The organism is Clostridioides sp. ZZV14-6345 (assembly GCF_020657775.1).
Classification (GTDB): Bacteria; Bacillota; Clostridia; order Peptostreptococcales; family Peptostreptococcaceae; genus Clostridioides; species Clostridioides difficile_D.
In genome coordinates this window covers 1-44,371 of record NZ_JAGWCX010000034.1, presented here as the reverse complement: position 1 = coordinate 44,371, position 44,371 = coordinate 1, and the positions used below count along the sequence as shown (strand labels likewise).

Genomic DNA, 44,371 nt, shown 5'->3' with positions numbered 1-44,371 from the left:
TTTTTTATACAAAAAAGGGCGTAGCACTATTTTCTAGTGCGACAGCCCCCTCCTTCTAGTCATATTTAGAAATTCACATTTATAGTTACTGCTTTTCCGCCTCTATTTACTGTGATTTTTGTACTAGCACCTTTTGAGAAAGTATATAACTTTTTATTTAAGTCATTCATACCTGTTATATTTGTATCTCCCACTTTAGTTATAATATCTCCTACTTTTATTCCAGATTTTTCTGCTGATGAACCATATATTACTTCTGCAACATAAACACCTTTATCAGTGCTTAATTTTGTACCTGTAGCTGCTTCATAATTTGATACATCTGTACCTTTTATACCTAAAGTTACTTTTTCATATTTTCCAGTTTTTATTACTTCTTCAACTATACTTTTAGCTGTATTAATTGGTATTGCAAATCCTAAACCTTCTGCTTGAGAAGCTTTTGCTGTATTTATACCAATTACTTGACCTTTTTGATTTAATAATGGTCCTCCACTATTTCCTGCATTTATACTTGCATCAGTTTGTAATAAACCAGTCATATTAGTTTTTTCTGTTTGTATAGTTCTGTCTAATCCACTTATTATCCCTTGAGTAACTGTTTTTTGGAAATCTAATCCAAGAGGATTACCTATTGCTATTGATATATCACCAACTTTTACTTTATCACTATCAGCAAATTCTGCTGGTGTTAGCCCAGTTTTATCAACTTTAACTATAGCCAAATCAAGTTGTTGGTCAAACCATACTACTTTACCTGAAGTTGTTGAACCGTCATTGAATAATACATTCACACTTGTAGCTTGACCATCTGATATAACATGAGAATTAGTAAGTATATATCCATTTGAATCGACTATGATTCCAGTTCCCACACCTTGTGTTTCAGTTGGTATTGCAAACATATTATTAGTATCGACACTAGTTGTCGTAATACCTACAACAGATGGTGTGGCTTTTTCTGCAACTGCCTGATAAATATTTTGACTCTTACCATCATCATTTACGACTATTGGTGTAGAATTTGCCGCAGACTTACTTCCTAAATTATCCTTAACTAAAATTATTGTTAGTAAGCTACTAAGTATTGAGCTTATTATAGCAACTAATATTACTAAACTGATACCTTTCTTTCTTCTTGACATCTCATACCACTCCCTATCTAATATAATATAAATTATCAAAATATATTTTTCCCAATTTTTCATAAAAAAATGAAATCATCTATTTTGAGTAAACTCCTTTTCGATGATTTCATTATATTATTTTAATCTTAATTAAACCTTAACTATTTAAAATTATTTAAGTCTTTTTTCTAATTCTTCCTTTTCTTTTTCATAACCTGGTTTTCCTAGTAAAGCAAACATATTTTTCTTATAAGCTTCTACTCCTGGCTGGTCAAATGGATTAACTCCCAATAAATATCCACTTATTCCACAAGCTTTTTCAAAGAAATACACTAAATATCCAAAATTATACTCATCTAATTGAGGTATATTTATTACTAAATTAGGTACTTTTCCATCTGTATGAGCTAATAGAGTTCCTTCAAAAGCTTTATGATTAACAAAATCTACAGTCTTACCTGCTAGATAGTTTAAACCATCTAAATCTACTTCCTCTGAATCTATAGTTATATTTCTCTTACAGTTTTCAACATTAAGTACTGTTTCAAATAAGATTCTTTTTCCATCTTGTATGTATTGCCCCATAGAATGTAAATCTGTTGAGAAATCTACAGAAGCAGGGAATAAACCTTTATTTTCTTTCCCTTCACTTTCTCCATAAAGCTGTTTCCACCACTCACTTACATAATGTAATTGAGGTTCGTAGTTAACCAATAGTTCTACATCTTTTCCTTTTCTATGTAAAATTGTTCTAGCAACAGCATATCTATAACTATCATTATTTTTTAAATCAGGATTTTGAAATGCTTCTCTAGCATCATTTGCACCTTTCATCATAGCATCAATATCAAGTCCTGCAGCAGCAATAGGAAGTAATCCAACTGCTGTCAATACAGAGAAACGACCACCTACATCATCTGGTATTACAAAAGTCTCATACCCTTCTTCTGTAGCTAACTGTCTAAGTGCACCTTTACTTGAATCTGTTGTTGTATAAATTCTCTTTCTCGCTTCTTCTTTACCATACTTTTTCTCTAAATAATCTTTAAATATTCTAAAAGCAAGAGCTGGTTCTGTAGTAGTCCCTGATTTAGATATTACATTTACAGAAATATCCTTTCCTTCAATTATATCTAATAAATCCATAATGTATGTTGAGCTTATATTATGTCCTACAAAATATACTTCTGGAGCCTTTCTTTGTTCTTTTTTAAGTCCATTTCTAAAAGAATGACTTACCATATCTATAGCAGCTCTTGAACCTAAATAAGAACCTCCTATGCCTATTACTAAAAGAACATCTGAGTCTGATTTTATCTTTTCAGCAGATTTTTTTATTCTATCAAACTCTTCCTTATCATAATTTTTAGGAAGGTCTACCCATCCTAAAAAAGTATTTCCTAAGCCAGTTTTATTATGTAACATGTCGTGTGCAACATCTACATATGGTTGCATGACATCTATTTCGTTTTGACAAAAAAACTCTGTAGCTCTACTATAATCAAAATTTATTTTTCCCATTTAAATCCCTCTTTTCAGCATATTCGTTTTAAAGAGATTATAACACAAAATATGGGTATTTTTTTTAAAAATTTACCACAAAATCATACATACATCATTATTCATTGTTAGGAAATCGATTCTTCTAAATATTATAACTATCTATAAATTATAAATTTTTAATTAAATAAATTACAAAAAAGAAACTCTAAACATATGATTTAGAATTTCTTTTTATTTATTTTCTAATTTAATTCTTATATTATTTTAAATTAATTATTTTTAATCATTACCTAATCTCTTCGCTATAACTTGTTGTGCTATGTTGACGGCATGGTCAGATATTCTCTCTAGATTACTTATTACATCTAAATAAATAACGCCATTTTCTATACTGCATAAATTATTGTTCAATCTATACATGTGATTAGCTCTACAAGATTTCTCCATTATATCAACTTGCTCTTCAATTTTTATAACTTTACAAGCCAAATCTACATTATCAGCTCTCATTGATTCTAATGCATAAGTATATGCTGAAACAACTCTATTATACATAACATCAAGTTCAGATTGTCCCTCTTCAGAGAAAGAAATATTTGAATCTATTGCAACTTGTGATAATTCAGCTATATTTTTAGCATGGTCACCAATTCTCTCTATATCATTGACTGTATTAAACAAGGTATCTACAACTTCTCTTGAATCATCATCTAAAGGAGCTTTTGAAAGTTTAAGTAAATAATTCAAAATTGCTTTTTGTAAATCATTGATTAATTTCTCTCGTCTATATGTCTTGTCTATTTTTTCGGTTGAATGTTCTACTAAAGCTTCCATAGATGCATTTAAACTTTCCTTAGCCTTTTCACCCATACGAAGTGCTTCTTTTATTGTATTTGCAAGAGCTATAGAAGGAGTTTCTATCATTCTATCGTCTATATATTTAATAGTTTTAGTTTCATCTTCATCTATGTCACCTACTTTATCAGGAACAAGTTTTATAGCTAGTTTTATGATAAGACTTGTAAATGGTAAAAGTATTAAGACAGATATTATATTAAACAATGTATGTGTATTAGCTATTTGTCTTGCAACATTACTTGGGTCCCAACTTGTAACCAAGCTTACTACTGGTTTATTCAATAATATTAAGAATATCACAGTTCCTAAAACATTAAAGATTAGATGCATCATAGCTGCTCTTCGTGCATTTTTGTTGGCACCAATACTCGATAACAGTGAAGTTACACATGTACCAATATTTTGGCCATAAAGAATTGGTAGCGCTGCTGATAATGGTACTAGACCTTCTGCTGCCAACGCAACTAACATACCCATAGATGCACTTGAACTTTGTATTATTGCTGTAATACCAAATCCCAATAATAATCCAAGTAGTGGATATCTACCAAATGTGACAAGTAAATCAGTAAACCCTTGATAATCTCTTAATGGTTCCACTGCCATCTTCATAAAATCCATACCTGTAAATAATATACCAAAACCTATAAGTATTTCGGCTATATTTTTTATCCTAGGCTTATTTCCAAATAAATAAAGTATGATACCTATACCTAATGCTACTGGAGCCATCCCAGTTAAGTCAAAAGATACCAATTGGGCTGTAACAGTAGTACCTATGTTAGCACCCATTATAACCCCAATTGCCTGTTTTAAAGTCATTATTCCAGCGTTTACGAAACCAACAACCATTACAGTAGTAGCACTTGAACTTTGTATTACTGCTGTAACTCCTGTACCTACCAAAACTCCCATAAATAGGTTACTAGTAAGTAATTTTATTATCTTTTTTAGCTTTGTCCCAGCAGACTTTTGAAGACCTTCTCCCATAAGGTTCATACCATATAAGAACAGACCTAATCCACCCATTAGACTTATTATAATGTTCAAATTATTTCCTCCTTGTAAAGAGATTACTGTATCTAAAAATTTTATAACCTATTGTATTTTATCAAATTATAGGAGCTATAATGTTAAATTCATGTTAAATATTAAAAAATCATTAAGTTTATGTTAAATTTTTGTATTATTAGTGTATTTTTGTATTATTTTTTCTGCACATTTTATACCATCAACTGCTGCTGTGACTATTCCACCTGCATATCCAGCACCTTCACCACATGGATATAAATTCTTAACACTTATTGATTCTAAAGTATTTTCATCTCTTACTATTCTTATTGGTGATGATGACCTAGTTTCTACTCCAGTTAAAACAGCATCATACATTGCAAATCCGTTCAATTTTTTATCAAGAGATATGAATGCTTCTCTCATAGTATCTGTTACAAAGCTAGGCAAACATTCGCTTAAATTTGTAAGTGTATATCCGGGTCTATATGATGGCTCAACACTTCCTAAATTTGTAGAAGTTTTATTATTGATAAAATCTCCGACAAGCTGGACTGGTGCATTATAATTTTTTCCACCTAATTCAAAAGCCAATTTTTCATATTTTTGTTGGAAATGTACACCTGCTAGTGGATTATCACTATTAAAATCTTCTGGAGTTACATTTACTAAGAATGCACTGTTTGCATTTACTTTATCTCTTGCATGTTCACTCATACCATTTGTAACTATTTCAAAATCATTTGATGCAGATGCTATGACACTGCCTCCTGGACACATACAAAAAGTATATGCTGTTCTTCCATTTGAAACATGCTCTATAAGTCTATAATCAGCAGCTCCTAATCTAGGATGGTTATAAAACTCCTTATACTGTGCTTTATTTATTAAATCTTGTGGATGCTCAATTCTAGCTCCTATTGCAAAAGGTTTCTGAATTATTTTTACACCTCTTGAATGCAACATTTCATAAGTATCTCTTGCACTATGTCCGACGGCTAATATAATCGTATCTGTATCTATTTTTTCAGTATCATTTATTATTACAGATTGTATAGAATCATTTGATGCAACTATATCTGTCACTTTTGAATTAAACCTAAGTTGACCACCTAGATTTATTATTTCATTTCTTATATTTTTAACTACATTTTTTAATATATCTGTTCCAACATGTGGCTTATGTGAGTATAATATTTCATCTGGTGCTCCAAACTGAACCAATTCTTCTAATACTTTTCTACATCGTATATCTTTTATTCTAGTTGTAAGTTTACCATCTGAAAAAGTTCCTGCTCCACCTTCTCCAAACTGAACATTTGAATTATTTTTAAATTTTCTAGTTGTCCAAAAATCACTTATATCTTTAGTTCTATTGTCTACATCAAGACCTCTTTCAAGTATGATTGGTTCATAACCCATTTGAGCTAAAATCAAACCTGCAAACAAACCAGCTGGTCCACTACCAATTACCAAAGGATTATTCTTTAATTTCTTATCACCCATGGTTACATTTACATATCTAGTTTCCTTTATTTTTGTTACATCTTTTATTTTTGAGCTGAGTATTTTATTTTCATCTTTAACTTCTACATCTACAGAATAAACAAACTCCATTTTTCCTTTTTTTCTAGCATCTATAGATTCTTTATATATACTATATTTGACTAAGTTTTTTTCTTTTATTCTTAGCTTCTTAAGTACAATATCTTTTAATAAAGATATATCTTTATCGATTCCAAGTTTTATATTAGATACTCTTAACATATTGTTTTCCTCTCTTAGATTGTAATATAAAAAAGCTAGGGTTATTCCTAGCTTTCTACAAATATAACTTCTATATTCTCTTTTACTAGATTTTCTACCCAAATCTCGTCTAGCACAAAATTCTTTATTTTGTTTACAACAAGTGCTTTATCTAAATCTTTTTTCAAGTTTTTTACTAAGACCATTGCTTCAACTGACTTATTCAATCTTTTTACATACAGAGAATTAACTTTAATTAATACAACCCTTAATTCACACACATATAATTCTTCACTACCTAAGGTAATTTCATCATCATATTTATACACATTAAATTCATACACATTTTCATAAGGTGTTATATTTTCTATTCCTACATAGTCCATTTATTTATCCTCTTTTAGTTATAAGACCTCTTATAACTTTCATGTTATTAAATACTTTTTCTAAGAAATTTTCTGCTTCTTCATTATCTAAAAGATTTATTTCAAGATTTTCGTTTTCTACAATACCTTTAGATTTACAGTACTCTTTAGCAATTTCTATTAGTTCATTTTTTTTATCCATAGATAAATCAAACTCTTTATAGTCTATTATTATATATTGTTTGGTATCAGGTGATACACCATTGTTATATCCTATTTCTATATGATAAATAACTGCGTATATTTCTTCTCCATTGTACACAGGTACCGCTGGGTTAGATTTTATAAAGTTCGTTGATACAGCAATTGCATTTCCTAAACTAAGACTCATTATTAATACCTCTTTCTAAACATTATACATATATTATACTATAGATTCTTTATCTATGACTTAAAGCTTTTTATAATTAATTAAGATATTTTTAAATCTTTGTATCTCTTTCCTAGTGTACTAGAACTTATATCATATTTCTTTGATATTTGTACTTGAGTTATAGGTTGTCCTGCTTCTTTCTTAACATAATATTCAACAGCAGCTGCCCAACCATTTTCAGCTCCTTTTATATTTTCGTGATTTTTCTTATATTCATTCCAAAACTCTATACATGCTTCTATATTTTCTTTTTCTACATTTTCTTTAAGAGTATCTAAAACTTTACATTCTCCTTCAGCTAATTTATTTTCTGAATTAACTTTTGTATCATTCTTATCTCTTTCTCTCTTTAAGTATTCAGCTATACTTGGGTCTAAAAGCTGTTGTATATACTTGTATAGTATATGTGTATGATAAATTAAGAAAGTCTTCATATCCTTGTATACATCTTGATATTGATTGAATAAATTCATAATATCCTTTAAAATTATGTCTTTAACTTCATTTGATATACTTATAGTTACATCTATCAGTATGTTAGTTCCTTCAATATCAACTGTTCTAGCTATCATACAACTTCCGATTTTAAAGCCTCTTAGAAGTTTTACATCTTCTGTGTAAAGTTCATTTCCACTTAAACAATCTTTTAAGACTATTCTTCCAACAGAGACTTCTTTTACTTCATAGATACTTACATATGATTCAAATAGACTTTTTAATATTGATACTTCTGATTGACTTAAGTTTGCACCATTTTCTTCAAGAAAACCAACTGTCATAACCTTTTTATTTTCCATTATGTGGTCTTGTATTAAATAAGTATTAAAAAATCTTTCAAATTTTTCATTTACACTATCATTTTGCATTATATAAAACATTTCTTTAGCTTTTTCACATTCGTCTTTAAACTTATTCTGTCTTGAATAATCATATAACTTTGAATATAAATCTATATATTGTTTTTGTGAAAGTTCAGTTTTTCTGCATGCTCTTTCTGAAACAATATCTTTATTTAAACAACATTTCTTGTATTTTTTGCCACTTCCACAAGGGCATAGCTCATTTCTCCCTAACAATATGACTTCCACTCCCTTATTATTAAATTAAAGTACAATTTGTTATTATACCATTTTTTTATTAATCAATCTATAGTATAAGTAAATATTCTCTTAAATTCACTTATATTTTGGTACAATATATTAACTTTAATTAGGATTTCGATAAAATCACTAACAATCCCTCTTGTAGAAATGGATTATCGTAAAACTAATTCCTCTATAAAATTTTATTAATTGATAATAGTTTTTTACTTTATCTATTCTTTTTTGTTATATGACTCTAATTGTCATTTTACATTCAACAATATTGTCTTTTTCTTGTTTATATTCATTAGAAATATTTTGAGTATCAAAATTATTCATTTTTAATTTGTTGATTTCTATCTTTTCAAGTTTATTGTTTATCTTTAAATTCTTCAGTACATCTTCAAGTTTCAACACATTTTCAAGTTCTCCATTAACTTTTATTTCTAAATTAACTTGTTTTTTATTATGATTATCTAAATTACTTTCTTGATTAATATATTCTATATTCACAATATTTCTCAGTCCATTTTCTACTAATAACACCATATCTTTATTTGTTTTTTTATCTAAAAATGAACTATTAAAATTATTTTTCAATTCTTCATTTCCATTTAATTCAACATTTTCTATATATTTATCATCTCTATACTTATTATCCTTTATTTGATAATTATCTTGCCTATTTATTATATTTTGTTTTTCTTTCTTCAAGCTATCTAAATTTTCTTCTAAAGGGCTTAATACTATATTAGTTACTAATATAGTAATTAATATTAACAATATTTTAAGTAGATTTTTTTCTCTATTATTTAATCTCAAAAATAATCACCCATCTAACTTTTTATTCTAAACTTGTAAAATTCTCCTTTTCTTACAATACTATCTATGTAATAATATTTTATATACTTTATTTTCCTTAGATTGTCTAAAACATCTAAATCATTACATACACCTTCCATTTCCAGCTTGTTTTTATCTATTGATATCCGAGTAATATTATGTATTCCAACTATTTCATATATTTTTTTTATTTCATTAAGTTTTATTTTAGAAAATTTCTCCCTAGTTTTTACTGTTGTTGGTACAGTACGTTTTGCTTCATTTACTAACTTATTTTGATTTATATAATTTTCAAGTTCATTTATAGATTTCACATACATAAACGATTTAAATAAAATACATGTTAAAATTAATACTATCATTACTTTATATACCTTATTACATGGTTTAGTTTTTTTCAATCCATTAAGAAAATTTATTGTTTTATATACTTTCATTTAAATAATCATTCCTATACTGCTTATATAATTTATACTACTATCTTCTAACTCTGTATCAAAATTATTTTCTACTCTTACTTTATCATTTAACCTCAATGGATTTATTTTAATAGACTTATCTGTACCTTTAAAGTACTCTTCAATAAAATTATTTCCTATACCATAGTAATAAATGTACTTAAAGCTACTTAATAGCTTTCTTACTGATTCATAGGATTTTATTTCTTTTGATAGTAAGTATGTTTCTTCTATTTTTTTACCTTTCGTTATATTTATAATGAACTGATTTTTTTTACATTCTATGAATACTCCTTCTGCTGAAAAATTCTCTATCAAATTTAAATTTATAAGCTTTTGTAGTATATCAAAATTTATATTTATAACTTTTGGGTTCATATTTAGACTTTCTGAAATGTTTTTAATTAATTGAATAATACTTTTTGGAAAAAGAATTACTTGTACATTCAATTTGTCATTGGTGGCATTTATAACTTTATATTTTATTGAATAGTTATTTATGTTTATTGGAATGTATTGTGTTATTTCAAATTCAATCATATTTAATATATCTCTTTTTTTTTAGTATCTAGAACTTCAATATTCCTAATGACTATATCTTGAGTTTGAAGGTTAAAGTATAAATTTTTATATGATATTTTTGATTTACCTACCTCCTCTTTTACAAGTCTAACGACATCTTCTATGTATTTAATATTTTCAGCTGAGTTACTATCATTTTTTATATTAAAGTTAATCTCTTTTATAATTGATTTATCTATAAAAACTTTTTTATGATTTTTTCTTAAAAATACAAGCCTTATATAATCATCATTTATTTCTAAATTTAAAATTTTTTTAATTATAGCCATCTCCTTCTCAAATAAAAATAAATTTTAAAATTTATAACAATCAATATAAAATACTATCTTGGATAAAATTGTTTAGAATTTATATTTACACTTATATCCGTTCCACTAGCACTTATAACAAGTTCAAATTTACCTGATGTACTTTGAGGAACTGGAACAGTATTCAAGTATCCCTTTTCCTTTAATGACTCTACACTTAGCGATTCTGCTATCTTTTCATCATCATTAATTGCCATGCTAGCTGCTGTTACTATATTAGCAGCATTCGTGTAGTCTGCATTTAGTTTAGCACTTTCTTGGACCTTACTGTACTTAACTAATGCTATACTAGATATAACTCCTAAAATTGTTACCACCACAATCATTTCAACAAGTGTAAATCCCTTTCGTTTTTTATTTATCAATTAAATATTCTCTCCTTTTCAAAAGTATTGTCTAATAAAATTTATTTTTTATCCTAAAAACTAGTAATTGCATCAAACATAGGAATAACCATTGCCAAAATAAAAGTTCCAATAATTAACCCCATAAATACAATTAACATAGGTTCTATAAATTTCATTATTTGCTCTATTTTGTTATTTAATTCATTTTCATAAAATTTATTTATTACATCTAGACTTTTATCTAGCTTCCCGCTTTCCTCTCCTGTATTTGCCATTGAAATGAATAATTTCGGAAAAATATTTGCTAGATTCAAAGACTTACCTATACCATTTCCCTTTTTTATATAATTATTAGAAATCTTTAGTCTTTCATAAATAAATTCATTATCTATAACACTTGCTGACATGTCTATAGCTTCCACAATTTGTATTCCACTACTAATCAAAATAGACAATGCTCTTGAAAATCTTGTTGTAGCTACTAGCTGATTAATTCTTCTTACAAAAGGTAACTTGAATTTCAATGAATTAATCAACCTTTTTACACTATTATTTGTTATAAGAAAATAAATAGCCCCTATTAAAAACAATATAAAACTAAATGTCAAATAACCTAAGTTATTTGTAACTATTGTAGACATTTCCATTAAAACTTTAGTTATTAAAGGTGGTTCAATTCCATTGCTGGCAAAAACCACCTGAAAATTAGGTATTACAAATATGAATATAAATATCATTGATATGATAGATAATGCTATGAGTATTATTGGATAGATTGAAATAGTTACTACTTTTGTTTTTAATTTGTATTCTTTATCATAATAATTAGATAAATCACTCATTATTATATCTAAGTTTCCACTAGTTTCTCCTGCTTTTACCATACTTATAAAAAACTTAGAAAATGTACCTGTTATTTGAAATGATTCTGATATTGAGTTACCTTTTTGGATATGATTTGATACTATATTAAGCAATTTTTTTACTTTTTTACTAGACTGACTCTCAATGATTTCAAATATCTTTGTAATTTCACATCCAGATTCCAATAATATGCCTATCTCTTTGCAAATTACCCTAACTTCTTTATCGCTAATTCTATTTAATACTAAATAAAACTTTTCTAAATTATAAAATATACTTTTAGATAATCTCATGTACTATAATTCCTTCCAAATTATATTAATTGTAATTAAATAAGCTTAATATTTTCTAATTTAATACGTTTAATTTTCTTTAATTTAAATATACTAAATAAAATTTGACTGTTTAAAATAATTTTAACTATACAGTTAATTAAATCATTTCATTTACGACTAAACATTCTTCTAGTGTCGTTATTTTCTCATTTATTAATCTTTTACAACTATCTTCAAATGTTATCATTCCATTGTTTTGTGCCACTTCCTTAACAGTACTAGAATCTTCCATATTTCTTATACATGTCTTTATATCATCATTGATTTCTAAGATTTCATAAATTGCTGTTCTTCCAAAGTATCCTTTATCATTGCATCTTTCACAACCTACAGCCACTTTAGTATTTACATCTCCACTAAAATCATCTCTTATCACAATCTCATGACTACAATGATTACAAACTTTTCTAACCAATTTTTGAGATATAACACCTATAAGAGAAGCATTTAAAAGATATGGTGGTATTTGCATTTCCAATAATCTAGCTATGGAAGACACTGCATCATTAGTATGTAAAGTACTTATAACCAAATGACCTGTTATTGCTGCCCTTACAGCTATCTTAGCTGTTTCTGCATCTCTTATTTCTCCAACCATTATTATATCTGGGTCTTGTCTTAATATCGCTCTAAGACCCACATCAAAGCTTAAGCCTACTTTTGAATTTACTTGAATCTGACTTATACCATCCATCTTATACTCTACAGGATTTTCTATAGTCATTATATTTTTATTTATACCTTTTAAATCATTTAATAAGGAATATACTGTTGTAGTCTTTCCACTACCTGTAGGACCTGTCACTAATAATATTCCTGCTTTTTTATTTATTATATGATTTATAGATTTTATAGCTTCCTCTGAAAAGCCAAGTTCTAGTTTGTCTTTTAAAAAAGTATCTCTATTGAGTATTCTCAAAACAATTTTTTCACCATATACAGTTGGTATTGATGAAACTCTAATGTCAATTAGATTACCACCTAACTTTATATCCACTCTACCATCTTGAGGAAGCCTTTTTTCTGTTATGTCCATTGAAGCTTTCAACTTTACAACTGTAGATAATGATGGATAGACATCAATTAAAAACTTTGACACTTCCTTTAGTTCTCCATCTACTCTCATCCTCACTATTAAATGCTCTTTAAATGGTTCTATATGTATATCACTTGCGTTTTCTTTTATAGCTTTTTCTAAAAGATTTTCAAATAATTTTTTTGCATAATCCTCATCAAGTTCAAAGCTATTGTAATATTTTTCAATCTTCTCACTTATAAGTTCTTTTTTCTCCTTTTTCAATATAATTTCTCTACCTGTGGCTAATCTCAAATCCTGTAGAGCATATATATCTTCATCTTCTATTTCTACAACTAAATTATCATCTTGAAATTCCACTGGAAACACATTATATTTTTTTGCAAGTTTTTCTGGTATTAACATTGGTAAACTGCTTTCCTCTAATATAATCTTAATCACCCTTTATATACTTTAATTTATTAGGTATATTCATCTTTTTTATAGAGATATTTTCTTCAGTTTTTATGCTTATTTTCATTGGATAAGTAGTTTGTATGCTGTCTAAATACTTGCTACCTTTATCTACATAACTAGATAGCTTATATTTATCCCCAATACACTTTATTTCATATGGTTGTGCTACAGGAACTCCATTTATATTTATATGGCTTCCTGCAAGTACAACTTCTGAATACTGATTAATTCTTTGACCATTTATTTCTATGTACTTTCCTCCATTTAATTTTAACTCGTTTATAACTTTTACAAGAATTTTATTATAGTCTATACTATTAGCTATGTTCCCTGTTTTTTCATCTATAGCATCTATACTTAATATTATTCCGCTACCTTTCACATCTGAATATGATAGACTATCTCTAAGAGTTTCTATTTCTGATATTTCTTCAGAATTTTTTTGATTTTTTTTTATTGAATTAATTTCTTTATCTAACTTGACTTTCTCTTTTGTTAATTCTTTTATAGATTTTCTTGTCATCTTTATTTCTTTTCTTATTGACTTATCCTTACTTGTATAAACTGTTTCTTCATTTCTATAATCTCTAAATATGGTTCCAACAAGTATACCTAAAAGAGTACTTGCTAGTATTATAAACACATATTGTTTTTTCATACTGTATTGCTCCTTACAAATTTATTTTTATATGATAATTTTCTTTAATCAAATATTAAACATTTACATATGCTTATTATATCAAAGTTATATATTAAAATTCATCTTTAGTATATAATATCATACATCGAACTCCTATCACTAATTTACCAATATCGAATATGTATTTTTAGATGTTCTTAAAATTATATATAAACTTTCAATAAACATTGTTGTGATATTATAAAAAACATAAATTAGAAAAGAAGATAATAATCATGAAAAAACAAATAAGTGCTTTAGGGATTATTAATAATTATTTTTATCAAAAAAAGTAAAATGGCATAGCTTCAAAGCTACACCAATTTACTAAAAATTATATTATAATCAACATTCATTTTAAACATATGTGTTTATAAGTTTTCCTCATATTTTAAAATTCTTTTAACTAGTTTGTCTCTTAACTTTCCAACTTCATCAAATCTCATATTAGGGCTATAGTAACTTTCTATAATATCATGTTTAGACTTAGCTCTCTTAAGATTTAACACTGCCCAACAAATTAAATCATCTAAAACTTTTTCATCAAATTTAATATCTTCTTCGTATTTAAGTAATTTTTCTCTATTTAAAAATTGATTTAAATCAATCACATCTTCGTCTTTAAAAGTTGTGCTTATAGTTATGCCTATATCTAGGTCAGTTAATAGTACAGTCTCAATTTTCTCTGGAATAAGTGGATAATGATAAACTTCTACATTTAGACCTTTTTCAATAGCTTTCTTATATACTTTGTTTAATAGTGTAGTCTTCCCAGTTCCTATTTCTCCAGCTAAATAATAAACCTTCTTTACGTCTTTTAAAATGTTTTCTGTATAATCCAAACACCCTACAGGAGTTATAGCTGAACCAAATAAATGCTTTTCTCTTTTTAAATTTCCTGTACTTTCAACTCCATCAAACAATTTTTTTATAAATTCTTCTGTAAGTAGATTCACCTTACCATAATCCATACAATCAGAATATTTTTCCTCTATATCTCTAAAGATTGGTTCTGCCGACTTTAAGAACTTAAAGGCTCTTTTAAATGAATTACTAATATCTTTATCGTAAATTAATATTTCTTGTCTATTTTTTTCTAACTCTTCTGTATTCCAGTAATCGCCTAAATTAATTATTTCATCCAAAGCTCCAGGTAGCTTTGGGTCCATAGTATGTGGAGCAGTTGCATCCATAAGTACCACGCCTAATTTCTTTATAACTAAACCATCCAACGAACTTGGGTCAGAAGGGCAGTGATATAAATCAATGTCGTATCCTCTATGCAAAAATTCTTTATAAATTTTTTTCATAAGTGAGGATTTTCCTACTCCAGGTCCACCCTTTAAGCAAAAAACTCTTTTTACATTTTCAGGAATTATATAGTCAAAAAAAGAATATGAGCCTTGTGATGTGTTTCCACCCGGAAATGCCTTCTTTACCTTTCCTTCCATATTAACGCCTCCTCATAATTTACAATATCTCTTAATTAAGATATTAATATTATACGAGTTTTGTTACAGCTTTATGCTTTTGATAAATCTAAAACTTATTATCTAATACTAATAACATGTTAATCTTATCTAATTACTATAGATTCTCATAATATGATTTAGATTTTATCTATAAATATAATTTAAGTGTTTGTATTTTAATATAGCTGCATATTACTTAAATCCAATTGTCTCCATTCTAATTTTATGTTAAAATAATATTACAAAACACATCTGTTTTTCTTCAGAAATGGGCGAAATTCCCTATCGGCGGTAAAAGCCCACGAGCCTTATGGCATAATTTGGTCAGATTCCAAAGCCGACAGTAAAATCTGGATGGTAGAAGAAAATAGTATATGAGTATCTTTATGTAATTTTACATGAGCAATCTATACAAATCCTTCAACTACCGTATTTATTCATGAAATTAGACACATTCAAGGTACCTAAGATGTAGGTGCTTTTTTTGTTGTTTAATCAACATTGATTTCTTCAAGAATATTTCAAGCAGTTGGAGCAAGTATTTTAATGGCAACTGGACTTGGTATAGTTTCTAATGCATTCCCCGCAAATGAAAAAGGATATGGAGGCAGTTTTCTTGCAACTGTTCGTAATTTGTCATTTGCTCTTGGAACAGCATTTTTTAGTGGTTTTTTGCACAAAGCCTTACATACAATCAAAAGTTTAAAAGTCATACATCAGCCTATGTTATAGCTAGCAATCAATCTTATTGGATTGCAGCAGCAGTATGCTTTATAGGACTTATATTAACTATTTTATTTATGAGAAAAACAGATAAATCTATTTCTTAACTATGATTTATTGATGACTATACAAGTCAATAATTTTTTAATTAAGCCAATTTATACTAATTTTACTATACTTTACTAGATTTTATTAATATTTAGCAACAAATTACTGATTTTCATTGTTTATAAACAATAAGGATGCCAAAAAATGACCATTAAATCCATTTTGAGGCATCCTATATTTTAATATTGATACAATTAAAACTAACTTACTATTATATTATATTTATTATTCAAATAAATTTTATATCAACATTTAACATTCTAGATTTAATCTACTGTTATATCATATCCATGTTGATTGTATTGATTTACAATTTCTTCCCAGAGTTCTTCAACACCAGTCTTTTTTAACGAAGAAACAGGAATTACTTTTTCTCTACTTTCCATTTGTAATTTTTTTCTTATTATACTTATGTGTTTTTGATATTGTCCTCTAGATATTTTATCTGCCTTAGTTGCAATAACTACACAGTTATATCCAAAGTGCTTTATCCATTCGTACATAAGCTTATCGTCTGCTGTAGGCTCATGTCTAATATCTACAAGTAGGAATATAGAACATAACTCTTGTCTACTTTCTAGATACCTTTCCATTATACCTCCCCATTTTTCTTTTTCAGACTTAGCTATCTTTGCATATCCATAGCCTGGAAGGTCCACAAAGTAAAACTCATTATTTATTAAATAAAAATTTATAGTTCTAGTTTTTCCTGGTGTTTGGCTAGTTCTAGCAAAGTTTCTTCTGTTAAGCAATGTGTTTATTATTGATGATTTTCCAACATTTGACCTACCAGCCAATGCTATCTCTGGGATACCTTCTGCTGGATACTGTGATTTATTCACAGCACTCATAGTTATCTCTGAACTTCTAATTTTCATTTTTTTCACCACTCTTTAATAAAGCTTGTTCTAATACTTCATCCATATGCTCTACAAGTACAAATTCCATTTTCTCTTTTACATTTTCTGGTATTTCATCTAAATCAGCTTCACATTCTTTAGGAATTAATACTTTTGTTATACCAGCTCTATGAGCTGCTAATAATTTTTCTTTAACTCCTCCTACTGCTAATACTCTACCTCTTAAAGTTATCTCTCCTGTCATGGCTATATTGCCTGGTACAGGTCTTTTAGTAAGTGCTGAGATTACTGCAAGGGCCATAGTTATACCAGCTGATGGTCCATCTTTTGGAACAGCCCCTTCTGGAATGTGTATATGAATATCATTAGTCTTATAAAAATCAGGGTCTATATCAAACTTGTCTACTATTGACCTTATATAAGAGATACCTGTCTTAGCAGATTCCTTCATAACATCTCCTAGTTTTCCAGTTAATACAATTTCCCCTTTACCTTTAAGCACATTTACTTCTACTTCAAGTGTAACTCCACCTACTGCTGTCCATGCAAGACCATTTACTAGTCCTATTTGAGGATTAACTTCTGCAAGTTGATACTTAAACATGTCTTTTCCAAGATATGTTTCTAGGTCAGACTTATTTACAACAACTTCTTCAAGAGTTGGGTCTTCAACATATTTTTTTGCAATTTTTCTACAAATTTTACCAATAGTTCTCTCTAATGTTCTTACGCCAGCTTCTCTTGTATAATGGTTTATTATACTTCTTAAAGTTTCATCATCCATTTTTATAAAGTTTTCTTTTAAAGCATGTTCTTTAATTTGTTTTGGAAGTAAATATTTCTTTGCTATATTTAGTTTTTCTTCTTCTATATATCCAGATACTTCTATTATTTCCATTCTATCTAATAATGGTCTTGGTATATTACCTAAACTGTTTGCTGTTGTAACAAATAGTATTTTTGACAAATCAAAAGGTATTTCTAAGTAATGGTCTACAAAATCCTTGTTTTGCTCTGGGTCTAACACTTCTAGCATAGCTGAAGCTGGGTCACCTTTATAATCTGCTGCCATTTTATCTATTTCATCAAATAAGAATACAGGATTTTTTGTTTGTGCTTCTTTTACTCCATTAATTATTCTTCCTGGAATTGAGCCTACATATGTTCTTCTATGACCTCTTATTTCTGCTTCATCTCTAACTCCACCTAAAGATATTCTTACAAATTTTCTATTTAATGCTTTAGCTATTGATTTTACTATAGATGTCTTTCCTGTTCCTGGAGGTCCAACTAGACATATTATAGGACCTTTAAGTGACTTAGCAAGAGTTCTTATAGCTAGATACTCTAATATTCTTTCTTTAACTTTCTCTAGCCCATAATGGTCTTCATCTAATATATCTTTTGCCTTAGTTATATCTAATTTATCTTTTGTCTCTTTGTTCCATGGCAATGAGAATATAGTGTCTAAATAGTTTCTACTTACAGATACATCTGGAGACATTGAAGATATCTTTGAAAATTTATCTATTTCTTTTTCTATTTTTTCCTTAGTTGTCTTAGGTGCTTTTATTTTTTTAAGTTTTTCTCTATATTCATCTGCTTCAGAATTTATATCTTCTTCTTCACCTAATTCTTTCTGTATAGCTTTTAATTGTTCTCTAAGATAATATTCTTTTTGAACTTTATTCATCTGTTTTTTTACTCTTAAAGTTATCTTCTTTTCTATTTTTAATATATCTATTTCCTCTAATAATATAGAATAGATAAGTTCAAGTCTTTTCTTGATATCAAATTCTTCTAATATTTCTTGCTTTTGACTTGATTTTAGGTATATGTTTGCAGCTATTGTATCTATAAATCTATCTACATCTTCTATATCCGCTAAAGATATCAATATTTCTGGAGATACCCTGTTTCCAATATTTATATATTCTTCAAAAGCATCAAATACATTTCTTACAAATGCCTCGATTTCAACCTCTGTTTCACTATCCAGATTATCACTGTCAAAAACTATTTCTTCTATTACTGCTCTAAAATACCCTTCTTCTTGTTCTATTTTTTTTACTCTACCTCTTGATACACCTTCAACTAAAACACGAACTGTATCTCCTGGTAATTTTATCATTTGTTTAACTTTACAGATTGTTCCCACATGATAAAAGTCTTCTTCTCCTGGCTCATCTACCTCAGCTTCTTTCTGAGATGTTAAAAATATAAGCTCTTCATCCATCATGGCTTGGTCTAAAGCTTTAAGAGATATCTCTCTTCCTATATCAAAATTTAATATCATATATGGAAATATAGCTAATCCTCTTAGAGGAATTAATGGTAATTCATGATCTATTTTAGTATAATTTTGTTCCATCAACATTACTCCTTTTCTAGTCTAATTATTTTGCTTTTAATATTATATATTCGAACAAGTTAATTTTCAACATTAATGATAAATTCTTAGAATACTATCATACTATATTATTATTTTATTATGATATAATATTAATATTAGTATACTTAGATGTTATTTATCTTTTGGAGGTTTCTATTATGTTGAAATTGTTTTTAACCTTTTTAAAAATTGGTGCGTTTACATTTGGTGGTGGATACGCTATGGTTCCTCTTATACAAGATGAACTTGTAAACAAACAAAAACTTTTAGAGCAGGAAGAATTTATTGATTATTTATCCATAGCTCAAAGTTATCCTGGAGTACTGGCAGTTAATATCTCTGTATTATTAGGATATAAACTTTATGGTATACCAGGAGTTCTTATATGTACCTTAGGTTCTGCTTTACCATCATTTTGTATAGTCTTAGTCTTATCGTATCTGTATTTTAAAAATTCATCATCTAAAATTTTAGATGGATTTTTTAAAGGAGTTGCGCCTGTTGTAATAGCTCTTATATTGTATTCTTTTACAAGCATGTTTAAGAAACTGCCAAAGTCTAAAACTAACATACTACTATTAATTATAGCAGTTTTATCTGTTGGTGTATTCAATATAAGTCCTATTTATTTAATAATTGGAGGAGGTGTATATAGTCTATGTCAGAAATAACACTACTCTTCTTAATATTCCTTAAAATAGGAGCATTTAGTTTTGGTGGCGGGTATGCTATGTTACCATTTATTCAGCAAGAATTTATATCTAAATACCACCTTATAACTAATCAAGAATTTTTGGATTTACTTGCTATATCACAATCTACACCAGGTCCTGTAGCAATAAATAGTGCTACATTTGTAGGATTTAAGACTGCTGGCTTCTTTGGTTCTCTAGCTGCAACTGTTGGTGTCACGATTTTTGCGTTAATAGGTCTAACTATTATATCAAAGTTATTTTCTAAGTTCAAAAACAATAAAAAAGTGGAAAACTTATTGATAGTTCTTAGACCAATTACTCTAGGATTCATATTAGCAGCAGCTTTTTCATCTGCCAAAGAAGTTAATTGGGATTTATATGGAATAATTGCATTTATAGCATCATTTTATCTTTTATATAAAGGAAAAATTGGTTCTATTGCAATTGTATTCGTCTTTGGTATTCTAGGTATACTACTCACATTTTTATAATACTGATATCTAATTTATATTTAGCATATTAACATAAAAAAAGGAGCTTTTAAAGCTCCTTTTCATCATCTTATGCACTTTCCTCTTGATCCTTAAGTACTATGATAGGATTTACTGAGTCTTCGTTCACAGATTTCTCTGTTACTATAACCTTCTTTATATTATCTCTAGATGGTACCTCAAACATAGTTTCCATCATTACACTTTCAACTATACTTCTAAGCCCTCTAGCTCCTGTATTTCTTTCTATAGCTTTTTTAGCTATTGCACGAAGAGCACCTTCTTCAAATTCTAGCTCAACATCATCTAACTCTAATAATTTTTTATATTGTTTTACCAGAGCATTTTTAGGTTCTTGTAATATCTGCATTAGTGCATCTTCATCCAGTAATTCTAAAGTAGCTAAAACTGGTATTCTTCCTATAAATTCTGGTATTATACCATATTTTAATAAATCCTCTGGAAGTACTTTTTCATATAACTTACCTAAATCTAATTCTTTTTTACTTTCTATTTTAGCTCCAAAACCTAGTGTTTTATCTCCACCACGTTTTTGAATTATCTTCTCTAATCCATCAAAAGCTCCACCTAATATAAATAATACATTAGTAGTATCTATCTTTAAGAATTCCTGATGAGGATGTTTTCTTCCTCCTTGTGGTGGAACATTTGCAACAGTACCTTCTAATATTTTTAGAAGTGCTTGTTGAACACCTTCACCACTAACATCCCTAGTTATAGATGGATTTTCAGATTTTCTTGCAATCTTGTCTATCTCATCTATATATATTATACCTCTTTCAGCTTTTTCTATATCAAAATCAGCAGCTTGAATAAGTTTTAAAAGTATATTTTCAACATCTTCTCCAACATATCCAGCTTCAGTCAATGATGTAGCATCTGCCATTGCAAAAGGTACATTTAATGTTCTTGCTAGAGTTTGAGCAAGTAATGTCTTCCCAGAACCTGTTGGCCCTAATAAAAGTATATTACTCTTTTGAATTTCTATATCTTTACTACTAGATTTTTTACTGTATATTCTCTTGTAATGATTATAAACTGCAACTGATAAAGCTTTTTTAGCTTTTTCTTGACCTATTACATAATCATTTAGAATCTCCATCATTTCCTTTGGTTTTGGTAAAGATGTAGTATCTTCATCTATAGTATCTTCTATCTCTTCTTGAATAATTTCGTCACAAAGTTCAACACACTCGTCACAAATATATACATTTGGACCTGCAATTAATCTTCTTACTTGATCTTGATTTTTACCGCAGAATGAACACTTTAATTGTCGTTTTTCTTCATATTTAGACATATTAACACCTCTCTCTATCTACGGTCTCTTTGTAAATACTTCATCTATTAAACCATATTCTTTGGCTTCTATTGCACTCATGAAGTTATCACGTTCAGTATCCATTTTAATTTTTTCTAATGGCTGACCAGTTCTTTCAGATAATATCTCATTTAAAGTTTCTTTTATTTTTAAAATCCTCTTTGCATGAATTTCTATGTCTGTTGCTTGACCTTGAGCTCCACCTAATGGTTGATGTATCATTATTTCACTATTTGGTAGTGCTAGTCTTTTTCCTTTTGCTCCTGCTGCCAGCAAGAATGCTCCCATAGAAGCAGCCATACCTATACATATAGTACTTACATCTGGTTTGATGTATTGCATAGTATCATATATAGCCATTCCAGAAGTTATACTTCCTCCTGGAGAATTTATATATAAATGTATATCTTTGTCTGGGTCTTCAGCTTCTAAGAATAATAGCTGTGCTACTATAAGCCCTGCTGTGGCATCGTTAACTTGATCTCCTAAGAAGATTATTCTGTCTTTTAATAGTCTAGAAAAAATATCATAAGATCTTTCTCCTCTTCCTGTTTGTTCAACAACTACAGGTACTAATGCCATGGTTTCATACCCCCTTTATTCTATATAATTTACAGTAGCTTTTTGTAAGCTACTGTAAATTATTATACGCATTTAACTAAATTATATTTGCAAATCATTATATACTAAACATTCTATAACGTCAACTATATTAGTTAGCGTTTATTTTATTAAGCTATTGTTGCATTCTCAACTAGTAAATCTATTGTTTTTCTTATTTTTATTTGACCTTTTATATCTTCTTTGTCAGCATCTCTTAAAGAAGCTTCTATTTTTTCTATTTCCATATTGTAAGTAGAAGCCATTTTTTCTAACTCAGCTTTAAATTCTTCTTCTGTTGCTTCAATTCCTTCAGCTTTAGTTATTGCTTCTAATACTAGAGAAGACTTAACTAGTTTTTTAGCATCTTCTTTTCTCTCTTCTCTTAATTCTTCCATAGTTCTACCAGTCATATCTAGTAATTGTTGTAATCCAAATCCTTGATATTGTAATTGATAGTTAAGTTCGTTTAACATATTATCTATTTGATGTTGTATCATAACTTCTGGTATTTCTATTTCTGTATTTTCAGCAACTTTTTCTACTACTGAATTTCTAGTTTCTGCGTCTGCTCTATTTTTAGCTTCTTCTTCTAATTTAGCTCTTACATCTGCTTTTAATTCCTCTAAAGTATCGAATTCACTAGTATCTTTAGCAAATTCATCATCAAGTGCAGATAATTCTTTTACTTTTACATCGTTTATTTTTACATTAAATACAACTGGTTTTCCAGCTAAGTCTTGTGAGTGATATTCTTCTGGGAAAGTAACATTAACTTCTACTTCTTCACCAGCTTTTTTACCCACTAATTGTTCTTCAAATCCTGGGATAAATGTGTTTGAACCTATAACTAAGTTATAATTTTCACCTTTACCACCATCAAAAGCTACACCATTTTCAAAGCCTTCAAAGTCTATTATAGCTGTATCTCCATCTTCTAAAGCTTTGTCTTCTACACTTACTAATCTAGCATTTTTTTCAACCATTTCTTGTAGTTTAGCTTCAACATTTTCGTCACTTACAGTATTCTCAACCTTAGCTATTTCTATACCCTTGTAGTTTCCTAATTCAAACTCTGGTTTAACTTCTACATTAAGAACCATAACTAATCCATTATCTTTACTTATTTCTTCTATATCTAAATCTGGATTGTCTATTGGGTCTATATCTAATTCCTTGATAGCTTCTGGATAAACTTCTGGGAATAATATTTCTATAGCATCATTATAGAATATACCTTTTCCATATTGAGTTTCTATAACAATTCTTGGAGCTTTACCTTTTCTAAATCCAGGTATATTGTATTTATTTCTGCTTTTATTATAAGCCTTATTTACTGCTGCTTCAAATTTATTGTTATCTACTGTTATTTTTAAAGTAACTTTATTACCCTCTTTTTTAATTAGTTCTGCTTTCATCCTTCTAATCCTCCTAGTGATATTTATGTAATACCCGATAATGGTATCATAATTCATTCTATTTATAATTCAACCACTTAATTATATCACATAAGTTTTTTTATTTACAAGTGTTCCATTAATATCGTTGTACTTATTTGATAAAATTTAATTTTTTGAGCTTTTTTTGCTGTTTTTTTAGATAAATACACCTTTATATACGTATTTCTTCAATATTTATGTCATCTTCTTCCATTTCCATAATAACAAAACTTTTATACGATACTCCTCTTGGAAGTGAAATACTTCCAGGATTTATGTAAAGCACACCATCTTTAACTTCTCTAAACGGAGTATGGGTATGACCAAATATAACTATATCAGCACCAACTTCAGTTGCCTTTTTTTCTAACATATGTGTTCCATACTTTACACCATACTTATCTCCATGGCACAAAAATATAGTTTTATTTGCCACTTCAAAGACAACTTCTTCCTCAACAGCATCAAAGTCACAATTACCTTTAACTGCAATAATGCCTACATTAGTCATACTATGAATATATCTTGAGTCTGTAAAGTTATCTCCTGCATGAATTATTAGGTCACATTCTTTTAAATATGGTATTGTTTTTTCCATATTTTTAATCATCATATGTGTATCACTTACTATGCCTATTTTCATTACTTCACTACCCTTTTTATAAACTCTTGTTTCATAAGTTTTAGTGCATTTGCTCTGTGGCTGATTGAATTTTTTATAACACTAGGTATTTCACCAAAAGTCTTATCATATCCCTTTACTATAAATAAGCTATCATATCCAAAGCCATTTTTACCCTTTTCTTCAAACCCTATAATTCCTTCACAGATTCCTCTTACTACAAATTCTTTTCCATCAGGAAAAACTACTGCTATTGCAGAGACGAATCTTGCATTTCTTTTACTCATTGGTACATTTTGCATAGCTTTTAATAGCTTTTCTCTATTTTCTTCATCTGTTGCATGTTCTCCTGCATATCTAGCTGAATAAACACCAGGTTTTTTGCCTAAGGCATCTACTTCTAAGCCAGAGTCATCTGATATAGCTATAAGTTTAGTCTTTTTAGCTATTGTTCTAGCTTTTATCAATGCATTATGCTCAAATGTTTTTCCATCCTCTACTATTTCTATACCTGCTAGGTCAACATCTTTTAAAGAATATACTTTATATTCAAAGTCTTTTAAAATTTCACCTATTTCTTCTAGTTTATGAGCATTATTAGTGGCTATCACTACTTCATTACCATAATCCATACCTAATATCTCATCTGTTATTTCACCTAAAGCTTCTCTTTGAACCCTTATTAATTCTTTATTCCCTTTTTCTCCTAACTCTAACAATAAATTTAAATCTTTTCTTGAAAAAGGTTTCTCTTCTCCAGTCCCCTGCACTTCTACAAACTCACACTTATCAGTCATTATTATATTCATGTCTACTTGTGCTTTAGAATCTTCTTCATAACATAAATCTAGCATGTGTGTTTCATTTACTATACCAACACTAATTGCAGATACAAAATTTGTTATTGGCATTTCTTTTATTGTCTTTGCTTTATATAATTTATATATTGCTTCTGCAACTGCTACAAACGCCCCTGTTATAGATGCAGTTCTAGTTCCACCATCTGCTTGAATCACATCACAATCTACCCAAATAGTTCTTTCACCTAATTTATTCAAGTCTACAACAGACCTTATTGCTCTTCCAATTAACCTTTGTATTTCTTGTGTTCTTCCATCTATTTTTCCCCTAGATGCATCCCTTATTTTTCTTTGTTGTGTTGCTCTTGGTAACATAGAATATTCAGCATTTATCCATCCAGTACCACTATTTCTTAAAAAAGGAGGTACTTTGTCTTCCACTGATGCAGTGCATATAACCTTTGTCTCTCCCATTTCTATAAGAACAGAACCTTCTGCATACTTTGTATAATTTCTAGTTATTCTTATAGGTCTTATCTGTTCGTTACTTCTATCATAACTTCTGGTCATTTTTCATATCCTTTCTTATATTTTTTATATTTTATAAAGTTATTTTTATAATTTTTAATTTTGTCAAATATTAAGTACTGTCATTTTTCATAATCTTATTAGCTTACTGAACTATTCTATCATTAATTATAGTAGTTTTCTACTAAATTAAGCGACTTTTTAACTCTCTAATACAGCTTTTACTTCATCTTTCGATGGTAAATTTAATAATTCTAAAAATCTCTCTTCATCTATAACTTTAATTCCTAAATCATTTGCTTTAGTGAGTTTAGAACCAGCTTCTTCTCCTGCTAAAACAAATGTTGTCGATTTACTTACACTAGATGTAGCTTTCCCACCTCTTTTTTCTATCATATCTTTTGCATCATTTCTTTTTAGTGTAGGAAGTGTGCCAGTCAAGACTATTTTCATTCCTTCAAATATTTTTTCTACTTTTTCACCTGTATTATCTAAGGATTTTGTGTTTACTCCTACATTTTTCAATTTGTTTATGACATTCATATTTTTCTCTTCCTTAAAAAACTCGACAACGCTGTTTGCCATTATACTTCCGAATTCCTCTAATTCTTCTAGTTGCTCACTCATTGCAGAAATCACATCATCTAAATCCTTAAAGCTAGATGCAAGTATTTTAGCTGCTTTAACTCCTATAAATTTAATACCTAATCCATTTATAAGTCTCCATAAATCATTTTCTTTTGACTTTTCAATTGAATTTATTAAATTATCAGCAGACTTTTCACCCATTCTATCTAAGTCAACTACATCTTCCTTTTTTATATAATATAAATCAGATACATCTTGTATTATTTTTTCATTTAATAACAATGTAATTATAGATTCTCCTAAACCATCTATATTCATTGCATCTCTCGATACAAAGTGTATAATTCCCCTTCTTATTTGAGCTGGACAAGACATGTTTATACATTTTACAGCAGCTTCTCCTTCTAATCTTACTGTTGGCTCTGAACAAACAGGACATTTTTCTGGCATTTTAAAATCTATTTCATCTCCAGTACGTTCTTCCTTTATAACTTCTAAAACTTGAGGTATTATATCTCCTGCTTTTTGAACTAATACTGTATCATTTATTTTTATATCTTTTTCTCTTATATAATCTTCATTATGAAGTGTAGCTCTACTTACAGTAGTACCTGCAAGTCTGACTGGTTCAAGTATTGCTGAAGGTGTTATTGTACCAGTTCTCCCAACTTCTACTATTATATCTACTATTTTAGTCTTTTTCTTTTCTGCTGGGAATTTATATGCAATTGCCCATCTAGGGCTTTTTGCTGTATACCCCATTTCGTTTCTTTGTTTTATATTGTTTACTTTTATTACCATACCATCTATTTCATATTCCAAATTACCTCTGTTCTCTGTCCAGTATTCAATATGTTCAATAACTTCATCTATATTTTTACAGACTTTATAATTCTGGCTTACTGAGAATCCTAGTTTTTCTAAATAATCTAGTGATTTACTATGACTTTCTAAATCATATTCTTCTATATTTTCCATATTAAATACAAATATATCTAATGGTCTCTTTGCAGTTAATTTTGGGTCTAATTGTCTTAATGAACCTGCAGCAAGATTCCTTGGATTAGCAAATAAGGACTGTTCCTGTTCTTCTTGTTGCTCATTTACTTTTCTAAAGTTATCTTTTGATATATATACTTCTCCTCTAACTATTAGTTCTTTTTTTTCATTTATTTTAAGAGGTATGCTTTTTACAGTCATTAGGTTTTGAGAAATATCTTCTCCTACAATTCCATCTCCTCTAGTTGCTCCTTTTTCAAACTCTCCATTATTATAAGTTAGACCTACAGAAAGACCATCTATTTTAAATTCAACAACATATTCAACATTATCTCCTACATATTCTTGAACTCTCTTATCAAAGTCTCTCAAATCTTGTTCTGAGAAAGCATTTGATAAACTCAACATAGGAGTTTTATGTACAATTTGATTGAATTTGTCTAATGACTTACCTCCTATCCTATTTGTTGGAGAATCAATTCTCTTTAGATTTGGATTTTCTTCTTCTAAAGAAATTAACTCCTTCATTAACTTATCATATTCATAGTCTGATATTTCTGGGCTATCTTGATTATAATACCTTTCATTATGATAGTTTATTTGTTCTATAAGTTTATTAATTTCATCTTTAACGCTCACTTTTTGCACCTCTTCATATTTTTTAAATTAAATTATTTTGAAATTCCCTTATAATTAATTATTTCCTATTTATATATTTTTTAGTATATCACTTTTTTGACTTTAAATTTATTACAAAAAAAACTCTTATTAGTATCTCTAATAATACTAATAAGAGTTTTTTATTCTTATTAAAATTTTTATATATTTAGTAACCTCTTGATATATCTACAACATTATCTACAGGTTTATTTTCCATTATATAGTGTTTTAAATTATTATAAACCATATTAAATGTTCTCTCTTTATTTTTATCAGATACCCAAGAGTTATGAGGAGTTACTATGACATTTTCACACTCCCATAACTTATTATCTTTACTCAAAGGCTCACTTTCAAATACATCTAATGCTACACCTCTAAATTTATCTACACATTCTTCTAAGTCTTTTTGATTAACTGTATTTCCTCTACCCACATTGATAAATACAGAACCTTCTTTCATAAGTTTAAGCATTTCTTTGTTTACTATTCCGTCTGTACTTTTTGTAGAAGGCATTGCTACAACGACTATGTCACATTCTTCAAATATAATATTCATATCATCAGTGGCAAAGCATTTATCAAAGTATTTTTTACTACTTCCATTAGTATTAACCCCCCATATTTCTAGACCAAAAGCTTTTAATCTCTTTGCTGCTTCTGAAGATATAGTACCTGTTCCAAGAAATCCAACTCTTTGTCCATACAATTCTGATACAGAAAAATCCATCTTCCATTCTTTATTTTGTTGTTGTTTAAAAAACTTTGCACTATTTTTATAAATTTCTAAAATATACAGAACTATACTTTCACCAATAGGTACACTATATCCACCCCTATTATTAGCTATCTTAATATCTCTCTTTAACACTTCTTCTTTTGGAAGTTGGTCTATACCTACACTAGTTGTCTGTATATATTTTAAATTTTTCATCTTAGAAATATCTAATCTACTAAAAGGATTGTATGTAACTAGTACATCTGCAGTATTTACATCTTCATTATTTTCAATACTATCTTCAGGGTAATGTATAACATCATAGCCTAATTCTCTTATTTTCTCAAATTTCTCTTTTCCATAATTTATTGTAAACAAAACTTTCATCTCAAATCTCCTTCATTCACTCACATTAAAATTTTTATATCCTACAGTATAATATATGATACTTAATGTACATTAGTTAAACTTACTAGAAGATGTCTCAAATTACTTATGTTCAATTGTTTTTCCTAAAGACATAGCATTACGTTCTTGAACTAAATTTTCTATTAAGTTATTCAGCGTCCAATCAATAGATGTTTCAGTTACCATAGCTGTAAAAGGTCTATTTATTCTTACTTTTTTTAATCCTTCTAAAAATGCATTTACTTGCATACTTGGAGTGTTATTAAATATTACAGACTTACTCTTAATCCCATTTTCACATTCATTTGATATATTTCCATCCAAAATGTCTCTTATTGTGTTTTCTCCGTTTTTATCAGTTAAAATGATATGGTCTCTTATTCCAGCAAAATTACTAACATTTTTAATTAATGATAATTCTTTTTTATTAAAATTTACAAACATAATACACTTCCTACTGTGTATCTTATCTAGATTATTATTATTTATTTTTTCAAATGACATTTTATCCATCCTTTCATTTATCTATATATTTTAATTTACCCCATCCATTTAAAATAATCAATTTTTATAGCTAATTTTTATATTAATACCCAAAATTACATTTAAATAATTCGACTATCTAAAACTAATATATAAAATTAGAATAATTAGCTTAATATCTACAAATCATAATCTAAAGGAGAGATACCATGAATACACTACTAAACAAGAATTTTAGCATTAAAAACTTTTCAAATGCTTGGGTTATAGTACTTGGTTGTATGTTGATACAAGCTGTGCCATTTAGTATTGTAGCAAGCATACAACCTCAATTTATAAGTTATGTTGTAGAAGGAGAAGGTTTTAGCTTAGCATCTTTTTCTCTAATATTCACTATTGGTACTATTGCTTCAGCAATTGCATCACCTTTTATAGGTGTATTATTTTCTAAAGTCAATATTAAGATACTATATTTATTAGGTTGTATAATTTCTAGTATTGCTTTTGCTACTTTTTCTATATGTACTGAACTATGGCAATTTTACACTGTATCATGTATTGTGCAAATTGGTGCTACAATTATATCTGCTATAGGGATACCAGTTTTAATAAGTGCTTGGTTTGATGAAGAAAGTAAAGGAAAAGCTCTGGGCTTTGCTTTTGCTGGTGGCTCTATTGGCAGTATATTTCTACAACCACTTGCAGTTCGCTTATTGGCAACTCAAGGATACAGTCGTTCTTATCTAATATTTGGAATTGTAGCATTAATAGTTGGTGTACCTGTAATATTATTCATACTTAGGATGCCTAAAGATGTTAGTGAGAAAGTTAAATCTAAAGGTAAAAAAGAGAAAGCATCTGATGCAATTTCTCCTTCAGTATGGGGTTATACATTAAAAGAAGCTAAAAAAATTAAATATTTTTGGATTATGACAATTGGATTTATATTTGTTGGTATATATGTTTCATCATTATCTGTACAATATCCCACTTATCTTAGGAACTATCTAAATCCGATTCTAATAGGAACAGTCGGCTCCACTTTTGCTTTATTTGCTCTTATTGGTAATTTATTTGGAGGATTATTGTTTGACAAGTTTGGTCAAATAAAACCACTTATTATATCTTTTATATTGGTCCTTATAGCAACTTTATCATTGCTATTTGTAGATAAATCTCCTGCATTTGCTTTTGCATTTGCTGTCTTAAAAGGACTTTCTGTATTTGCTTATATGATTGGTCCTGCTTATTTGACAGGAACTTTCTTTGGTCAAAAGGAATTTGGTAGTATCTATGGAATCGTACAATTAATTTTTGCAGCAGGGTTTGCATTAGGTTCAACATTATTTGGATTACTAGTTGATAATTTTGGATATAGATTTTCTTGGTCTATTATAATTTTATCAGTTATAATAGCCTATACTTTGCTTATTATAACTTCTATAGGAATGAAAAAAATGAATAAAGAAAGACTAGATAAACTGATACAATAATTAATTCTTAGATATCTAAATATTATATAAAAAAGATGGAGCTTTTAATAACAAATAGCGCTCCATCTTTTTTATATTACAATATTGCTAATTTTCTTTTGTTTTTAACCTTACTATCTATATCTTCATCCTTAACTATAGTAAATGCTTTAGTTGGACAGACATTTACACATGCAGGTCCTTCTGGAGATTCTATACAAAAATCACACTTATTTGCTGTCATTCTTTCTCTAAAACAAAGCTTTCCTTCATCTATATCTTTTAATGTAACTATGTCTATTGCACCTATAGGACATGCTAACATACAAGTCTTACATCCTATACAATTTTCTTCATTTATTTTTATTGTGTTCCCAACCCTAACTATACCACCATTTGGACATGCCTTTGCGCAAGGAGCATCTTCACAATGTCTACATTGTATTGGAGCACTTACTTCCTTTGTCTTTATGACAGAAAGTTTTGGGTTAAAATTTATTTCATCTGGATTTTTGTAAAAAATATCTTCATCTGAATGTGCAACTACACATCCTATCATACAAGTTCTACATCCTATGCATTTATCAGGGTCTGCTATAACAAAATAGTTCATCACTTAGCCACTTCCTTTCCTATACAATATGTAGTGTGTAATAGATGATGAGACTTTTCTCCTAATGGTTCTACCAAATATTCATCATATAGCTTTTTAATATCAAGATTCTCATGAGATTTTCTAATTGCTAAATGTTCATCATGCACATATGTTGCTTTTGTTCTATTTTCATAGGCCAATTCTTTATATTCTTCTAGTAAAATTTTTGGCTGACCACCACCACTTACACACCCAACAGGACAAGTCATAACTTCAATAAAATCTACATCTAATTTTCCTTTTTCCAAATCTTCAAGTACTGGTATTACATTTTTTAGTCCACTTACTACTCCAACTCTTAGGTCTAAGTCTCCTATTTTAATAGTTGACTTTCTAAAGCCATTTTCTCCTCTTACTTGTTTTACTTCTACATCAGGAATACTTTCTCCAGTTATAAGCTCATAACCTGTTCTTATAGCAGCTTCCATAACTCCACCAGTAACACCAAATATAGTTCCAGCCCCACTATAACTACCTAAAGGACTATCAAACTTTTCTTCTCTTAAATTTTTGAAATCAATTCCCATATCTTTTATTAAATAAGCTAATTCTCTAGTAGTTAATACTACATCTACATCTCTATATCCACTAGAATCCATTTCTTCTCTATCACATTCATATTTTTTACATGTGCATGGCATTATAGAAACACTAAATATCTTTGAGGCATCTATATTATTTATTTCTGCACCATAAGTTTTAAATATTGCACCACCCATCTGTTGAGGTGATTTACAAGAAGACAGATGATTAGTTAATTTAGGATAATTTTTTTCCATAAATTTTACCCATGCTGGGCAACAAGATGTAAACATTGGAAGAGTTCCACCTTCTGTTACTCTTTTAATTAACTCACTACCTTCTTCCATGATAGTCAAATCTGCTGCAAAATTAGTATCATATACTCTATCAAAATTTAAAGCTCGAAGTGCTGCTGCCATCTTCCCAGCACCTAGGTATCCTAAATAATATCCAAAATCTTCTCCCAAAGCCACTCTAACTGCTGGTGCACATTGAACCATTGTAAATACATTTGGGTCACTTAAAGCTTTTTTCACCCTATCTACATCACATACATTATATGCTGCAAATATAGGTTCATTTATAGACTCTGGTATCTCTCTTTCTTGTTTTTTCTCTTGTAAAAACTCAAATCCTTCATCTATAACTGAGGCATAAGATTTACAAGTTTGAACACATTGACCGCACATAACGCATCTATCTAAATTTATCTCTTGTGGCTTTCCCTCTTCACCTTCAATAGCATTTACTGGACAGACTTTTGAACATTCTCTACATCCAGTACATAAATCTTTATCTATATTTATTATCATAAACGTCACCTACCCCTGTATCCTTTATTTATTTGTTAACAATAAGCTAAGTGCTGCTTGTCTATTCTTAGCTTTTTTGTCATCTATTGGAGTAACAAGTTTTAATGCTTCCTGAGGACATGCACTTATACAAGCTATTTTTTCATTGTCTTTACATAAGTCACATTTATAAGCTATCTTTTTATTTTCGTCTAAAATTACTTGTTCTACTTCTTTACCATCTTCATATTGTGGAAGTAAGTCTATAGCTCCAAAAGGACATGCTAGCAGACAAGTTTTACATCCTATACACTTTTCTTCATTTACAGACATAATATTATTTTCTTTGATTATAGCTTTTTGTGGACATGAGTTTAAGCAAGGAGCATCTTCACAATGTCTACATTGTATTGGCATACAGAAAGTATCACCTTTTACTAAATAAAGTCTAGGTATAACAGGTATATCAACCGTTCCAACTGTATAACCTACATTATTATGCTGGTTATGCATTGTAAAACAAGCTACTTCACAAGCTCTACAACCTGTACATTTATTTGGGTCTGCTATTACAAAAGAGCCTATTTTATTCTTCATATTATCCCACCTTTCAATTTGTATATTTCTAACGCCCTAGTTACTTTCATCATATATATTTATATATTTTAATATTTTCTCAGTACTTATATTTCGCTTACATTTTTTACACAAATTGTATGCGTTATCATACACTTTATCAGTATCATCAATTAATACTCCACAGATTTCACATTTTGAATATTTTCGCTCTTCTTTTTTAGTACACATATACTCAGTCTCACTTTTTGATAACTCTCTGTGGATTTGCATAAATATTCATTCGTCTTCCTCTTACAAATCCAATAAGGGTTATGTTTAATTTTTTAGAAAGCTCTATTGATAAATTGGTTGGTGCTGATTTTGATACTACAATAGGAATTTGAGTCATGGCTGCTTTTAATATCATCTCCAGTGATATTCTTCCACTTACAACTATAATTTTATCTTCCAATGATATTTCATTTAAAACACAAAATCCTATTGCCTTATCCATTGCATTATGTCTTGCTACATCTTCACAAGTCACTATAATTTCATCAAAATCAAATATGGATACACTGTGTACCCCACCTGTATTTTTGAATAATTCTGACGAATTCAAATTTCTATCCATTATACTATAAATCGTATCATAATTTACTTTTATATTACTCTCTACAGGAGTACATTTTATATAGTCTAGTGAATTCAAAAATATAATTTGCTCATCTTGACTTTTTTGTTTCTTTTGGATAGTTACTTTCGCAAAACATTCCTCCTCATTTATCTTCAGACTTAGCAAGCTTCTTTTATTTTCTATATATCCTTTTGTTTTCAAAAAGCCTACTATAAGTTCTTCCAAATTATATGGTGTACATAAAAATGTATTTACATATTTATCATTTAAGATAAAACTAAGCGGATATTCTGCAATTATTTCTTCGTCCTCTATTGATAATTCATGTTCATTTATTTTACTTACTTCTATATTAAAAGAATTTAAATATTTGTAATCCACTAGACTATAACTGTTTTCAAAAACTTCATCCTTACTATTCTCTTGTAATTTAGTTTTTGAGTATATATTGTTCATAAAATATTAGCCTTTCCACTTTTTATAAGTCTTGAATCTAATTAACCACTAAATATTTGTAGCAGTCATTCTATCTTTAAGACTCTGATACTCTTCTCTCACACATTTTTCTGCTAGTTCTTGGTCTTCAAGTTTTTCAAGTTTAACAGCACAATATTTATACTCTGGTGTTTTAGATATAGGGTCCAAGTTTGCTATTGTAAGTTCATTACAAGCTCCAACCCACCACTGATAAGTCATATATGTTGCACCTTCCTTAACTCTATCAGTAACTGTTGCTCTTGTTATTACGCTTCCTCTTCTTGAACTAATTCTAATTAATTCATCGCCTTCAATTCCTAATTTTTCAGCATCATTAGAATTTATTTGAACACGTCCTGGCTCATCTTCTAATGAACTAAGAGTTCTACAATTACCAGTCATTGTTCTTACTGAATAGTGTCCAACTTCTCTTACAGTACATAAGCTAAATGGATATTCATCATCTTCAACTTCCATAGGAGGTCTCCATTCAGCAGCGAACAAATTACCTTTGCCATTAGGAGTAGAAAACTTTTGACCTTCATATAGATACATAGTTCCTTTATCTTCCATACTTTCGCTCTTACAAGGCCATTGAACACATCCTTGAGCTTCTATCTTTTCATAAGTAGCACCTAAGAAACTTGGACATAATTGTCTAAGTTCATCCCATATTTCCCTAGTATTTTTATAATTCATAGGGTATCCCATTGCTGTAGAAATTTCGCTTATAATTTGCCAATCTGGTTTTACATCTCCTTGTGGTTCTATAGCCTTTCTCATCAATTGGAATCCTCTATCTGCACATGTATATACTCCCTCATGTTCTCCCCAAGAAGTAGCTGGAAGTATAACATCAGCATGAAGTGCTGTCTTATTCATAAATATATCTTGAACAACGACAAACTCTAATTCATCTAAAGCTTCTCTAACTTCTGATGCATCTGGGTCACTTTGCACTGGGTCTTCTCCAAATATATAATAAGCTTTAAGCTTTTTCTCTTTTAGTACTAAGTTTGGAACTTGAGTTAAACTATAACCATTGTTAGGAGATAGTTTTACGCCCCAAGCATTTTCAAACTTTTCTCTTATCTTATCATCAGTTACATTTTGATAACCAGGATATACATTAGGAAGAGCTCCCATATCACAAGCTCCTTGGACATTATTTTGTCCACGTACAGGTCCTATTCCAACGCTTTCTCTACCAAAATTACCTGTAAGTAGAGCAATTGATGCAAGCCCCTTAACTACATCGACAGCTTGACCAAATTGACAGACCCCCATTCCGTAAAGCATCATAGCTTTTTTACCTTTTGCATATTCCCTCATAGCTTTTCTTATAAGTTCTTCTGGAATTCCTGTAATCTTTTCAGCATATTTAGCTGTATATGGTTTAACAATTTCTTTATACTCATCAAATCCTTGTGTATGATTTTGAACAAATTCTTTATTGTAAAGACCTTCTTCTATTAAAACATTTCCAAAAGCATTTACTAAAACCATGTTTGTTCCACCTTTTATAGGTAGATGTATATCAGCAATTCTTGCAGATTCAGTTACTCTAGGGTCAGTGACAATTAATTTAGCACCATTTTTTTTAGCTTTCACTATTCTATTTGCCACTATTGGATGTGAATCTGCTCCATTATATCCAAATATAAATAAAACATCTGCATTTTCTATCTCTGGTATAGAATTAGACATTGCACCACTACCTAATGAGTAAGCCAGACCGGCTACAGATGGTGCATGTCAGACACGAGCACAATGGTCAACATTATTAGTTCCTATTGTGGCTCTCATAAATTTTTGCATTATATAGTTTGCTTCATTACCAGGTCCTCTTGCAGAACCTGTTCCCATAATAGAATCAGGCCCATATTTTTCTTTAATTTCATTTAATCTTGAAGCCGTATAGCTTATGGCTTCATCCCATTCAACCTCTTCTAGTACACCTTGTTTTCTTATCATTGGCTTTTTTAGCCTAGGTGTTAAAATTTTAGGGTCATTTAGAAAATCCCATCCATAACGACCTTTTAAACACAAACTTTCTTGATTTGTTCTACCATTAGCTGGTTCAGCTCTTAATATCTTATTATCTTTTACGACTAGATATAATTGGCATCCAGCTCCACAGTATGGACAAACTGTTAAAATTTTTTTCTCCATACATTTCCCCCCTTAGATTTATCCCCTGATAAGTAAAATTTATCTTAAAGATAATGAGTGTTTTTATAATATGCAAAATCATAAATATTTTGCAATACTATCTATTAAATTCAACAATTTTCTCACAATTCCTTTTAAATTTTTAAAAAAAATATGTCATAATAATCTTTATATTTCAACCATTTAATTAAAATATTCTAGTTCTTATGACATATTTTTTAATATACTTAATATACATTTCTTTAAACTTATTTAATTTTCACTCAAAACAATATTCCTACCAATTCTATTTTTCATTCTATAGTGAGTAATTACAGTAAATATTCCACTTCCAATTAGAATCAAATAGTACATAAATCCACCATATAAAAATACTGCATATCCCATTAAAGGTTGAGGGAATACTGATTTGAATATAGTGAAAAACGCTAATTCATTAGCTCCTACATTCCCAGGTGTTGGTATTGGAGATATTGCCATATATAAAAATGCTTGCAGTGTCAATATATAGATATAACTATAACCTTGCAAATTAAATGCTTTATATATCCAAAAAGAAACACTAAAGTAAGCACTTAATTGAATAAAAGTCACTATTATAGTTGAAATTAATACTTTTTTATTCTTTGCAAAAAAATTTATTGCTTTACTATAATCATCTATAAAACTTTCTATGGATTCAATCTTATTATCTAAAAATTTTAAAAACTTGATTTTTGATAAATGCTTTATAGAAACTCTCATAATATATTTTATTTTTTGAGGATTTAAAATAACTAATATTATCATAATTAAGACAAATGAATTAATAGCTATCCCTAGAAACACTAAAGGCATAATCACTTTCATTTGTTTTTCTAACATATTAAAATTCATTAACACAAGTATTGTACAATAAAAAGTAACTACTATTTGGAAAATAATAGACTTATTAGTAACAACTGCACTTGCCTTACTAAGTGGCATTTTGCATTTTTTAAGTACATATATCTGTACTGGTTGGCTTCCTGAAGCAAAAGGAGTTATTAAATTATAATAAAATCCCATAATGGCTAGCTTAAAGCCAATAAATCTAATATTAACTTTGTGAGTGCTTTCTATAATTATCTTCATTACTACTCCTTCAAGCATTATGTGACACATAATTGCCAAAGCACCAATGAATAAAAACTTCTTATCTACCATAACCATAACATTTGATAGCATTTTAATATCCAATGTTTTAAACACTAGGTAAATTGTTACACCTATTAATAAAAATAAAAATGTATACTGTAGTAAACTCTTTCTAATATTCTTTAGTCTATCCATATAGAGATAACCGTCCTTTGCTCAAGATTTATACTAAATACTATATTATTAGTATACACCACAAATCTTAATATTTTATAACAAAATACCTTACAATTTTGTCATTTACAAAAAATATTAACCTATAAATTAAATTTTAATATATAGATTAATATTTTACAAACATTTTGTAGATATATATAATATTTGCACTAAGTAACACTTATATTTATTACACCCATTTATACCCTATCCCCCATACAGTTTCTATTGTATAAATATCATATTGTTTTAATTTGCTTCGTATATTTTTTACATGTTCTGTGATAGTACTTATATCACTTTCTCTATCAAAGCCATATACTGACTCATATATTCTCTCTTTTGAAAATACTTGTCCCTTATTTTTTGCTAAAAATTCACATATTAGATATTCACTTTTAGTAAAATTGATTTTTTTACCATCAATTGAAACTTCTTTACCTAAAAAGTTAAATTGAACATTTGAGATAGTTAATAAATTCTTTTTTTCTCTATTTTCTCTTCTTAAATGAGCAGTTATCCTAGCTCTTAATTCTCCTACACCAAAAGGTTTGGTTATATAATCATCTGCCCCTATACCAAGACCATACATAATATCACTTTCCATATTTTTGGCTGTCAAAAATAGTATTGGACAATCAACCTTATTTCTTATAGCTTTGCACACTTCAAATCCATCCATCTTAGGCATCATTACATCTAATATTATTAGATTAAAAGAATTAAAGTCTATATCTATAGCATTTTCTACATCACTAATTACCTTTACTTCATGTCCATCTCTTTTTAATATATTTTCAATCAACTTTAACATATCTAACTCATCATCTATTACTAGTATCTTAGACATACTAACTCCTCCATTTATATGTTTAATAACATTTTAATACTTATATTTAATAACTTTTTTCAAGTTTGTATGAATCATTATACTCTCATATTATAGCTTACACAATAATTGATATTTTACAAATAAAACATTTTAGATTCAAAACTTTATATTTCAAATACTCTATACTTATTTTACATATATTTATTTAATTGTAAAAATTTATTTGACAATTTATTATTGTAATATTTTAAAAATGTAATAAAATCAATAATAAGAAAACTTCTTATAAATATATCTTTAATTATTTAAATTGGAGGAAAAATTATGGATGAAAAAGTAACAAGAAGTAACTATAATGTTCCATTTGACTATGCTCGAGAAAAATTAAAAAAATTAGACCCTCATACAATTAGTAATTTAAGTAATATATCTTTTAACAGTGATTCAAATAAATTCACACTTAATTTCTTTGATAGACAATATATTATAGACTATCCAAGTGGAGAAGTTTGGAATGATGATGGTAGTATCTGCAAAAACTTTGAACTTAAAATTTTAATAATTAGATACTTAATCAATGCTAATGGTGTACCTAGAACTAATAAATATGTGACTTTTAAAGAAATACCAGGAGGCAATGTTTACTATCCAAATTTTTTAAACAGAACTCTGTCTAGACTTTCAGAGGTTTTTACATCTCAAATAAACAGGTATAAGTTGGTTATGGAAAATATGGGAGCTGAAAAAGTAGATATGGGAGATTTAGCCTATAGGTTTACATATATGGGTAATACATCTATGATATTTATATTTTGGTTTGGAGATGACGAATTCCCTCCAAATTCAAATATATTATTTGATTCTAATATAATTTATTACTTCAATGCAGAAGATTTAGCAGTTGTTCCTGATACAGCTATAGATGCAATTTTAAATAAAATAAATCAATTATAAATATAAATAATATTATAATAAAGTTTTTGATAGATTTAATAGAATATAATATGAAATGGAGTAAAAAATGAATGTAGAAAATAAATATTTATCAGATATTGAAATAATATTATCACACAGGTATGATAATGGTGCAGACTATTGGACTACACCTGATAAGCGTTTAATAAAAGGTTCTCCTTTCTCTACTCTTGATAGTGTACTTTATCTATTAGAGTTAGGTGTGAACCCTGATGATACTTTACTTAAAGAATGTGCTGACTTGATATTTAGCACATGGCGAGAAGATGGACGTTTCAAACTATATCCAAATGGAGGTATTTACCCTTGTCATACTGCAAATGCTGCTAACGTACTCTGTCATATGGGATATGCATCTGACATTAGAATGCAAAAAACGTTTCAACATTTTTTAGATACACAGTATGCTGATGGTGGGTGGCGTTGCAATAAATTTAGTTTTGGTCGAGGTCCAGAAACTGAATACTCAAATCCACTACCAACTCTTAATATATTAAATGCATTCCGTTTTAGTAATTATCTAAATAAAGAATCAAAACTTGACAAAGCTGTAGATTTTCTACTTGACCATTGGACTATTAAAAAACCAATCGGCCCTTGTCACTATGGAATTGGAACATTATTTATGCAAGTTGAATATCCTTTCCGTAATTATAACCTATTCCTTTATGTCTACGTTTTATCATTTTATAATCGTGCAAAAAAGGATAAGAGGTTTTTAGAAGCATTGAAGATACTTGAATCTAAAATGATAGGTAATAAAATTGTCGTTGAACGTGTAGTTCCAAAACTATCTAAATTATCTTTTTGTAAAAAAGGCGAATCAAGTGAAATAGCCACAACACACTATTACGAAATATTAAAAAACCTAGAAAAATAATAGTTATATAGATAAAACATATTAAAAAATAGTGGCTTTAAATTTTTTAAAGTCACTATTTTTTTTAAATGATGTTCCTGAAAATATATTAAGTTAGTTATTCTAATCAATTTGAAGACTTTTGCTTCTCATTGCCTATCTCTAACATAATTTCATAGTTTAATTTACTTTTTCTTAAATCAACTCCAGATATACTTTTAATAGTTCCACAATCTAACATCTCATCAAATGCCTTCCTAGATAAACCTAGTTTCTCACGCAATAATCTTGACACCTTTAATTGAGATGGATACTTACTTACAATACGAACTTGTGTAAGGTCATTAATATCAATTTCTTGTCCTACTATTTTATATTCTGGAATACCAACCTCTGCTCCATTTCTATGTAAAAGTTCTACATTCATAGCATATTGATTAGCAAGATTATCATCATTCGTATGGAATTGTTCTAGTGTTTCTGGATTTAAGTTATTTGGATTGACACGAGAATATATGGTTGAATTCCATGTTGAGTCACAGTTTGAACACTTATATATTAGCCATATATCCAAATATTTATGTTGAGCATTAACTCTAAATAAACCTGAACAAATATATTCAGTCTTTTTTCCACATTTTTTACAATACCTAATTACTGGTAATTGGGAGGTATACTCCACCTCCCAAGTAATTTTTTGCATAAATACAATTTCCTTTCTATAAAGTTACTAAACTAATAGAAAGTTATGAAAAGGTGGAATATAATCAAGTATTTTCTTCAAAACAATACCTCCTAATTTTTGATAAATTTTAATTTCACACATATAAAAAATTATTGCTTTTTATATGTACTTTACAACTAGAATTATTATATGTTGTATAAGTTTTGAAATTATTTAAATTATAACATCCACCTAGAAGAAACTATACCTCAAACACTTTTCTCAAAAGAAAATGAGCCAGTATAATTATAAAACTATACTGACTCATTCTTAGCTATCTTTTTCTTTTTTCTTGTAATACAATTCTTTGAATACTTTTCAAAGATAAATAATACTTTTCGGATAAATATTGCAAATCGTATCCAACTTGATAGTCTTCATAAATCTTCATATTTCTAATTGCCAAATCTTCACGAGTAGAAGTATTACTTCCCCATTCTTTTTTGTTATTAGATTTTCTAGGAATATAGATGCATTCGCCATCTACATATTCCTGTATCAATTCAAGTAATTCTTCTGGTAATATATGTATTGCCTTTTTATAGCTCATTTTGCTCTCCTATTAAATAGTAATTTTTTATTAGGAATAGCAAAGGGCTATTTATATATTAAATTTTATAATTGCAATAGCCCTTGCTATGCAACTATAAAGATTAAATCAAACATAAAGTCTCAACCCTCCTTATATATCACAGCGATACATATAAGTCTATCAACAGTATAAATAATTGTCAATCGATGTAAATTATTTATCTAATTTTTAAATTATATTTATTTAATTTTCATATTATATTATATTTATTTTGGTAGCTAATATTTTTTCATTATAAATTATATTTAAAATTATTAATAAACATAAATCCATTATCTTGATGGTTTTATTACTGAACAAGGAACTCCAACTATACACTTTCCACAAATGTCACATCCACCTATATGAGCATATTTCTTTTCATTTATCATACACATTTCATAACACTTATTTCTATCAAATCCATCTTCTTTTAAAGCTCCTTTTACGCATTTACTAACACATTTTTTGCAACTATTATTATGTTTATACAAGCAGTATTCATTTTCTGGTCTTTTAGTTGGTTCCAATTCTAAGCTTGTGATTATGCTTCCTATTCTTCCACAACACCCTTTTTCTGTAATAAGCATATTATTTAAACCAAAAGTTCCAAGACCCGCTATGAATGCTACATGTCTTTGTGACCAATCACTAACCAATTTTTCACTATCAAAATTATATGACCCAGGAATAGAATATGAATTAAATCCTATCTTCTCTAGTTCTTCACATAAAAAACTATTTAAATTTGAAATCAATATATTAGTTTCTATGTACGCTCTTGCCCATATTTCAGAACATTCAAATCCTCCAATATTGCTATTATTTATACTTTTATCAAAAGGTATAAAATATGTAATTATAGTTTTACCATCTTTCAAAAAATCTTTTGGCATGGCATGAGATGTTCCTACAGCTCCTTTTAACTTCTGAAACATATCATCTTCGGCAGATGCATAAGCAAATAAAAGTTCTTGCCACTTTGTAGTTATATTATTTGATTTATGATAATCCTTTACAAAACTATTCATTAATTCTTCAATCTTATTTTTCATAATATTCCCCCTAGACAATTCTCTATTTCCAATTTTATATTATTATTTTATATTATATAATAGTACTCTAAATTATGCTTAGCAATTATATTAAAATTATACTTAGCAATTAATATTAAAAAGCTTCTAATATCAACAAGATACTAGAAGCCTCTTTTAATTATCTAATCTAGTTAATCGAAATTCCTGCACTTGCATATCCTGCTACAGTATTAACTAATGAAAGACCTGAAGCTGTTGCAGTAAATACTAGCAACAAACGAGTTTGTGCTGCTACTGATATATTTAATCCTGTTAAAACTCCACTAGAAATTGAACCTACTGATAATATACCTGTAAGTGGTGGAGTTAGTGTAACTGTTGCTCCTGGTACAGCTGTAAATGTGTTATCTGGTGCAGTTGATTCATAAAGTGTTGCTGTAATTGTAATTGTTGAGCCAACAAGTGAAAGTGCTACTGTTGTACTAAAATATGCTGAAATAGATGTTATTGTTCCAGCTCTTGGCATTGAAAATGCAAAGTTAGTTAGTGTTCCTGCTGGGTTTGTAAGGTCTATTGTTCCTCCAGCTATACTTACCCCTGGAGCTGAATTACCAAAACCAACAAATCCTGGTGTTCCTATTAATCCACCAGCTATAGTTGTAAGTGATAGAGGTATACCTGATGCAAAAGGTATTATTGCACCAGCTCCTGCTATTCCAGTTGCTCCTGTTGGACCTGTTACTCCTGTTACGCCTGTTGCTCCTGTTGGACCTACTAATCCATCTGCTCCTGTTGG

44 protein-coding genes and 1 riboswitch are annotated in these 44,371 nt (G+C 28.6%); of the genes, 6 read left to right on the top strand and 38 right to left on the bottom strand.

Features of this window, described 5'->3' with window-relative positions; all coding sequences use genetic code 11:
- Positions 1-65 precede the first annotated feature (65 nt).
- The 16 genes from htrA to KGF39_RS10730 form a co-directional block, all read right to left on the bottom strand.
- The gene (htrA, locus tag KGF39_RS10805; protein WP_227822311.1) at positions 66-1,145 is read right to left on the bottom strand and encodes a serine protease HtrA; all 1,080 of its coding nucleotides are present in this window, start codon (positions 1,143-1,145) and stop codon (positions 66-68) included.
- Positions 1,146-1,298: 153 nt separating this feature from the next.
- A complete protein-coding gene (locus KGF39_RS10800; protein ID WP_227822310.1) occupies positions 1,299-2,648 on the bottom strand; it encodes a glucose-6-phosphate isomerase in 1,350 nt (449 codons plus the stop codon).
- Positions 2,649-2,909: 261 nt separating this feature from the next.
- Entirely contained in the window at positions 2,910-4,538 is a 1,629-nt protein-coding gene (locus KGF39_RS10795; protein WP_227822309.1) for a Na/Pi cotransporter family protein, read from the bottom strand.
- 123 nt (positions 4,539-4,661) lie between these two features.
- Positions 4,662-6,266 carry an FAD-dependent protein gene (locus KGF39_RS10790; RefSeq protein ID WP_227822308.1) on the bottom strand — a complete coding sequence of 535 codons (1,605 nt, stop codon included), beginning with the start codon at positions 6,264-6,266 and terminating at the stop codon, positions 4,662-4,664.
- Positions 6,267-6,313: 47 nt separating this feature from the next.
- Positions 6,314-6,631 carry a hypothetical protein gene (locus tag KGF39_RS10785; RefSeq protein ID WP_227822307.1) on the bottom strand — a complete coding sequence of 106 codons (318 nt, stop codon included), beginning with the start codon at positions 6,629-6,631 and terminating at the stop codon, positions 6,314-6,316.
- A gap of 4 nt (positions 6,632-6,635) precedes the next feature.
- Positions 6,636-7,001 carry a hypothetical protein gene (locus KGF39_RS10780; protein ID WP_054275197.1) on the bottom strand — a complete coding sequence of 122 codons (366 nt, stop codon included), beginning with the start codon at positions 6,999-7,001 and terminating at the stop codon, positions 6,636-6,638.
- Positions 7,002-7,081: 80 nt separating this feature from the next.
- Positions 7,082-8,119, bottom strand: coding sequence for an SEC-C domain-containing protein (locus tag KGF39_RS10775; protein WP_227822306.1), 1,038 nt, complete (start codon positions 8,117-8,119; stop codon positions 7,082-7,084).
- A 252-nt stretch (positions 8,120-8,371) separates the two neighbouring features.
- A complete protein-coding gene (locus tag KGF39_RS10770; RefSeq protein WP_227822305.1) occupies positions 8,372-8,947 on the bottom strand; it encodes a hypothetical protein in 576 nt (191 codons plus the stop codon).
- 14 nt (positions 8,948-8,961) lie between these two features.
- Positions 8,962-9,405 (bottom strand): hypothetical protein, encoded by a 444-nt coding sequence (locus tag KGF39_RS10765; protein WP_227822304.1) that lies wholly within the window; start codon positions 9,403-9,405, stop codon positions 8,962-8,964.
- The gene (locus KGF39_RS10760; RefSeq protein WP_227822303.1) at positions 9,406-9,966 is read right to left on the bottom strand and encodes a hypothetical protein; all 561 of its coding nucleotides are present in this window, start codon (positions 9,964-9,966) and stop codon (positions 9,406-9,408) included. It lies immediately after the preceding gene.
- Positions 9,967-9,968: 2 nt separating this feature from the next.
- Positions 9,969-10,277, bottom strand: coding sequence for a hypothetical protein (locus KGF39_RS10755; protein ID WP_227822302.1), 309 nt, complete (start codon positions 10,275-10,277; stop codon positions 9,969-9,971).
- A 53-nt stretch (positions 10,278-10,330) separates the two neighbouring features.
- Entirely contained in the window at positions 10,331-10,681 is a 351-nt protein-coding gene (locus tag KGF39_RS10750) for a type II secretion system protein (protein ID WP_227822301.1), read from the bottom strand.
- A 53-nt stretch (positions 10,682-10,734) separates the two neighbouring features.
- Positions 10,735-11,820 carry a type II secretion system F family protein gene (locus KGF39_RS10745; RefSeq protein WP_054275203.1) on the bottom strand — a complete coding sequence of 362 codons (1,086 nt, stop codon included), beginning with the start codon at positions 11,818-11,820 and terminating at the stop codon, positions 10,735-10,737.
- A gap of 139 nt (positions 11,821-11,959) precedes the next feature.
- Positions 11,960-13,339: a GspE/PulE family protein gene (locus KGF39_RS10740; RefSeq protein WP_227822300.1), complete on the bottom strand. Its 1,380-nt coding sequence runs from the start codon at positions 13,337-13,339 to the stop codon at positions 11,960-11,962.
- On the bottom strand, positions 13,332-14,012 hold the full coding sequence (locus tag KGF39_RS10735; RefSeq protein WP_227822299.1) for a DUF881 domain-containing protein: 681 nt from the start codon (positions 14,010-14,012) through the stop codon (positions 13,332-13,334). Before KGF39_RS10735 ends, KGF39_RS10740 begins: the two co-directional genes overlap by 8 nt.
- Before the next feature lie 392 nt (positions 14,013-14,404).
- Positions 14,405-15,484 carry an ATP-binding protein gene (locus KGF39_RS10730; RefSeq protein WP_227822298.1) on the bottom strand — a complete coding sequence of 360 codons (1,080 nt, stop codon included), beginning with the start codon at positions 15,482-15,484 and terminating at the stop codon, positions 14,405-14,407.
- Positions 15,485-15,759: 275 nt separating this feature from the next.
- A riboswitch (FMN riboswitch) is annotated at positions 15,760-15,875 on the top strand.
- 131 nt (positions 15,876-16,006) lie between these two features.
- On the opposite strand from KGF39_RS10730, the gene KGF39_RS10725 reads away from it, so the two are divergent.
- The gene (locus tag KGF39_RS10725; protein WP_227822297.1) at positions 16,007-16,237 is read left to right on the top strand and encodes a hypothetical protein; all 231 of its coding nucleotides are present in this window, start codon (positions 16,007-16,009) and stop codon (positions 16,235-16,237) included.
- 365 nt (positions 16,238-16,602) lie between these two features.
- Here KGF39_RS10725 and yihA read toward each other — a convergent pair whose 3' ends face one another.
- Both yihA and lon read right to left on the bottom strand, forming a co-directional pair.
- Positions 16,603-17,214, bottom strand: coding sequence for a ribosome biogenesis GTP-binding protein YihA/YsxC (gene yihA, locus KGF39_RS10720; protein WP_227822296.1), 612 nt, complete (start codon positions 17,212-17,214; stop codon positions 16,603-16,605).
- Entirely contained in the window at positions 17,204-19,567 is a 2,364-nt protein-coding gene (gene lon, locus KGF39_RS10715; RefSeq protein ID WP_227822295.1) for an endopeptidase La, read from the bottom strand. The genes yihA and lon overlap by 11 nt, the downstream gene beginning before the upstream one ends.
- A gap of 179 nt (positions 19,568-19,746) precedes the next feature.
- Here lon and KGF39_RS10710 point away from each other — a divergent pair, with 179 nt between their 5' ends.
- Both KGF39_RS10710 and KGF39_RS10705 read left to right on the top strand, forming a co-directional pair.
- Entirely contained in the window at positions 19,747-20,259 is a 513-nt protein-coding gene (locus tag KGF39_RS10710) for a chromate transporter (protein ID WP_003417110.1), read from the top strand.
- Complete coding sequence (locus tag KGF39_RS10705; protein ID WP_054275210.1) at positions 20,247-20,774, top strand: chromate transporter; 528 nt, start codon at positions 20,247-20,249, stop codon at positions 20,772-20,774. The genes KGF39_RS10710 and KGF39_RS10705 overlap by 13 nt, the downstream gene beginning before the upstream one ends.
- A gap of 70 nt (positions 20,775-20,844) precedes the next feature.
- Here the strand turns inward: KGF39_RS10705 and clpX are convergent, their stop codons facing one another.
- From clpX to KGF39_RS10665, 8 genes are all read right to left on the bottom strand, one after another.
- Positions 20,845-22,095: an ATP-dependent Clp protease ATP-binding subunit ClpX gene (gene clpX, locus KGF39_RS10700; protein WP_003417105.1), complete on the bottom strand. Its 1,251-nt coding sequence runs from the start codon at positions 22,093-22,095 to the stop codon at positions 20,845-20,847.
- Between the two features lie 18 nt (positions 22,096-22,113).
- The gene (clpP, locus tag KGF39_RS10695; protein WP_021386274.1) at positions 22,114-22,698 is read right to left on the bottom strand and encodes an ATP-dependent Clp endopeptidase proteolytic subunit ClpP; all 585 of its coding nucleotides are present in this window, start codon (positions 22,696-22,698) and stop codon (positions 22,114-22,116) included.
- Positions 22,699-22,847: 149 nt separating this feature from the next.
- The gene (gene tig, locus KGF39_RS10690; RefSeq protein WP_227822294.1) at positions 22,848-24,134 is read right to left on the bottom strand and encodes a trigger factor; all 1,287 of its coding nucleotides are present in this window, start codon (positions 24,132-24,134) and stop codon (positions 22,848-22,850) included.
- A 193-nt stretch (positions 24,135-24,327) separates the two neighbouring features.
- Complete coding sequence (locus tag KGF39_RS10685) at positions 24,328-24,798, bottom strand: metallophosphoesterase family protein (RefSeq protein WP_054275213.1); 471 nt, start codon at positions 24,796-24,798, stop codon at positions 24,328-24,330.
- A complete protein-coding gene (gene rph, locus KGF39_RS10680; protein WP_227822293.1) occupies positions 24,798-26,147 on the bottom strand; it encodes a ribonuclease PH in 1,350 nt (449 codons plus the stop codon). The genes KGF39_RS10685 and rph overlap by 1 nt, the downstream gene beginning before the upstream one ends.
- Positions 26,148-26,306: 159 nt before the next feature.
- Entirely contained in the window at positions 26,307-28,331 is a 2,025-nt protein-coding gene (gene ligA / locus KGF39_RS10675) for an NAD-dependent DNA ligase LigA (protein WP_227822292.1), read from the bottom strand.
- Positions 28,332-28,518: 187 nt separating this feature from the next.
- Positions 28,519-29,457 (bottom strand): phosphoglycerate dehydrogenase, encoded by a 939-nt coding sequence (locus KGF39_RS10670; protein WP_227822291.1) that lies wholly within the window; start codon positions 29,455-29,457, stop codon positions 28,519-28,521.
- 102 nt (positions 29,458-29,559) lie between these two features.
- On the bottom strand, positions 29,560-29,982 hold the full coding sequence (locus KGF39_RS10665; RefSeq protein ID WP_227822290.1) for a DUF3783 domain-containing protein: 423 nt from the start codon (positions 29,980-29,982) through the stop codon (positions 29,560-29,562).
- Positions 29,983-30,170: 188 nt separating this feature from the next.
- Here KGF39_RS10665 and KGF39_RS10660 point away from each other — a divergent pair, with 188 nt between their 5' ends.
- On the top strand, positions 30,171-31,454 hold the full coding sequence (locus tag KGF39_RS10660; protein WP_227822289.1) for a conjugated bile salt MFS transporter: 1,284 nt from the start codon (positions 30,171-30,173) through the stop codon (positions 31,452-31,454).
- A 76-nt stretch (positions 31,455-31,530) separates the two neighbouring features.
- Here the strand turns inward: KGF39_RS10660 and KGF39_RS10655 are convergent, their stop codons facing one another.
- From KGF39_RS10655 to cprR, 8 genes are all read right to left on the bottom strand, one after another.
- Complete coding sequence (locus KGF39_RS10655; RefSeq protein WP_021386201.1) at positions 31,531-32,046, bottom strand: 4Fe-4S dicluster domain-containing protein; 516 nt, start codon at positions 32,044-32,046, stop codon at positions 31,531-31,533.
- Positions 32,046-33,422, bottom strand: coding sequence for a [FeFe] hydrogenase, group A (locus KGF39_RS10650; RefSeq protein WP_227822288.1), 1,377 nt, complete (start codon positions 33,420-33,422; stop codon positions 32,046-32,048). The genes KGF39_RS10655 and KGF39_RS10650 overlap by 1 nt, the downstream gene beginning before the upstream one ends.
- A 24-nt stretch (positions 33,423-33,446) precedes the next feature.
- A complete protein-coding gene (locus tag KGF39_RS10645; RefSeq protein WP_054275220.1) occupies positions 33,447-33,998 on the bottom strand; it encodes a 4Fe-4S dicluster domain-containing protein in 552 nt (183 codons plus the stop codon).
- Between the two features lie 36 nt (positions 33,999-34,034).
- The gene (locus KGF39_RS10640; RefSeq protein ID WP_054275274.1) at positions 34,035-34,208 is read right to left on the bottom strand and encodes a hypothetical protein; all 174 of its coding nucleotides are present in this window, start codon (positions 34,206-34,208) and stop codon (positions 34,035-34,037) included.
- Positions 34,209-34,218: 10 nt separating this feature from the next.
- On the bottom strand, positions 34,219-35,052 hold the full coding sequence (gene fdhD / locus KGF39_RS10635) for a formate dehydrogenase accessory sulfurtransferase FdhD (RefSeq protein WP_227822287.1): 834 nt from the start codon (positions 35,050-35,052) through the stop codon (positions 34,219-34,221).
- A gap of 48 nt (positions 35,053-35,100) precedes the next feature.
- A complete protein-coding gene (fdhF, locus tag KGF39_RS10630) occupies positions 35,101-37,245 on the bottom strand; it encodes a formate dehydrogenase subunit alpha (protein WP_227822286.1) in 2,145 nt (714 codons plus the stop codon).
- Between the two features lie 252 nt (positions 37,246-37,497).
- Positions 37,498-38,556 (bottom strand): lysylphosphatidylglycerol synthase transmembrane domain-containing protein, encoded by a 1,059-nt coding sequence (locus KGF39_RS10625; protein WP_054275224.1) that lies wholly within the window; start codon positions 38,554-38,556, stop codon positions 37,498-37,500.
- Between the two features lie 211 nt (positions 38,557-38,767).
- Entirely contained in the window at positions 38,768-39,427 is a 660-nt protein-coding gene (gene cprR / locus KGF39_RS10620; protein ID WP_227822285.1) for a two-component system response regulator CprR, read from the bottom strand.
- A 306-nt stretch (positions 39,428-39,733) separates the two neighbouring features.
- Between cprR and KGF39_RS10615 the strand changes: the two genes are divergently transcribed.
- Together KGF39_RS10615 and KGF39_RS10610 are read left to right on the top strand one after the other, a co-directional pair.
- Entirely contained in the window at positions 39,734-40,363 is a 630-nt protein-coding gene (locus KGF39_RS10615; protein WP_227822284.1) for a DUF3786 domain-containing protein, read from the top strand.
- A gap of 67 nt (positions 40,364-40,430) precedes the next feature.
- Positions 40,431-41,264 carry a prenyltransferase gene (locus KGF39_RS10610; RefSeq protein WP_038809763.1) on the top strand — a complete coding sequence of 278 codons (834 nt, stop codon included), beginning with the start codon at positions 40,431-40,433 and terminating at the stop codon, positions 41,262-41,264.
- 106 nt (positions 41,265-41,370) lie between these two features.
- On the opposite strand, the gene KGF39_RS10605 is transcribed toward KGF39_RS10610, so the two are convergent.
- The 4 genes from KGF39_RS10605 to KGF39_RS10590 all read right to left on the bottom strand — a co-directional run.
- Positions 41,371-41,946, bottom strand: coding sequence for a DUF1062 domain-containing protein (locus KGF39_RS10605; RefSeq protein ID WP_227822283.1), 576 nt, complete (start codon positions 41,944-41,946; stop codon positions 41,371-41,373).
- Positions 41,947-42,241: 295 nt separating this feature from the next.
- Positions 42,242-42,517, bottom strand: coding sequence for a CD3324 family protein (locus KGF39_RS10600; protein WP_227822282.1), 276 nt, complete (start codon positions 42,515-42,517; stop codon positions 42,242-42,244).
- 314 nt (positions 42,518-42,831) lie between these two features.
- Entirely contained in the window at positions 42,832-43,593 is a 762-nt protein-coding gene (locus KGF39_RS10595; RefSeq protein ID WP_107595196.1) for an epoxyqueuosine reductase, read from the bottom strand.
- A 169-nt stretch (positions 43,594-43,762) separates the two neighbouring features.
- Positions 43,763-44,371 (bottom strand): exosporium glycoprotein BclB-related protein (locus KGF39_RS10590; protein WP_306800921.1); only part of this gene is annotated, 609 nt, incomplete at its 5' end.

Coding starts and splice junctions, on each gene's coding strand:
- htrA (WP_227822311.1), bottom strand. CDS start 1,145: ATGTCAAGAAGAAAGAAAGGTATCAGTTTAGTAATATTAGTTGCTATA.
- KGF39_RS10800 (WP_227822310.1), bottom strand. CDS start 2,648: ATGGGAAAAATAAATTTTGATTATAGTAGAGCTACAGAGTTTTTTTGT.
- KGF39_RS10790 (WP_227822308.1), bottom strand. CDS start 6,266: ATGTTAAGAGTATCTAATATAAAACTTGGAATCGATAAAGATATATCT.
- KGF39_RS10785 (WP_227822307.1), bottom strand. CDS start 6,631: ATGGACTATGTAGGAATAGAAAATATAACACCTTATGAAAATGTGTAT.
- KGF39_RS10780 (WP_054275197.1), bottom strand. CDS start 7,001: ATGAGTCTTAGTTTAGGAAATGCAATTGCTGTATCAACGAACTTTATA.
- KGF39_RS10765 (WP_227822304.1), bottom strand. CDS start 9,405: ATGAAAGTATATAAAACAATAAATTTTCTTAATGGATTGAAAAAAACT.
- KGF39_RS10760 (WP_227822303.1), bottom strand. CDS start 9,966: ATGATTGAATTTGAAATAACACAATACATTCCAATAAACATAAATAAC.
- KGF39_RS10755 (WP_227822302.1), bottom strand. CDS start 10,277: ATGGCTATAATTAAAAAAATTTTAAATTTAGAAATAAATGATGATTAT.
- KGF39_RS10745 (WP_054275203.1), bottom strand. CDS start 11,820: ATGAGATTATCTAAAAGTATATTTTATAATTTAGAAAAGTTTTATTTA.
- KGF39_RS10735 (WP_227822299.1), bottom strand. CDS start 14,012: ATGAAAAAACAATATGTGTTTATAATACTAGCAAGTACTCTTTTAGGT.
- KGF39_RS10730 (WP_227822298.1), bottom strand. CDS start 15,484: ATGGAAGGAAAGGTAAAGAAGGCATTTCCGGGTGGAAACACATCACAA.
- yihA (WP_227822296.1), bottom strand. CDS start 17,214: ATGAAAATTAGAAGTTCAGAGATAACTATGAGTGCTGTGAATAAATCA.
- lon (WP_227822295.1), bottom strand. CDS start 19,567: ATGGAACAAAATTATACTAAAATAGATCATGAATTACCATTAATTCCT.
- KGF39_RS10710 (WP_003417110.1), top strand. CDS start 19,747: ATGTTGAAATTGTTTTTAACCTTTTTAAAAATTGGTGCGTTTACATTT.
- KGF39_RS10705 (WP_054275210.1), top strand. CDS start 20,247: ATGTCAGAAATAACACTACTCTTCTTAATATTCCTTAAAATAGGAGCA.
- clpX (WP_003417105.1), bottom strand. CDS start 22,095: ATGTCTAAATATGAAGAAAAACGACAATTAAAGTGTTCATTCTGCGGT.
- clpP (WP_021386274.1), bottom strand. CDS start 22,698: ATGGCATTAGTACCTGTAGTTGTTGAACAAACAGGAAGAGGAGAAAGA.
- tig (WP_227822294.1), bottom strand. CDS start 24,134: ATGAAAGCAGAACTAATTAAAAAAGAGGGTAATAAAGTTACTTTAAAA.
- KGF39_RS10685 (WP_054275213.1), bottom strand. CDS start 24,798: ATGAAAATAGGCATAGTAAGTGATACACATATGATGATTAAAAATATG.
- rph (WP_227822293.1), bottom strand. CDS start 26,147: ATGACCAGAAGTTATGATAGAAGTAACGAACAGATAAGACCTATAAGA.
- KGF39_RS10670 (WP_227822291.1), bottom strand. CDS start 29,457: ATGAAAGTTTTGTTTACAATAAATTATGGAAAAGAGAAATTTGAGAAA.
- KGF39_RS10665 (WP_227822290.1), bottom strand. CDS start 29,982: ATGTCATTTGAAAAAATAAATAATAATAATCTAGATAAGATACACAGT.
- KGF39_RS10660 (WP_227822289.1), top strand. CDS start 30,171: ATGAATACACTACTAAACAAGAATTTTAGCATTAAAAACTTTTCAAAT.
- KGF39_RS10655 (WP_021386201.1), bottom strand. CDS start 32,046: ATGAACTATTTTGTTATAGCAGACCCTGATAAATGCATAGGATGTAGA.
- KGF39_RS10650 (WP_227822288.1), bottom strand. CDS start 33,422: ATGATAATAAATATAGATAAAGATTTATGTACTGGATGTAGAGAATGT.
- KGF39_RS10645 (WP_054275220.1), bottom strand. CDS start 33,998: ATGAAGAATAAAATAGGCTCTTTTGTAATAGCAGACCCAAATAAATGT.
- KGF39_RS10640 (WP_054275274.1), bottom strand. CDS start 34,208: ATGTGTACTAAAAAAGAAGAGCGAAAATATTCAAAATGTGAAATCTGT.
- fdhD (WP_227822287.1), bottom strand. CDS start 35,052: ATGAACAATATATACTCAAAAACTAAATTACAAGAGAATAGTAAGGAT.
- KGF39_RS10625 (WP_054275224.1), bottom strand. CDS start 38,556: ATGGATAGACTAAAGAATATTAGAAAGAGTTTACTACAGTATACATTT.
- cprR (WP_227822285.1), bottom strand. CDS start 39,427: ATGTCTAAGATACTAGTAATAGATGATGAGTTAGATATGTTAAAGTTG.
- KGF39_RS10615 (WP_227822284.1), top strand. CDS start 39,734: ATGGATGAAAAAGTAACAAGAAGTAACTATAATGTTCCATTTGACTAT.
- KGF39_RS10610 (WP_038809763.1), top strand. CDS start 40,431: ATGAATGTAGAAAATAAATATTTATCAGATATTGAAATAATATTATCA.
- KGF39_RS10605 (WP_227822283.1), bottom strand. CDS start 41,946: ATGCAAAAAATTACTTGGGAGGTGGAGTATACCTCCCAATTACCAGTA.
- KGF39_RS10600 (WP_227822282.1), bottom strand. CDS start 42,517: ATGAGCTATAAAAAGGCAATACATATATTACCAGAAGAATTACTTGAA.
- KGF39_RS10595 (WP_107595196.1), bottom strand. CDS start 43,593: ATGAAAAATAAGATTGAAGAATTAATGAATAGTTTTGTAAAGGATTAT.